The 57,671-nt window shown below is 48.7% G+C and carries 42 protein-coding genes and 1 pseudogene (1 of these 43 running past the window's edge); 13 read left to right on the forward strand and 30 right to left on the reverse strand.

Features of this window, described 5'->3' with window-relative positions:
* Positions 1–156 (forward strand): annotated as a pseudogene (locus BMY62_RS06375) (IS5/IS1182 family transposase); the annotation flags it as partial.
* Positions 157–876: 720 nt separating this feature from the next.
* The gene (locus BMY62_RS06380) at positions 877–1,344 is read left to right on the forward strand and encodes a DUF4437 domain-containing protein (RefSeq protein ID WP_090657815.1); all 468 of its coding nucleotides are present in this window, start codon (positions 877–879) and stop codon (positions 1,342–1,344) included.
* 381 nt (positions 1,345–1,725) lie between these two features.
* On the opposite strand, the gene BMY62_RS06385 is transcribed toward BMY62_RS06380, so the two are convergent.
* The 3 genes from BMY62_RS06385 to BMY62_RS06395 form a co-directional block, all read right to left on the reverse strand.
* Positions 1,726–3,093: an eCIS core domain-containing protein gene (locus BMY62_RS06385; RefSeq protein WP_177170313.1), complete on the reverse strand. Its 1,368-nt coding sequence runs from the start codon at positions 3,091–3,093 to the stop codon at positions 1,726–1,728.
* A gap of 342 nt (positions 3,094–3,435) precedes the next feature.
* Positions 3,436–4,971, reverse strand: a complete 1,536-nt coding sequence (locus BMY62_RS06390; protein WP_090657821.1) for a SulP family inorganic anion transporter — start codon at positions 4,969–4,971, stop codon at positions 3,436–3,438.
* Positions 4,972–5,421: 450 nt separating this feature from the next.
* Complete coding sequence (locus tag BMY62_RS06395) at positions 5,422–6,306, reverse strand: hypothetical protein (protein ID WP_090657825.1); 885 nt, start codon at positions 6,304–6,306, stop codon at positions 5,422–5,424.
* 277 nt (positions 6,307–6,583) lie between these two features.
* Here BMY62_RS06395 and BMY62_RS06400 point away from each other — a divergent pair, with 277 nt between their 5' ends.
* Positions 6,584–7,144, forward strand: coding sequence for a universal stress protein (locus tag BMY62_RS06400; RefSeq protein WP_177170315.1), 561 nt, complete (start codon positions 6,584–6,586; stop codon positions 7,142–7,144).
* A gap of 11 nt (positions 7,145–7,155) precedes the next feature.
* Here BMY62_RS06400 and BMY62_RS06405 read toward each other — a convergent pair whose 3' ends face one another.
* Entirely contained in the window at positions 7,156–9,816 is a 2,661-nt protein-coding gene (locus BMY62_RS06405; protein WP_090657830.1) for a calcium-translocating P-type ATPase, PMCA-type, read from the reverse strand.
* A 49-nt stretch (positions 9,817–9,865) separates the two neighbouring features.
* Positions 9,866–11,062, reverse strand: coding sequence for a glutaredoxin family protein (locus BMY62_RS06410; RefSeq protein ID WP_090657849.1), 1,197 nt, complete (start codon positions 11,060–11,062; stop codon positions 9,866–9,868).
* Between the two features lie 102 nt (positions 11,063–11,164).
* Between BMY62_RS06410 and BMY62_RS06415 the strand changes: the two genes are divergently transcribed.
* The 3 genes from BMY62_RS06415 to BMY62_RS06425 all read left to right on the forward strand — a co-directional run bounded on the left by BMY62_RS06415 (position 11,165) and on the right by BMY62_RS06425 (position 14,524).
* Positions 11,165–11,821 carry a Spy/CpxP family protein refolding chaperone gene (locus BMY62_RS06415; RefSeq protein WP_177170316.1) on the forward strand — a complete coding sequence of 219 codons (657 nt, stop codon included), beginning with the start codon at positions 11,165–11,167 and terminating at the stop codon, positions 11,819–11,821.
* Positions 11,822–12,067: 246 nt separating this feature from the next.
* Complete coding sequence (locus BMY62_RS06420; protein WP_090657853.1) at positions 12,068–12,580, forward strand: protein tyrosine phosphatase family protein; 513 nt, start codon at positions 12,068–12,070, stop codon at positions 12,578–12,580.
* Between the two features lie 531 nt (positions 12,581–13,111).
* On the forward strand, positions 13,112–14,524 hold the full coding sequence (locus BMY62_RS06425; RefSeq protein WP_090657855.1) for a sigma-54 interaction domain-containing protein: 1,413 nt from the start codon (positions 13,112–13,114) through the stop codon (positions 14,522–14,524).
* Between the two features lie 61 nt (positions 14,525–14,585).
* On the opposite strand, the gene BMY62_RS06430 is transcribed toward BMY62_RS06425, so the two are convergent.
* The 22 genes from BMY62_RS06430 to BMY62_RS06535 all read right to left on the reverse strand — a co-directional run bounded on the left by BMY62_RS06430 (position 14,586) and on the right by BMY62_RS06535 (position 43,400).
* Positions 14,586–15,824: an eCIS core domain-containing protein gene (locus BMY62_RS06430; protein WP_218142942.1), complete on the reverse strand. Its 1,239-nt coding sequence runs from the start codon at positions 15,822–15,824 to the stop codon at positions 14,586–14,588.
* Between the two features lie 78 nt (positions 15,825–15,902).
* Positions 15,903–19,586: an eCIS core domain-containing protein gene (locus BMY62_RS06435; protein WP_090657859.1), complete on the reverse strand. Its 3,684-nt coding sequence runs from the start codon at positions 19,584–19,586 to the stop codon at positions 15,903–15,905.
* A 61-nt stretch (positions 19,587–19,647) separates the two neighbouring features.
* A complete protein-coding gene (locus BMY62_RS06440; protein WP_090657861.1) occupies positions 19,648–20,415 on the reverse strand; it encodes a hypothetical protein in 768 nt (255 codons plus the stop codon).
* A gap of 443 nt (positions 20,416–20,858) precedes the next feature.
* A complete protein-coding gene (locus tag BMY62_RS06445) occupies positions 20,859–23,882 on the reverse strand; it encodes a DUF6519 domain-containing protein (RefSeq protein ID WP_090657862.1) in 3,024 nt (1,007 codons plus the stop codon).
* Positions 23,883–23,951: 69 nt separating this feature from the next.
* Complete coding sequence (locus BMY62_RS06450; protein ID WP_090657864.1) at positions 23,952–25,523, reverse strand: phage tail protein; 1,572 nt, start codon at positions 25,521–25,523, stop codon at positions 23,952–23,954.
* Between the two features lie 8 nt (positions 25,524–25,531).
* Complete coding sequence (locus BMY62_RS06455) at positions 25,532–28,390, reverse strand: baseplate J/gp47 family protein (protein ID WP_090657866.1); 2,859 nt, start codon at positions 28,388–28,390, stop codon at positions 25,532–25,534.
* Complete coding sequence (locus BMY62_RS16335; RefSeq protein ID WP_218142943.1) at positions 28,387–29,793, reverse strand: baseplate J/gp47 family protein; 1,407 nt, start codon at positions 29,791–29,793, stop codon at positions 28,387–28,389. The genes BMY62_RS06455 and BMY62_RS16335 overlap by 4 nt, the downstream gene beginning before the upstream one ends.
* Positions 29,794–30,183 (reverse strand): GPW/gp25 family protein, encoded by a 390-nt coding sequence (locus tag BMY62_RS06465; RefSeq protein ID WP_090657868.1) that lies wholly within the window; start codon positions 30,181–30,183, stop codon positions 29,794–29,796.
* Between the two features lie 48 nt (positions 30,184–30,231).
* On the reverse strand, positions 30,232–31,050 hold the full coding sequence (locus BMY62_RS06470) for a phage baseplate assembly protein V (RefSeq protein ID WP_090657870.1): 819 nt from the start codon (positions 31,048–31,050) through the stop codon (positions 30,232–30,234).
* On the reverse strand, positions 31,051–32,184 hold the full coding sequence (locus BMY62_RS06475) for a phage late control D family protein (RefSeq protein WP_090657872.1): 1,134 nt from the start codon (positions 32,182–32,184) through the stop codon (positions 31,051–31,053).
* Positions 32,185–32,214: 30 nt separating this feature from the next.
* The gene (locus tag BMY62_RS06480) at positions 32,215–32,505 is read right to left on the reverse strand and encodes a hypothetical protein (RefSeq protein WP_090657874.1); all 291 of its coding nucleotides are present in this window, start codon (positions 32,503–32,505) and stop codon (positions 32,215–32,217) included.
* A 29-nt stretch (positions 32,506–32,534) separates the two neighbouring features.
* Positions 32,535–33,212, reverse strand: a complete 678-nt coding sequence (locus BMY62_RS06485; RefSeq protein WP_218142944.1) for a CIS tube protein — start codon at positions 33,210–33,212, stop codon at positions 32,535–32,537.
* Positions 33,199–33,525, reverse strand: a complete 327-nt coding sequence (locus tag BMY62_RS06490) for a hypothetical protein (protein ID WP_177170317.1) — start codon at positions 33,523–33,525, stop codon at positions 33,199–33,201. Before BMY62_RS06490 ends, BMY62_RS06485 begins: the two co-directional genes overlap by 14 nt.
* A 13-nt stretch (positions 33,526–33,538) precedes the next feature.
* Positions 33,539–34,891, reverse strand: a complete 1,353-nt coding sequence (locus tag BMY62_RS06495; protein WP_090657878.1) for an ATP-binding protein — start codon at positions 34,889–34,891, stop codon at positions 33,539–33,541.
* Positions 34,892–34,893: 2 nt separating this feature from the next.
* Positions 34,894–35,940 (reverse strand): Pvc16 family protein, encoded by a 1,047-nt coding sequence (locus BMY62_RS06500; RefSeq protein ID WP_090657880.1) that lies wholly within the window; start codon positions 35,938–35,940, stop codon positions 34,894–34,896.
* Between the two features lie 3 nt (positions 35,941–35,943).
* Positions 35,944–36,960 (reverse strand): hypothetical protein, encoded by a 1,017-nt coding sequence (locus tag BMY62_RS06505; protein WP_090657882.1) that lies wholly within the window; start codon positions 36,958–36,960, stop codon positions 35,944–35,946.
* Complete coding sequence (locus tag BMY62_RS06510; RefSeq protein ID WP_090657884.1) at positions 36,953–37,810, reverse strand: T4 family baseplate hub assembly chaperone; 858 nt, start codon at positions 37,808–37,810, stop codon at positions 36,953–36,955. The genes BMY62_RS06505 and BMY62_RS06510 overlap by 8 nt, the downstream gene beginning before the upstream one ends.
* 19 nt (positions 37,811–37,829) lie before the next feature.
* Positions 37,830–38,339, reverse strand: coding sequence for a phage tail protein (locus BMY62_RS06515; protein ID WP_090657886.1), 510 nt, complete (start codon positions 38,337–38,339; stop codon positions 37,830–37,832).
* Positions 38,340–38,486: 147 nt separating this feature from the next.
* Positions 38,487–40,040 (reverse strand): phage tail sheath subtilisin-like domain-containing protein, encoded by a 1,554-nt coding sequence (locus BMY62_RS06520; protein ID WP_090657980.1) that lies wholly within the window; start codon positions 40,038–40,040, stop codon positions 38,487–38,489.
* Positions 40,041–40,479: 439 nt separating this feature from the next.
* A complete protein-coding gene (locus BMY62_RS06525; protein WP_090657888.1) occupies positions 40,480–41,301 on the reverse strand; it encodes a sulfite exporter TauE/SafE family protein in 822 nt (273 codons plus the stop codon).
* Between the two features lie 6 nt (positions 41,302–41,307).
* The gene (locus BMY62_RS06530) at positions 41,308–42,915 is read right to left on the reverse strand and encodes a bifunctional protein tyrosine phosphatase family protein/NAD(P)/FAD-dependent oxidoreductase (RefSeq protein WP_090657890.1); all 1,608 of its coding nucleotides are present in this window, start codon (positions 42,913–42,915) and stop codon (positions 41,308–41,310) included.
* A gap of 119 nt (positions 42,916–43,034) precedes the next feature.
* Complete coding sequence (locus tag BMY62_RS06535; protein WP_090657892.1) at positions 43,035–43,400, reverse strand: ArsR/SmtB family transcription factor; 366 nt, start codon at positions 43,398–43,400, stop codon at positions 43,035–43,037.
* A gap of 203 nt (positions 43,401–43,603) precedes the next feature.
* On the opposite strand from BMY62_RS06535, the gene BMY62_RS06540 reads away from it, so the two are divergent.
* The 3 genes from BMY62_RS06540 (at position 43,604) to BMY62_RS06550 (ending at position 47,456) form a co-directional block, all read left to right on the forward strand.
* Entirely contained in the window at positions 43,604–44,464 is an 861-nt protein-coding gene (locus BMY62_RS06540) for an MBL fold metallo-hydrolase (RefSeq protein WP_090657894.1), read from the forward strand.
* Positions 44,465–44,505: 41 nt separating this feature from the next.
* Entirely contained in the window at positions 44,506–46,101 is a 1,596-nt protein-coding gene (locus tag BMY62_RS06545) for a multicopper oxidase family protein (protein WP_090657896.1), read from the forward strand.
* A 176-nt stretch (positions 46,102–46,277) separates the two neighbouring features.
* On the forward strand, positions 46,278–47,456 hold the full coding sequence (locus tag BMY62_RS06550; RefSeq protein WP_256207455.1) for a pyridoxal-dependent decarboxylase: 1,179 nt from the start codon (positions 46,278–46,280) through the stop codon (positions 47,454–47,456).
* A 58-nt stretch (positions 47,457–47,514) separates the two neighbouring features.
* On the opposite strand, the gene BMY62_RS06555 is transcribed toward BMY62_RS06550, so the two are convergent.
* The 3 genes from BMY62_RS06555 to BMY62_RS06565 all read right to left on the reverse strand — a co-directional run bounded on the left by BMY62_RS06555 (position 47,515) and on the right by BMY62_RS06565 (position 53,138).
* A complete protein-coding gene (locus tag BMY62_RS06555) occupies positions 47,515–48,156 on the reverse strand; it encodes a hypothetical protein (RefSeq protein ID WP_256207456.1) in 642 nt (213 codons plus the stop codon).
* A gap of 277 nt (positions 48,157–48,433) precedes the next feature.
* On the reverse strand, positions 48,434–50,293 hold the full coding sequence (locus BMY62_RS06560) for a GMC family oxidoreductase (RefSeq protein ID WP_090657900.1): 1,860 nt from the start codon (positions 50,291–50,293) through the stop codon (positions 48,434–48,436).
* 13 nt (positions 50,294–50,306) lie between these two features.
* On the reverse strand, positions 50,307–53,138 hold the full coding sequence (locus tag BMY62_RS06565; protein WP_090657902.1) for a hypothetical protein: 2,832 nt from the start codon (positions 53,136–53,138) through the stop codon (positions 50,307–50,309).
* 360 nt (positions 53,139–53,498) lie between these two features.
* Between BMY62_RS06565 and BMY62_RS06570 the strand changes: the two genes are divergently transcribed.
* From BMY62_RS06570 to BMY62_RS06585, 4 genes are all read left to right on the forward strand, one after another.
* Entirely contained in the window at positions 53,499–53,723 is a 225-nt protein-coding gene (locus BMY62_RS06570; protein ID WP_090657904.1) for a hypothetical protein, read from the forward strand.
* 609 nt (positions 53,724–54,332) lie between these two features.
* Positions 54,333–54,857, forward strand: a complete 525-nt coding sequence (locus tag BMY62_RS06575) for a hypothetical protein (protein ID WP_090657906.1) — start codon at positions 54,333–54,335, stop codon at positions 54,855–54,857.
* Between the two features lie 476 nt (positions 54,858–55,333).
* Entirely contained in the window at positions 55,334–56,914 is a 1,581-nt protein-coding gene (locus BMY62_RS06580) for a peroxidase family protein (protein WP_090657908.1), read from the forward strand.
* Between the two features lie 100 nt (positions 56,915–57,014).
* Positions 57,015–57,671, forward strand: the start of a protein-coding gene (locus BMY62_RS06585) for a lipoxygenase family protein (protein WP_256207457.1). It continues 1,011 nt past the right edge of the window; only the first 657 of its 1,668 coding nucleotides appear in the window; its start codon is at positions 57,015–57,017; the stop codon falls past the right edge of the window.

Raw genomic sequence — 57,671 nt, forward strand, 5'->3', positions numbered from 1 at the left:
GATAAAAACTTATACCAATATCGACATTTAGTGGAAAATGCATTCTTACATCTGAAGCGTTGGAGAGGCATTGCAACACGATACGCAAAGAATGCTGCATCGTTTCTGGCGGCTGTCCATATACGGTGCATCGCTATTTGGGCTAGTATCTCATGACGACACCATCTAGAAAACTTCATAGATCTATTATTTAAAGACAGATTTAACACTTATCTATACGATTGAGAACGATTATCATAATTATTTGCAATTGCAACTAATTGCAGATATACTGCTCCTGCATTCATTAAGAGTGTTCCTTTTACTGCAAAAAAGACCGCACCAACCAGCGCAACGTGACTGCGTAGCCGGATGGTTGGAACAGATAAAGTTATGCTGCAGACCTCCTCGGCACATCACTTGTTATACATCCTTTCATCGTTCCCCCATTTCTTGCATGGGCCATAGTGATGTGCCGTTTTTTTTTCGCAGTTAAATATACTGCGGTTTAATTCCAAAGTTCGATGGTGTTTTTACAATCCCTCTCCTGACACGCAAAACCCGGCATTAACGGACTTTTAGCGTTTACAACAATGCACGAAACGGTCTGAATCGCATTTAAAGTCACAAAAGCCAATCAAAAGTGGGTAAACCCAAGGCAATGAAATAAATACCATATTTATATTATTAACAAACAGACTTGACCCTATATCTGTTCCCCGTCCTGTCTCTTGTTCTGCAAAGTTGACAGGCAACATGTAAACGAGTAAAACTTTATCATGTCTGTCTCATTTCATTTCCGTTTCACTCCGACAGTTTGGCAATTTTCTTTGGGGCACGTAAGTTACTTTCTATTTCAATCAAGTTGTGTGAAGAATATAAGGAGACACCGTAAATATGTACACGTTAAAAACACTATTAACGATATTTTCATTAATGTCTATCAGCTCATTTGTCTCAGGACATGAGTTGGGCTCGAATTTAAATCCGATATCCTTTGGCGCGGATCAAACTATTATTGATTTTGAAAAAATGAAATGGGAACCGTTGAAAGTAGAGGGGCTGGATCCCGGAGCGGAAATTGCTGTGATTCGCGGTGATTTGAATAAAGGCAGCAGCGAGGCGGTGATTAAAATTCCATCTAACTATAATATTGCCATGCATACACACACCAGCGACGAAACGTATATCTGGATCCACGGCGCTTATACGTTGAAATCTGAAAAAGGCAGTGAACACAAGTTTGCCGGACCCAGTTACATCAGTTTCCCAGGTAATGCACCCAAACATGCGATTACATGTATAGCTGAAGATTATTGTCTCTTTTATGTAAGATGGTCACGTCCGTTTGATATACTGTATTAAACACTATTAACCAAGCTATCCTGCCATTCATGTAAGGTCTAGTGAGCAGATGGTCAAGTCTGTTTATTTTATTAATTCATTCTTAACCTCATGCATCAATTCCACCAGGCGTCTATCGTGCATCTTGTCTATGACACCGATCAGAGCAGATGGGACACAAACAAGTAAACCTCATGAATAGCGTTTATCTGCCTCCGCCGCCTTTCCCAGGTTTGCATTAGACCCGATTATCGGCGGCGAACAAGCTTTTTTGCACTGACACCAAGGAAAACAACACTAAAACTACACTTATGGGGACTTTAGTTTGTTGGAGGGAAAGTTCAACCGAGAAAGAGAGTTGTAACGAACGGGGGTCTGGCGAGCTAGTAGCTGATTTGGCTGTTACTTATTGTCCAAAGCAATCCACAACGACATAAATTTCCTCGCCATGTCGGCAATCTCAGTTTTCATCCGTTCATGTTTTTCATTGTCATTCTCATCGCCAATGGCTACTTGACGATCTTGCAAATAGAATTGCAGCCATCTTGTCGCCAGACTCAGGTACACTTTCATTAATGCACTTGGCTGTAGGTTGGAAGCTGGCTCGACACCTTTGCGGACGGTTTCATCCTTTATGAATTTTTCTTCAATCACACCATTGATGATGTGCTCTGCGACTGGTTCCGCTACGCGTCGACTTTTTACTGATGAATGTGCGTTGATGTAGGTAATTAACTGTTTCTTTAATTTCTTATACACATTCTCGTTACGAACAAAGCTGAAATATCCGTGTAGGTCCTTAAGTAATTGAGACTGGATACTGGAGGGTAACCGACGGTCCACGAATAAATGCATATGCAACCCTTCGTGGAAGAGCGTACGTGAAAGATAGGTCGTATCGCCTTTGGCCAAATGTGGCGTGATGACAATCTCCATAGCATATATTTTCTGGTTATTTGCGCCTGTTTTCGCATTGGTATTGGCAGTAAACTCCGCTTTGCTATGACCGCCTTTGGCGGTACCGACTTTAACTTCCAGCATAAATTCATAAACCGTAGTCGCGTTGCCATCCGTGTGCGTCTCTGTATGAACTTTATGACTTTTTCCATCTACTGGTGCTTTTGAAAGCATTTCTTGCACCAATTTAGGATCCCGCCCCTTGAGCAAGTCCACCGCTTTCTTGATATTCTTTACCGGATCAACCTGTTTATCTTTGTTGGGTTGACGTTGGACCCGATGGGCAGATGGATTATTGGTTCTGCCACCTTTGGATTGTTGAAAAACGTGAGTTAGCTCATGCGCCAACAAGTGTTGCCCTGATTGAGTCTCGGGGGAATATTGACCATCGCCAAAAAAAATATCCTGACCTACCGTGTAAGCCTTGGCATTAATTGCTTCAGCAGAGTCATTTGCAGATTGGTCATTATGAATACAGACATTGCCAAGGCTTTGTCGAAAACGTGATTCCATCAAAATGCGTGTTTTTTTATCCAGGGGTTGGCCGGGTTGCTGTAGGGCTTGCTCAACGACCTGTGACACAGCATCTGACTCGATTATGTTTGAAGAAGGATTTACAGGAATAGTGGCATTTTCCATCCGCTGAAGAATTCTTGCCGCTGCGTTAGGGTTATTGCCGGTCACAATATCTGCAACCTGATCAGCTTCTTGCTCAGGTTTATTCGAATGAGTTTCTGAGACACGTTTTGGTTGATACGTGGTGGGCTCCAGGAAGCCACCGTTGGTCAGTTGATGGCGCACGTCCTGCTGCATTGGCCTGGTATAGGACGAAGAGCATCTAACAAATGGGCACCGACTAAAGAGCGATTTGGAGCGACGCTTCCATGCAAAATCAGGCATAAGTTTGTTTCTCCAGCGCGGCAGTTTGTGAAGTTGTCAATTAACCGCCTACGCCCACGTGATATACGAAAAATAAACGCCCTTTTTCAAGTCTGAAAATTATCAGATACCCAAAATCCTGTCAAACTGTGCAAGTGAGTATAGTGGCTCATCTGCTAACTCTAAGTGAAGTGGACGGGACACAAACAAGAAAACATCATAACTTCCTTCTGATTGAACAAACTTGATATTTTTTTGTAACTCCCCAATCTAGCGTCATTTTTTTACAGGCAAGTGGTATCGTCCTTTTTCCGACCTATCGTATGTGAAGCGCAGTCGGGAAGCATCCATCTCGAGTTCCCCCGTTGCGCCTTCCCTTTTTAGACGTTCAGTCTCCAGAAAATCCATACAAGCGTGATCGATATAGAACAAGCGACTGAAGTGGACGGTCACATGATAGTCTTTTGGCTGGCTTTCCAACGTGGACGCCAGTTTCGGTAGCGTAATTACGGTAGCGGCTCCAGACAAATGAACATCGATATGTTTTTCTTCTTCGTCGACCGTTGTCTCGATACTCAGCGCCGAAAAGGTGAATATCAGGCGAATCAATGATGCGCCCACACCCAGGAGCACGCCCGTCAGAAGATCTGTCGCGACTATTCCAGTCAAGGTTACAAAGTAGATGATAAGCGCAGGCCTGCCATATCTGGCAAGGTTTTTGATGATTTCCGGGTTGATCAGTTTGTATCCGGTAAATACCAGTATGGCCGCCAATGATGCCATGGGGATGAATCGAAGCAAGTCAGGAAAAAGCAGCACAAAAACCAGCAACCAGGCGCCATGAAAAATTGCTGCTACACGAGTTTGACCACCAGCCTTTATGTTTGCAGAACTTCTCACTATCACGCCCGTCAAGGGAAGCGTACCAAGCCAGCCGCAAACTGTGTTTCCCACACCTTGCGCGAATAATTCCTTATCATAGTCAACCTTGGCGTCCAAACGCATCTTGGTCAATGCAGATGCGCAAAGCAAAGTTTCAGCACTTGCAATCAGTGCCAGTCCAAATACAAATGGCAGAATATCGGGTTGAAAAACCTGCAGCATCCTGTCCATCGAGGGCCATGTGATTAGAGTCGTAAACGAATCGGGGATGGAAACTTTTTTTACCGGCAGATCGAAAATCAGAGTAACCAAGGTGCTCCCGAAACCAGCAATAAGCGGTGCGGGGATCATGCTTAGTGGATTACGCTTAAAAAACTCCCAGCACCACATAAAGATAAACGTTCCCAAACCCAAAACGCCAGCCAGCATAGCTTCCGACCCTCGTCCTTCCGGAACAAACGTTTTCATGAGCGAATGAGGGATGTAAATCAAGTTCTGAACACCATTTCCATAGGGATTTCTGTCCAGCATCACATGAAACTGGCTCGCGAAAATCAGTACTCCGATCCCTCCTAACATTCCATGTATTACTGCTGGACTGACCGCCCTGAACCATTGCCCAAGTTTGAAAAAACCAGCAATTACCTGAAAAAGACCGGCCAGCAAAACCACTGGCCCCAGCATTTCTATACCGTGGCTTTGGACAAGTTCATACACGAGTACGGTAAGACCGGCTGCTGGACCGCTAACCTGTAGCGGAGCGCCTGCAATAAAACCCACGACCAAGCCGCCGATGATGCCAGTGATGATTCCCAGCATCGGAGGAACACCGGAAGCGATAGCGATCCCCATACAAAGCGGCATCGCGACAAAAAAAACTACGATCGAGGACAAAAGGTCCTTGTGAAAGGTCTGTTTGAAATACTCCATATCAAGCTAAAACGCTAAAGGATCACGCTAAAGGGTCAAGTCTATTTATTCAATTATTTTCCATCTCATGTACCAGTTCTGCCAAGTGTCTATCGGGTATCTTGCCTATCACACCAATCAGAGCAGGTGGGGCACAAACAAGAAAATATCATTTGACGGACACCAACTTGATCGTTGTTATCGGCGAACAGGAACACCCACGCAGTCTAACCATTCATTATTAGAAGTAGACGAAACCACTTGGAATAGGCATCCTGCTCATCTTTTGTATTTTGTAATATACCATCCGCATGAAACAAAAGATAAAATCCATTCATTAATATTTTTCCTACTCTACTACCAATTCTGCCAAATGTGAAATGGGTACTCTGGATAAAATTCCCATCAAACGCAGTTAGAACATAAATGAGAAAATATCATAGCCTTATTATTAATAAACAGACTTGATTCTTATTTTGTCAATTCTGCGATGCGCCTGCCCATTTGCAGTGATTTAGCTTGGAACGCTTCAATCAGCGTATCGACCGTTTGAGTAATAAACCACATACCTTCGGCTGTCTGATAGAATTGAATATATTCATTCAGCTCCATATTGGTTAGCTCCCGGTATGAATAAGCCATGATAAAAATCACGCCTTGATAGGTGTTATCTCGAATTTCTATTTTTTGTGCGTTGATATTTGAATCAAAAGCGTTCATCGCTTCGGTATCTCCTTTTACCTTCCCCATCAACAAGGCGCGTCTTGTGCTGATTGAAAGCTCAGTCACAAATTCTGTAGTCCGCGTGACAGCTTCAAGATTCTGCAGTAACTGCAAACGGTTTGTTTGCAGTGGTGTACGGACCAGGTTCTCGATAAATACTTCCAGAGCTTCGAGATCAAGCTCACGACTTTCGATTTGAGTGATTTTCTGCATCAAAGGTGTGCTGTACATTTGGACTAATGTTTCAAGTTGTGTGTGCTTAAAATTCTGTTTTAGCGAATTTCTAAGCTGCTTTAGAAAAAATTCAGGTCTATAGATTTCCGTAACAATTTTTTCGATTTCCTCAACGAGAATTGGATCATCAGGTTTCTTAGACGACTGATGGATATCTTCTAATGATTTTTCGCCGACATGATCAATCTGTTTCCGTAGGCCCGAGAGCACGATGATTTCGTCGATCAATGCGTCTTGTGACGCGCCTGGAATGACCGTCGGTGATGGACTAATCGCTGCGTTGGCTGTCGGTATAGACAGTGTCCGCGTTTTATCCATCCAGATTGGCCCTACAAACAGGCCAGCGAGTAGCATGAAACCGATTGCAATCATAACAATCTGTTTTATATGAAATATCATAAAATTCTCCTCAGTAGAATGCGTAGTTTTTTTAGTTTCTTAAATTGGTCACGCGCAAATCAAAGCTTCGATCATGACTGAATAGATATACATTGATTAACGACCACTGAGCGGCAGGGCTGGAGTTTCTTTTTTTACGTTTACGCAGATGATCAGGCTTGTTTATTAATTTATTCCTAATTGAATGCATCCCCCCTGCGCCAGAAGTGTCAAATCGAGATATTGGATAGTATGCTGGTCAAATGTAGACGCGACATAAACGAAAATAAAAATAGTTTTGTTACTAATAAACAGACTTGACCCCAATCTGCAAGAAGAAAACAACTACAAGAGTATCGTGGCTGCTGTTGACTTCGATCCCAACGATGTCGATCCTGGCAAACAAGCATTGAATCAGCAGATTCTAGGTCTTGCCGCTTCTCTTGCGTTATCCGACTTTGCCGCATTGCATCTTGTGCATGTCTGGGATGTTCCCGAAGCAAAATTAGTACGTTTATGGGCTGATGACCCCGATACTGCCGAAGCAAATATGATAAATGGTGAACGCACACGTCATAAAACTGGCATGGATGCTCTGATTCGAATGCTTCGAGAACAAATCGGTACAGAAGCATACAAGTACCTGTCCCCTCAGGTTCATTTTTCTATGGGATCAGCGCACAAGGTCATCCCTGCATTGGTTAAAGAAATAAAAGCAAATATCGTTGTAATGGGAACGGTGGCACGGACTGGCATTCCCGGTTTTATCATTGGTAACACGGCTGAAGCTATTTTCGATCAATTGCAATGTTCAGTACTGGCGGCAAAGCCTCCGGAGTTTGTCTCTCCGGTAATGTAAGGGAATTCCCCTTACTCCGGATTTCCATACAACCACCCTCTTCGAGCCATCCATTTCTCAACCTCCACCACTACAAATACAACCGATGCCAACAGGACGCATAGCATCAGATCATCAAGCGGTAACGGCGCGGTTTTGAAGATGTCGTTCAGAAATGGCGTGTAAATAACAGCCAGCTGCAGTACCACGGTCAACACAACGGCTCCGATCAGTTGCGGATTGCTGAACAGACCGATGCTGAACAATGAGTCGCGTTCCGACCGGATCGCCATGACATGGAACAGCTGAGCAAATGTCAGCGTGGTAAATACGATCGTTTGCCAGTGCTCGATTTGCCGGTCAATGGCCCAGATCTGTGCACCGATGGAAAGTCCGCCGATCAGGATACCGATGAAAACGATATGCTGCCACATGCCGTGCGCGAAAATATTTTCCTGCGGTGGTCTCGGTGCGCGCTGCATCACCTTGCGTTCCGCAGGTTCCGATGCCAGTGCCAGACCGGGCAGACCGTCGGTGACGAGATTGATCCAAAGGATATGAATCGGCAACAGCGGCAACGGCAGACCCAGCAGCATTGCCAGCACCAGTGTCCAGATCTCACCGGAATTGCTGGTCATGGTGTATTTGATGAACTTGCGGATATCATCGAAAATCCGCCGTCCTTCCTTGATTGCCGAAACGATAGTAGCGAAGTTGTCGTCGAGCAGCACCATATCGGCCGCTTCGCGGGCAACATCGGTACCTTTCCTGCCCATGGCCACGCCGATACCGGCACGCTTCAGCGCGGGCGCATCGTTAACGCCGTCGCCGGTCATCGCGACGAACTCGCCCTGCTCCTGCAGTGCTTTGACAATACGGATTTTTTGCCTGGGATCCACGCGCGCATAGATACGCAGTTCAAGCACCTGTCTGTCAAATTCTTCATCTGACAGTTCCTCCAGTTCCCGTCCGGTCATGACGCGATCGTGCTCGTCCGCGATACCAAGCCGGCACGCGATACTGCGGGCCGTTGCCGGGTGATCACCTGTGATCATCACCGGCACGATCCCTGCAGTCAAACAATCCGCAACAGCCTGCGCCGCTTCATCGCGCGGCGGGTCCATCATCGCCACCAGTCCCAGAAAAGTCAGTCCGGTTTCTATCGTGTCGGGCGAACGCTCCTCGGGCAGCTCGGAAAATTCTCGGCAGGCAACCGCCAGCACGCGGAAACCTTCCGCTGCTAACGCTTCCGCCTGTTCCTGCACACGGTTCTGATCCAGATCACGGTTGCCTTCGTCACCGAGTGCATCGCTACACATATCGAGCACAGCTTCGGGTGCACCTTTGGTGAACGCCACGATGCCGGCGTCACTCTGATGCAGGGTTGTCATGCATTTGCGGTCTTCATCAAAAGCCAGTTCAGCGACCTGCTGCAGCTTTTTGGAAAGCACGGGCTTGTCAAAACCGGCGCGCTTCGCCGCCTGATACAGCGCCACCTCGGTCGGATCACCGGTCACTGATGCCTCGCCGGATTCTTCTGTATTTTCTGGATCGTCAGCCACGGTGTTATTGAGCGCCAGCGCCTGACCGAGCCGTTGCCAGAGTCTGTTGCCGTCATCCGCGTCGGGTAGTTTTTCTATTCGCCGCCCATCTGCGAACAGCGCTTCCACATGCATGCGGTTTTGCGTTAGCGTACCGGTTTTGTCCGAGCAGATATACGTGACCGAACCCAGAGTTTCCACAGCCGGGAGCCGACGCACCAGCGCATTCCGGCGGCTTAATTTGCGCGCGCCAAGCGCCAGCGATATTGTCACGACCGCAGGCAAAGCTTCGGGTATCGCAGCGACTGCAAGGCTGACGGCAGTGAGAAACATCAGCAGCACGGGTTGATCCTGCAACAGTCCGGCGGCAAAAATAAAGATGCAGACAATCAGGATAGCCACCGCCAGATGCTTGCCGAAACGGGCCAGACGAATCTGCAGCGGCGTTCTGGCGCTCTCTTCTTTTTCAAGCATTGCCGCGATATGACCCATTTCACTGTCCATACCGGTGGCGACCACAATCCCTTTACCATGACCACGCGTCACCATGGTGCCGTTAAAAGTCATGTTTGACCTGTCTCCCAGCGTCAGATCAGGCTCTTCAAGCACATCAGGCTGTTTCGATACCGCATGCGATTCACCGGTCAGCGCGGATTCATCGACCTGCAACTGACTGGCGTCAAACAAACGCAGATCGGCCGGCACCACATTGCCGGCTTCCAGCAACACCAGATCGCCGGGAACCAGCCGGTCTGCAGAAATGGTTTCAGTTTTTCCATCACGAATTACAGTCGCCCCCGGCGCGGCCATTTTCTGCAGCGCGGCAATCGCCCGTTGCGCGCGATACTCCTGCACGGTGCCTATAATGGCATTCAGAATGACGATGACAACAATGGCTATCGAATCGCGCAGTTCACCAACCAAACCTGATACGATCGCAGCAACTACCAATACCAGAATCATGAAATCTGCAAACTGCGCCGCAAAAATATGCAACGGGGTTCGTTTTGCGCCGCGCTTAATGCGGTTTGGCCCATGTATTTTCAGGCGTTCAGCTGCTTCGTCGGCAGTTACGCCGCCGGTCAGATCGGTTTCAAGCGATTGCGCCGCCTTCTCGGCCGACAGGCAATGCCAGGGATTGTTTTGACTCATTGTAGACTATTAAATATCAGCGAAATCGAAAAAATCACGTAGAAACAGACTACATCAGCAAATCGGGTTTCGCAATCAGAACGCAACCCAGCCCCAGCATAACGATGCCGCTGATCAGTTTCAACCGGCGACCGGCCTGCTCTGTCAATTTGCGGTTGCTCAGGGCGATAACCGCTACGGTGACCATAAGCGCATCATCCGCCAGATAGGCCAGGATATAAAGCCCCAGATACGCATAATAACCGGTTACATTCAGACCCTGTTGCGCCAGTATGGCGGTATAGATGGCCGGGAAACCCGCGGTGCATAGCAATTCGATGAAATTAACCAGCACAGCCAGCGCCGCAACGCCCGTCATGGAGAGCACCAGCTTGTCTGCAGCGAGCACTGTTCTCATGCGTGTGTACAACCCCGGTTTTGCGGCGTCCGGTATCGACAGAGAGAAACCCTGCCGCCAGGCAAAAAAATCTTTAATATTGAATCCACCGATAGCAAGCGCAATGCCACCCAGTGTCCATCTCAAGGCGGCCGAAAAACCGACCAGGAGAAAAATATTTAGCCAGGCCGCCATAAATGCATAGTAAACGGCACCACTGGCAAGTACAAAAGTGCCCGCGATCAACACCATTTTTCTGCGATCCTGCAGATGAACAAGCAACGAAAGCAAGAATAACAGCACCCACATGGCACAGGGATTAAACCCGTCAAGCAGACCAATCGCAACCGTGAATAACGGCAGGCCCAGGCGTTCTATATGCAGCGTTCCCAGTAAAGGTGCATCCACATGGTCCTGCTCGACCGCCGTCTGGTCAACGACGGCCGTCAGCAAGGCGCCTGCATTTTCAGGATTATCGAAACCTACCGTCAGCTGGCCGTTAAACTGGAAAGTCGGCACTCCCGGCGGCCAGGTACCGGCCATTTGCGAATAACGCAACAGTCTGTCGAGCGCTTCGGAATCACGATCCACCCAGTAGTAAACAATTTTCAGCCAGGGACGGTCTTCTTGAAGTTTTTCAAGAAATGTTTTCGCTTTCGAGCAGTGCGGACAGCCTTCTCGCACGAATACCTCAAGCACATTTTCGTGAATGATCAGCTGTGCCTGCTCCTGTTCGTTTGCCGCATACAGCGGTTGAACAGATAGCGGCACCGACAGGCAATAACACAGAATAAATACTGTAAACAGCCGGCATAGTTTCAAAAGATTTTTGATGATGTCGCTCCCTTGTTTGAATCCGTGCAAAACCATTGAAAATGCATTCAACAAACGTTTATTATGAATGACAGCAAGAATTTACATAAATTGCTGGCGCCTGAATATATTTATCCCGATTTAGAGGAGAACTACACAATGCTTTACAGAAATCCGATTGTAATCACGCTGTCCTGCCTCTCATTTTTCATTTTGTCCGGCTCGGCTTCACTTGTATTCGCCAGTCAAGATGCTGCTGTGCTTCAGGAAAACAATAACCGCTTTCTGCTTGCGGAAGCAAGCCATCACGGTCATGACAAGGATGCGAATCACGGTAATAACAAAAAGGATGGCAAAGGACACGGAAAAGACGGTCACGGCAGTGATCATGACGGCAAAAAAGACGACAAGCATGGCGGCAAAAAAAGCGGAATGAAAAAACATATGCACGATTATGCGCATCAGGTTATTCCTCATGCCGACAAGCTGAAACTGACCGATGAGCAACTCGGCAAAATAACCCGCCTGCACATAAAGCATAAAAAAATGCACAAAAAAGTCAAAGATGCATTGCAGGACAACATGAAAGCATTCAAGAAAGCAAGCCTGAAACCCGACACCAGCGATACCGAACTGCGCGATCTTGGCAAAGCGGTAACCGAAGCCTTTAACGATATGGTTGAGCACCACATCAAGGAGCGCAACGCTGTACATGCCGTGTTGACCGAGGCGCAGTTAAAACAGCTCAACTCAATAAAGATGAAACATGATGACGACGCACATGATGATGATAATGGTGGCCACAGCGGTCATTGATAGTGGAGAAATCGGACACTGATACCTGTCAACGCAGCTACAGTAGTACGGCGGCAGAGCATGTCGACGTACTGCAGATCAATTGTCCCTGTAGCGGCACAGTCAGGCAGCATAACATATGCTTAACGGCATTTGCCTGTGTACCGGAGGGCTCCGCGTTATAATACTACAAAGGTGGCAAGAATTGACTTATCATCCATTTTTCAACGATGCACACGATTCAATTACAATAAAACGAGGCTTATTATGAAACATGCTTTTATAATCATTTTGTCAATGATTACACTGCTTTCCGTTACAGCATACGCCGGACGGATTCCTTTTGGCCATCAGGTCGAAACTGTCCAAAACTATAATCGTGCAGCACCACAAGTCGCCACATCCGGATTAATCGGCGATGGCGGCGCACCCGTGCTGGCGGCACACGGTTTCAAAACCGTGATTGACATGCGCACTGCCACTGAAGGTACACGCGAAGAAAAAGCGCTGGTCGAGGGTGCTGCCATGGTTTATGTCAACATACCCATGACGGTCGCAAATATCAGTAAAGAACACATAGCAACGTTTACTGAAGCCATGAAGAAATCACCTAAGCCGGTACTGGTACATTGCGGGTCGGGCAACCGGGCTGGGGCTATCTGGGCAAGCTATCTCATCAGTCAGGGCACCGACATGGAAGAGGCAATTGAGGCCGGCCGTAAAGCTGGCATGAGACCCCCGTTGGAAGAAAAAGTCAGAGCACTTTTTGCAGAAGAGTAATTCCTGAGTAATTTAACGGGTCGTTGAAATCAATCAACCGGCGTTTCCGGTAGAAACATTAGTTAAAACGTATTCATTGTTTGCGTCACGGCCCGATCTTCCCACAAATCCTTCCACCACGCCGTCATAGGACAGCGGTAAGCGCGTCAGTGAATATCAGTCATATCATTGATGCGTTTGATTCCAGTCGTTATATTCCGTAATCACGCGAATCGCCGCTGATACCGCTCGATCGTCGGAAAATTTCTTTATGTATACCGCGTTGAATCTTATCCTTGAAGACGCCCGCCGCTCATCTTGCAATATTGACAGTATTGCAGATACTCGATATGGTTAAGCAAGGTTCGGGAAGCAGAATTTTGTTTCAAAACTGATTGGATCGGCATGCTGGCATTCTCATTCGAGATTGTCTTGTTATCGAACATTCACAGATATGCCTGAACCTGTTGCGAAAGCACAAATGGATCGTTACCGATGTAAGTTGATATTACCCGCAATCACTTGTAATTGTGTTGGGCTAAAGGGATCTTTATGGATAATCTGAATATCATCTCATTTGAGAAAAAAAATCCTCTCCAAAGCTCCTTCTTTTCAGTTTTATCACAGGCCGATTACAACGTTATCAAACTCAAGGACAGCCGGCTCATTCAGAAGCTGACCTCTGATCAGACCGATGTCAACGTGTTTGTATTCGACGACCCAAGCACATGCAGCCAGCATATCCGTCAGACTGCCACTGAAATCATCAAGCGCAATTGCCTGTCAACCAATCTGTGTCTTTCGTACACTTTGCCAGCAACAGACTGCAATGCATTCTTTTCATATTTTGATGACCTGTTGTTCTGGCCATTTGAACAACAGGAATTTGACCTGCGAATAAAACGATATCGTACACGACATAAACAATCTAACTCCATTTTTGAGAGAAAAGTGTTCGATGATTTCGCATCTTTAAATCTGATCGGACGTTCTACGGTATTTACACGGATGCTTGAGTTGATCAGGCGGATCGCACAATACGACGCACCGGTGCTCATTGAAGGCGAAACCGGAACGGGCAAAGAAAATGTCGCCCGGTCGATACACCATCTCAGCGACCGGCGAAATCACAACTTTGTACCACTGAACTGCGGCGCCATTCAGGACAACCTGTTTGAGGCCGAATTATTTGGGCATGAGAAAGGCGCATTTACCGATGCAAAAACCCGTCAGGAAGGATTGGTCAGTATTGCAAACGAAGGCACGCTGTTTCTGGACGAGGTAGACTGCCTGTCTCCAAAAGCACAGGTAGCATTACTGCGTTTTCTGCAAACAAAAGAATACAGGCCTGTCGGGTCCAGCCGGACTTACACATCCAACCTGAGGATACTGGCAGCCACTAACGCCGATTTGTTGAACAATATCAGCCATCATCAGTTTCGCGAAGACCTATATTTTAGACTGAATGTACTGAATATCAATCTGCCCGCATTACGCGAAAGAGTAATTGACATACCCATCATTGCAAAGAAACTATTATCGGACTACTCCAGGCAATATGGACTGTCACCCAGGAAGCTCTCGAAAAAATCGATCAGCACCCTGATGAAACAGTCCTGGCCCGGCAATATCCGCGAGCTGGAGAATGTTATATTGCGGGCGTGCCTGTTATCGGACGATCCGATCATAAACATCCCCCTTGATCAGCAGTACATGCAGGAACATGAAGAATTAAGTAAACTGGCTCACAACGAAGGTACTGCCGAACTCAAGTTTCAGGAAGCAAAATCTATCGTGATACAAAACTTTGAGCAGGATTATCTTTCAAAAATTCTCAACATTACCGATGGAAACATTACGAAAGCGGCGGTTATCGCCGGCAAGGAGCGCAGGGCCATCGGGAAATTGATCAAGAAGTACAACATGGACAAACGCTGTTTTACCTCAAAATCAGGCGAAATCTGACGCTGTTTCAGTAGCGTTGTCATCAACGCTCTTTTTTGACCCAGGCCTTGCGCCGGTTTAGTTAAACGAGACCGCGCACTGCATTACAGTAAGTTTCAGAAACATTATTATTGGCACAGGCAGTAATACCGCCTTCGGCAACCGCGTGACGCAACGCCCCGGTGATATGCCATATTTCATGCGCGATATGGTTACAGTTGCCATTCGGATTGGGCTGATTGACCGCGATAAAAAACATCGAAGGTCCTGTATATTCAATATCATAGTCGTTGCCGCGATCATCCTGTCCACCAAGAATCGTTGTTCCACCGCCAGTTCCTTCGACTTCGTCGACGACCAGTAACGGAATTCCTCTGGCACCGGCAATGAGATCGCTTTCACCGATTGTTTCCTGCAGTTCCGGCACATCGCGCAAACCAAGGGCGCTACCAGCCGGCCGCGGATGCCTGCTGGCCGTTTCAATAGTCGACGCATTGGGAATCAGCGTCCAGTTGAAGTCAAATTTGAGGTTGATGCAGCAGTTGCGCAAAATGGTTTTTGCGCCATCGATAGCGGTGCGCAAATGCTGCATGGTTGTCCGGTTTGCGCGGCGCGCAAAAAACACTGTCACCCATAAATCGTGAATTCCACCGGCACAATCCTCGCAGTTACCATCAAAACAGCTGCGCTGCACCGGTGCGCCTGACAGTTTTCTTTGCTGGATAACGTGTGTCAACTCATGGGCAAGTAATTTATCACCATCTCGTGTACCCGGTCTGTACTGTCCTTCGTTGAACACAATATTCCGTCCCAGGGTATACGCACGTGCGTTGACAGCACTTGCCAATCTGGCAGCGCTTTTGCCGGTGTGAACACGCACATCGTCGAAGCGATGACCCATGCGCGATTCAAAAAAATTACGCCGTTCAGCGGGCAATTGTTTACCCGTTTCCGATTCAGGCAGCATGTTACCGCTTAATCTCGCGGCTGTATCGCCGGTTGTTTCCGTGTCCGGTTTAAGCTGCATTTCCTCCTCACATTCCGCGCACATGCGCTGTATGCTGCGTGCGCCATCTTGGCAACGGCCCACACCCTGGTAATTCATACCCGCTGCACCGTTTGAAACAACCTGTTCAGCCACCCGGTCCGCTTCCCGCTCTGATTGATCTTCTGGCCTGGTTATACCAAGCCTGGGTTGAATTCTCCGGTCTTGAAGAAACGACTGCACGATGGTCGACTGCCCTGTATGCATGCACTGGACCGATTGTCTACCCGGGGTCTTTCGGAATATTGCCGTCGGTACGGATTTCTTTCGCATCATCATCATTTCCATATGCACCACTCCAAATGCCTGCCCCAGTGACAGACTTGCAGTTAATGAAAAAAACTTCGTATTTGTCTACCCTAAACGACCACCTGCAATATTTTCTTCGTCAACGCCGCCTGCCGGTTCAACATCCTCACCGGGATTCTGAGCAGGCTTTCGAAAGACCGGAAAAATAATACCCGGTCCCGTATCAATCATGCCCTCCCGGCAGTTATCCGGCAACAGCAGGACCGGTTCCCCGCTGGCATTAAAACTACAGGGCTTGTTCAGAATATTGATATGGAACACATATGCACCTGATGGCAGACGCTCGCCGCGCACTATTTCCATATCGATAAAGGTCACTACCGGTTCGTTGGCAATGGTTTTACCAACAAAAACTGCATTTGTGACCGTATCGCCGATTTGCAAGAACAATCTACGGTATTCTGGAAAACGCAGCGCCGGTCCGGCCGAGATCGAGTCCAGCACATCGTTGTAATCACCGCTTCTGAGTTTTTCCACATGCAAATCCACTATCACCGCATTGTCGGCCTTGAAACGGTTGCACCGGTCGGCGTCAGTGGGGTCGGGCACGGTAATATGCGGCGGCGCAGGTATATCGCCGCATTCGACCGGGCTGATTGGTATCATTATACCGTTGATGAGACCATCTTCGCATTCAGCAGCATACGTGCCTGGCAGGTTAAACTGAGTCAATGGCAGATCAATAATCGACAACAGGCCGCCCGTGTCGACAGTAGCCGCCCCGGCAAAATCCGAGAGCGAAAACCGGTCATTAGCATCGCCATGCGCCAGTTGCCGCTCCAGCGTATAGCTTCGGTCCTCGGAACCTCGCCCCACAGTAAACGCACAATTGGTATTGAGCCCGACAAAAGCAAACTTGCGGAAAACCGTTGTATCATCTTCATCTTCCGACCGCGTGCCGACATTGATAAAAGCCATTGTAGCGCCGCAACCGCCCATGGTATCAGCGATTCGCTGTGCTATGCCCGGCAGAGCGGAATACGATGCCCTGCCTACTTTAATCGTAAAGTCTTCAAAACCGGACAAACGCAAATTTTCCGAGCATTCATCTTCACACTCACGCTCCGGTGGCGGCGGCAATGCTTCAAGTGCCAAACAGCGGGCGTTAGCCACGGAAAACAGCCTGCCGCGTGCCGTTCTGGTAGCCCCACTATCACAAGGAAGCCCCCACATCGGTACTGTTTTGCTGAATCCGTCACCATTGATAGTCAATTCTTCGCGGTTGGTGCCCCCTATAATCGTAATACTGGCCCAACCGGAAAAATCGGAGCCATTCAATAACAGGCCTGCCTCATCGGTTTCCAGCCGTTTCGGGATTTCCAGTGTAAAGGGGCGGCTGACCAGCAGATTACCACCTATGGGTGCTTCCGCCGCGCCGCCGATTCCGCCGCCAAGAAAAAGAAAGGGACGCAGTATGGGTTGGTCCAGGTCCTGGCTGCCAATCACGATTGCGGCACCCCCCAGCAACGCTTCGATACCAAAAAAATCCAGCACCCATTCGAGAACCGCTGCAAATTTGGCAATACGTTTGATTTGCTTGATCGCTTCGACAGGATCGCCAGATATGCGTACCATGGTGGCGACATATTCCTGCGCAGCGGCCTGACGCACCTCATCGGGACAATCTTCCTCGGTGTCAGAAGGGTAGCAGTTTTCACTCACGGGCGGCGCCGGAACCACGCCGCATTTTACCGGTCCGATCGGGCGCATGACGCCAGACACTGCTTCATGGTCCGGCAGGCAGCCGGCATTGCTCCAGTCACCGCGCAAACCTATCAGGTAAGCAGGCAGCGCCGTTGTGCTGGCTTTGCGCAAAGCGCTGCCACCACTGTCCGACATCAGCAGCACAACTCCCTGAAAATCTGAATGACTGCCCGTTGCCGTCGGGTTTGTTTCAGCCAGTTGAATCTCCCCGGGCGTTCGTACCGCTATGAATTCATCCGGCAGATTATCCAGACGAAAGAAACAGCCATCCAGTGTGGGCAGTTGCTGTTGCCAGATAAATTCCCGAAATACAGGCTGTCCCGGATTGCCGAAATTACCAATATTCACTCGCATGGCCATACTGCCCGCACATGCAATTTTGGCGCGGTACGCTGTGGAGGCGAGCGTTTTATCGGCATCGCCGCAATCCTCATGGTCATTCTCGTCAGCGCTCAAGTCGAGGATCACTGTCACCTTGCGCGCCTTGCGATCTTCCACATTGTCGACCGGCAAACCAGCCGCAGCACGGCGCAGCTGCGCGATTCGTTCGCCCAGCGCAGAAGCGGAATGATCAAGGATATCTCCAGCACGAATTCCTTCATCAATAAGCGTTTCGCGTACGCAATGCGTTCGTCTTGCTGACAATCCCAGATTATAAGTGTCGCTGGCAGTCGTGCTGGCCTCTCCAACCAGGCGGATATGCATGCCAGCAGCATCGGGAAAATCCACTTCAGCATCGCGCACTGCAGGAAGAATCGTATCGCGGATAAATCGCCGGTGCTCGGTTTTAACAAATGACGCATCAATGTCGAAATTCTGCAATTCCCAGGATTTGAACGCCGGGAAAAAAGGAAATAATGGCAACACCTCGGTTGCCGGTACTTCTCTGGCTTCTCCCGGGCCCTCTTCGGCTTCACCATAACACTGTCCGACTTCTTCGGGATCGGCTGCCGGATTGACCGGATCCAGTTGCAAAATCACATCCATCGCGCTGAGCGTGGCCGGCCCGACATCGCCATCGACCACCAGCGACTCACCATTGGCATCAGTATGACTGCGCTGAAACTGCTCGACAGCAGCATCAGTGTAGCGACCGAACGTCTGTGTAGTCATCTCGCTGCGCACACCCGCGCGATCGAAGCCTGAGCAGTTGGCGTTCAACAGCAACCGCTGAATCAATTCAACAGCGGGGGCGCTATCTCCGCGCTCTACGATCCGCAGGTGCCCCGGTCCGTCAAAAACCGACTGGCGCACACTTTCAAGTGTAGGATCAAGTAAGAAATCTTCGGGATCAGGGCAGTCTGGCGTATCGGGGTCGGCGGCTGCACACCCCGCATCACCGCAAGCCCGCTGAATCAGTGGGCTGCTACCTTGCTGCTGCAAGGTATGGACCAATTCATGGACAATCAACAGTTTCCCGGGGCGCGAGTAAGGCTGATATTCTCCATCGGCAAAATAAATATTGGAACCAAGCGTAAACGCCCGAGCGCCAAATCCTGCGGCCATGTGATCGGCCCGTTTGCCCGTATGGACACGGACGCGGCCGAAACCGCTGCCCAGGCCCGCTTCAAAAAAACCACGGTTTTCAAGCGGCCTGCCGCCGAATGAACCACCGGAAAACAGTTCCGACGCCCATGCCGGTTCCAGATTCGCCTCATCTCGCATTTCCTGATCTTCTTCATCCGGTTTTCGCTGCAGTTCTTCCTCACATTGACTGCACGCACGCTGTACCTGTGATTTGCCTGTCGATATATTGTTTTCAATAACAGGTGCAGCTACCTGAACGGCGCTTTCATCTGGCGTAACAGAGTGGTTGACAACTTGCTCGGCAATACGATCAGCCTCTTTCTCGAACTGATCGTTTGGTTGTCCGATTCGAAGTTTGGTTTGTATGCAGCGGGATGTGCGCAGAATATCAGCCACTGCACGCTGTTGCTGCGCCTGTGTTCGCTGGCGGTTTGTCGCAGTTTTAATCTTTTCTCTGGCAGTTGCTGGCTTAGCTGCGTTTTTTACCGCTGTCTCCACATCTAACCTCTTCAAATGGAATTACCATTTTTTGGCCCCGGCATCGCGGGTTCACGATAGACTAAAAATGACCTGAGATACCGACACCCGTACTTACTTGCCTGACATCGGTCAAATTGTCGGGATCGGCAGTCAGGTCGAGCTGAAAATCCAGATTCAGTCCATTACCCAAAGAAACGGGAATATCGAGTTCGAGCACGCCATTCTGAAAAAAATTGTAGGCCTTTAATCCACCACCGGTGCCGTAAGATAAAACACTGCCGAATGTTTCGTTGGCACCGAAAAATCCGAAACCGGTCTGCAGCAGATTCACACCCACGCCATATCTCAGGAACGTGTCCCACATTAAATCGTTATCTCCGGGATACAGCGATGCTACGCGATAAAACTGATGTGCATTTGCCCGGAGATTATCGTCGATATCCAGTTTCAACGCAGTAACAAGGCAGGGAAAATCGGGAAACTCCGGGCTGGCATAACACCGGCTGGTATAGATCGAACCGCTGCGCGGTGCTGGAACCGAAGCTGAAGGAGCATTGTTTTTTGACTTAATCGGATCCGGTTGCTGCTGCCGTTGAATAATTGGTTCAGCTACTGATGACACTGCAGCAGAATTTTGTTCCTGCTGTACGGCTTGCGCTGCAAAATGGTCTGTTCCCTGATCGTATCGATCATTGGGCTGGTCGATCCGGATTTTAGACTGGGTTCTCTGTTTTCTGAGGAGAGACTGCAAGACTTCAGAGTGGCGGAAACTTGACTGCAGGCCCGACCGTTTTACCGGTACCGCAGCAGGTTTGATTTGTTTTCGTTGGTTATACGCTTGCATCATCAAGTCACCTCTCAAGTTGATGATGATTGATAACGTTAAGACACCGACATACCGTCATGATCAATATGCCAAGAGCTGGGAAAGTCACCTGCAGCCCTTCTGGTATCAAGAAAGATTAAGTCGCTGCATGCATACGGAGGGAGAGTGAAAAAGCGAGCCATTAACTGCCTCGCTTTTTGCAATCTGATCTCTCAAATCACACTTAAGGGTATTGAACCCCACATCAAGTCCGTTAAATGCCTGTAAGCTTCAGAACCAAAGTCTCCTCTGTGTACTAACTCTCACAAAACCCGTTCTCAATCTGCCTATACCAATAGGACTGGCGCGTGAAATTCCATGCTACTCCATCAATTAAAAAAGTCAAGCTTTTTGTTGCTTTAATCATTCCACTTCAATTTCCCGGCCTGCTTCCAGACAAGAGTGGTCGCAGTTCGTAACTAAATTTATTTTAAATTATTAGTTTTCATAACCGAAGACGGAGCCACCACGGCCAGACTGGCCTGTGGCATCATGTTATCTGCCACCATCCACTGATTATTGATATCCGGATTGGAACCGATCGGATGTACTCTGACACCAATGGTACAGTTGCTCATATAGTTTTGCCGAACAATAAACATACGTCCCATTGTGCCAAAAATCCGAATACCCTCAATCTCAGTCTGACGACTGAATGAAAAACGCTGAATTGTAATATGATTATCAATAATCGATAAATGATTGCAGTTGCCGCAAAAAATTCCACCTCTGCGATGGACCGTTACTGGCGGCAGCAATACGTGGATGGTATTGCCTTCTATTGTGACTCGGCCCGCTTGATAGCGCTGATTCCCGCTCTGTTTACGGTCGCTGACACCGATGTGTATGCCTTCCTGGACGCCATCCAGAGAATTATTCAATATACGCACATCCCTTGCAGTGCGTCCACCACAGACAATGCCTTTATAAGCGACAGACGGATTCTGACTGCCTAATGCGGTAAACCAGTTTTCAAATGGGAGAATACTGGCACGATAAACCGGATCGGTCAGTACTCTGGCAGCAATTGTTTTAGCGGTATTTAACAATAGCTGATTACTGGCAACTGTGTTAGCGCCGAGTTCCTGGGTCAGACTCGTTTTCCAGACATTGCCGGCCACAGGTGATTCAATCATGATGCGACGATTGCTGTTGACCGCATCCATTTGGATATTCTTCTTCCCGGCAGCGCGTGTACTCTCAAAATTCCTGACTTCGCCATTGTTGATCAGCAGACGCCGCGCTCTTGCGGCAAAAAGCCTGTCGCCCAACTGTGTCTGCAGTGTCCAGCTGCGCGGTTTGGGACGTGTTTTTATATGATTGTCCCGAACCGTCAACCGCTCCATATTCAAAAACAGCATACCAATCTGCTGATGCCCCACATCGCAGTAACATCCCTGGATTTGCGCCGTGCCTGTTTGCGAATCGGTATGCCGCACTGTTAAACATGTTGCGCCCGGCCGAGTACCGGCCGCATTACGCAACGTTACCTGATTAAGGTGTACTTGCGCACAGTTTTGAAACGTCAATGCGCCATTAAGCGTTTTTAAGTCTCCAGCGTTGCCGGCCGAGCGGGCTTCGACATACATGTCACGTATCGTCACACTGGCGCATGCCTCGAACCGTAACGCCGTTTCACCTGTACTGGTGATAATACGCGTGCCGGGGCCTGCCCCGGAGATTTTCAGATGGCCCTTGCCCTGTACCTGCTTTTCCGTCGACAGCTGATACTCTCCCTCGCGAAAGCACAACGAAGCATCCTGATTGTCAAAGATCTGGTCAAACACAGATTCCCAGCCTGGACGCGGGAAAACAGTATATGTCGCACATCCGTCAATTTCACGTTGACATAACAGGTTCAATGCATCCTGGACACTGCGGATTTCAGGCGCCTGCAATGACTGGCATAGCGTTTCATCCTTAATAACCGGCAACGTCGTCGCCGCATGATGGCACAACAGTGCGTCGATAATCTGCCTTACATTGGCCCGCATATTTGAACTGTCTGGAAAATCTCCCCCCAGCAGTTGCGCGAGCAGGCTGGCAACTGTAGGTTGGTCGTTGTCTCCGCAGTCAGGCACGCGATAACATACATCCCCGGCCTGCAAATCCGTCAGTGGTGGAAATCCAAAGCGCTGGCAAATCAGGCTCTCTTCCGGCGCGAATACACCACCGCTTATCGTACCCAGCAACATGTAATGATGATGAATACCAGCAGGTTCGGCAGTCGACAACAGCGTTTCACCCGCTACATTGACCGTCTGCCGCACCACTGTATACCAGAAATCTCCGGCCAGCATCTGCCAGTCTGCAAGCTCTATGATCAATGTCATGACGTCATGATTGATTGATATTGTACTGCCTTCAATCACATGGCCGTGCGCATCGGCGCTTGAGCTGGTAGACAGCGTTACGCCACGGTCGGCGCCACCCAGCAACACCCATTCAGTACCGGATTTCTCGAGCTCACAATATCCGTCCCACCGGCGCACTGCGGTAAAACCCGAGGGTGCCGAACCTGGATATCCATTGACCAGTTCGCCACGGGCCGGTGTAAAAGCCGTTGCCAGATGCTTGCCTAAATGCTTTTCACTGTCATAGGTCTCGGGCGTCAATGCATCAGGATCGGAGTATCCGTCAAAAAACTCGTATACCCAGTTACTTGAACTGAAACCGGGAGGCTCGTCGTCAATTATGTGCTGTTCCGCACCATTTTCCGAAGACCATTTGAGTACCACTCGCTGCGGCTGTCCGCTAATACCATCGTACTGAACATGGTGCACTTCTACCCGAAACAGGTAATTTCCAAGCTTGTCCTGCAACGCGATCTCATCAGCACAAGGGTCGCATGGGTCAGGTTCGGTGCTGCCCTGGCGCACCGTCAATGTCAGTTTTGCATTACCCACAGACGGATTTTGCACATTGTCTTCAGGATCCACATCGGTTTCGCACCACTTGACCTGCGCCATCGTTTGCGTCCGCGTACACGTATCTGCACCGTGCAGGCCCGGATCGCGCAGGTCAGTATCTTCCAGTGCAATAACGGTGCGTTCCCAGATGTCGACATACAATCGATAATCCCCACCTGGCAACGTCGGAGCACCGGGAAAATCTGCCTGGTGCTCATATTCGAAAACAATTCCACTGGCATCCGACAACGTTGCTGCGGGATCCGGGCGCACCTGTGCAATCAAGCCGTCAACATAACAATAACCCCACTGCAGTGCATAACTTCTGCTGCCATCCGGATTTTCGGTAATACCGACCAGCCCTCGTTCTCGCGGCGTGCCACTGCCGATCACATCGATCAGAGCATTGGTCACTCTGCTTTTATCAATATCTGCCAACTCATTCCAGTCAGCATCGGTCAGCATTCTACCCATTTGCTGGTAAATACCGGAATATCGCTTTTTGGCATCAAAACTGTTTCGTGATATATGTGTTTTCATAGTCAGAATTCCGTTAGTAGCAGAATAAAACGCCAGGCTCGATTTCTACAAACAGCAGTTCCCCTCCGTTCACTCAGGAATAGCCAGCAAACGCGAATCGGGAATTACAAGCGCTTGCTTATCCAATGGCAAATAGTCGCGTAATTTTTCAACCACGGCATCCGCAAGAAAACTCAAATACCCGCTGTGATACGCACCCATTTCAGTGCCGTCCTCTGCGCCGCGTGTAATTGTTCTCGGCGTAGCTGGATGCAATACCCCGCTGCTACGGTCGCCAAAACGCTTTGACAGCATGACCGGCAAATCCCGCGTGGTATGAATCAGCCGCATATCGCCCGCATCCTGATTCCGCGCTATGCGCGAATAGCGTAAGCAATGCTGCTCCGGCGGCGTCAAATCGGGCAAATGATGCCGGTGTATCAACCCCAGAAAAATACAGTCGCTGGCAAGAAGGTATTCGCTGAGTGTGGATTCCAGAACAGTGCAGTATTCCAGCTTGACTCGCCCGCGTGCCACCTGTATCTGTCTGAATAAACAATTTTGCGCAGTAATCACGGCAGACACTTTATCGATACTGTGCACTTCCACCTTGCGCGCGGCACATTTCACTAATTCCACGCGACCCGAATCCAGTTCCAGCGTATTCAGTAAATTGACGCCCTCAAAGCGCCAGGTATGAAAATCGGGATCGCCCACGCCATCTTCGACCTGACCAAGCTGAATCGTACGGCGGATATTGACCGGAACAAAGTTGTCTTTACCGAATGTTCTGTTCCGATAGACCGTGGTATTGTTTTCGGTAATTACGTCGATAAGCCTCAAAAATGCTTCACTCGGTTCTTGAGACCAGTTCACCGTTTGTATCCGGTCCGGAAAAAAACCGGCTGGCGGCACTGTGTAAAGCAGAATCCTGTCTGGATGGAAATGGCCAGAACACCAGTCTCCGCTGCGAAAATCGACAGTACGGCGGGACACATCCTCAAAGCTGTTCGGGTAACATGGCGCGCCATGAAAACTCACTTGGCGCCAGGTTCGTGTATCGCCATCGATACTGCTTTGTTGCGCGGCAGGATTGCTGGTGTTTGATTTTACCGCTCCTGAAGGACATCTGAAATCAGGCGTCACTGCCGGCAGACCAGGATGACGGGCAGCAATTGAAGGTGGCGTCAAAGGCACTGCATCTGACAATCCATAATGAATTTCAGGCATTAACGGCACATTCAGCCGGGGCGTTACGGCAACACGTTTCCATCCTTCCTGAAGCACCACTTCCAGCTGCGCAACCGATTCGGCAATTTCTTCAACAACACGCAGTGTACCTTTTCCCTGACGCCAGCGTATCGCTCTGGCGATTTCATCGCGCCGACCCTTTGCAAGCGGTGAAACCAGGCGCACATCAAGCAAATCAGCAAAATACGGCAACAGCCAGTCCTGGCAAGCCGGCGCACCAGCATTCGGATTGTCCGGAAAATGATCGGCCAGAAACTGTTCCAGCGTCGCATGCAGCTGATTCAGCAAAACTGCATTACCGGAAAAATATTTCTTCAGATCACCGCTGCCTCCGTATTGCCTGCTGTCACGATTACGGTAAACAGCCGGTATTATCCGGAAAAGCGTTTCTGCATGATTTTTGTCAGCCATATTTTGTCCTATAAATCGAAGGCCTGCGCCGTGATATCGATTACCGATAATGCTCTGTCGATGTATACCGCCTGATAGTCAAATACCGATACGCGTTTAATGGCGCCGTCAATACCCCGGGTGATCAGTCGGGTTGTCACCGGATTACCATCAGTATCGAAAAACCCGTCAGGGTTAATCTCACATTGGCTGTTTGCAACACCCGTAACACCTTCCACGACTTTGAACACGGCACTGAGATAGAACGGTTGTCCCAGTCTTGAGTTTTTCAGAGAAAACGCAGCTGCCAGTGTCTGCAACACTTCCTCTTTTACCAGATCCGGATCAAATTCATCGGCTTTAACACGAATAACAACTCTGACGTCGAGAATGACCGGCTCAAATGGCTCCACTTGAATAGCGACACCAGGCAGGGCATGGTTCCGCAGATACGCACTCACTGCATCTGCAAGGCCACCCGGCTTGCCACCCCCAGCAGGAACAATCGCAACCTCAATGTGTTTTTTGCGTACTGACGATTTTTGGTAAGCCCGCGCCTGCCACACGCCGCTATAACGTGCTGCAAGGTGCGAAAAATCGGCAAGCGACACTGCGCGATCAAGCGCCAGAATACTACCGGGTGCATTGTCACGCATCGATTCGACGGCTTCCATATCATTTCCACCGCTCGACGGTATCGGCTGGTATATTGCTTCAACGAGTGGATCGGGTTTGACTGCTTTCCTCAAGCTGTTTGCAGCCAGATTTCCGGACAAGCCACCGCCAACGCGATGTATGATACGAACATTATTACTGCCGGTGGGCAAACGACGGCCATGCACCCCGTCACCGAATTCGATCTGCAACGTGCCATCCTCCTTCATCCGCACGGCATAGTGCGGATCTTCCGGGCCGGAATCGTTCAGCGTAGCCACCTGCTGCCAGGTCCGGTTTTCAATCTGAATGGTGATTGCTGAACGCACGCCGTTGGGGAATTTCGGATCTGCAACGAAACTAATCTGTTCAACATCAAAATCGAATTGCTGGTTCAGTCGCGTAGCGTCTCCCGAGCCCAGTATTTTTTCCTTTCGCGTCTCCCCATGGCCGGATTGCACTACATTGCCGTAAATTTTTGTGTAATAACGGGTATAGTCATTAGTGACTCCACTGCCGGTCAATTCGCTGCCGGGAATGGCCGGTTCAATCTTGACCCGCTTATTTAACAAGTCAATATCCTTGACCATTACCGCCATTGCGCTGCTTTTGCCTTCGACAATCAATTTCCTGCCGATAGACAATAACTCCGGGAATTGTATTAGCGCCAAAGGCAAAAAACTGTGATTGTCTGAGCGGTGCTGCGGTTCGATCAAAAAAACGGGCGTTTCGTTGACATCATAATTTGACGGTCGCAATTCCACTTCAAACTGGGCGAACAACATTATCCCATCTGCAGAAAAAGCACCCGAAAACTCAAGCTGATAATCATGTTCATTTTCAACGAGGGCGGTCACAACCGCCGCACGCCCACCGGTACCTGTCTGTACAATCAACCAGTCTCCAGTCGACAGCATTCCCGGGTCGCCATCGAATGACATGTACTGAGGTTTGCTCTCGAGCACTGTCGCAACAGCTTCAGCAGTTACTGAGGCACTGTCTTTCGGAATAAAATACACCCGATCATAATAATCGCCGTTTTTGTAGGTATATACCGGCTGCCCGTCCTGGTTATACGTTGCATAACTGTTAATCTTTTGCAAATTTTCATCAAACAGGCCCCATTGCTCCCGATGATCAACCAGTGGCAGAATCACGCGGCGCACGCTACTGCCGCCCACATTCATATCACGCGCATCAGAAAAAGCAGTCAAATAAAGCGCCGTGCCCGGAACAGGGGCCGTACGCGACAAACGTACACGATCATTCTGAATTTCCTTGACGATCGCTGCTATCCAGGTTGATCCCGATTTCCAGGCAATCACCGCATTCTCGCTCAGACCGTGATCGGATTTTAGTATCACCACATTATCACCGCTGATTCTGGGCGACTGCTTGAAATCGGGCTTGAGCAAAAGCCGCACCTGGTGTCTTTTGCTAACTTGCGGGAAACCGGCCGGTCTGTTTTCTCCCTGCAATATGACCTGCTGATTGGAAACACCAGTGACTTTAACCGCCAGTCCTTTGGTCTGTGTGCCGACATCAACCAGCAGCATGCCAGGGGTACCAACAGATATGTCCTCAACCGGCGCACTCAAGGGGAAAACAGCCGAACGAGTACTATCGTTGTACACAAAATCAATTTGTGATTTATTCCAGTCGAGGACTCGAATCTCATTCATCCTGCTGTCGACATCCAGATCGTTCAGTGTTTCAAAAACGGACGGCTTGCTGCCGTCTTCGGGTGCATTCTTGAAGGTAAAACCGGCCGTGAGCGTCCCTGATTTGCCATCCTTGGCCATAATTACGATCGGTGTCTGGGCGGAAGCTGGTGGCGCCGGATGATAGTCGAGCATATTTACAAGACGACGCACATGCCGCCACTGCGTCGCGGTTCGAATAAACGTCTCATTGGCGTAAGCATCGAGATACTCGCCAAGTATATGAACTGCCCTGGCATAGCTGCGCAGGATCTCCCAGGCGTAATCACGACGTTCAGCGTGATATTGCTGCAACCAGCGTGCCTGGCGCTGCTCAGCCGTCTCATTTGATGGCTGTGCTATAGCCGTTTCCAGCGACTGCCACTGTAATTTGCCACTCTCGGTGAACGAATCACGCTGAGCCTGCCGCAATGTTTCCAGGAATATAATGGCATTACCATCCACATAACGGAACCGTCTCAAACCGGAACGGTTCCAGCGCGTCAAATCTTTTTTATCAGGCAGCCCGTTCATCCGCGTTGACCTCCGTGCAGTATAACGCGCAAAATTCCCAGCGCCGGTTGCTGCGCATCGTTATTACATGTAGCGATTTCCAGCCCTTCCAGACGAATGCGTCCTGAATCGGCCTGATTCGGATAACGCCGGCCGACACGTTTAAACCGGTTCAGGCAGACCGCGTCCACTCCGTCCAGACTCATAATCGTTTCGATAATATCACCCGCATGCACATCTTCGCCAAAAGCCAGCCGCCCCGGTGCAAAAAAGCCCCCCAGCTCCGTGCTCAGCGAGAAGTTAATGTCATGACGGATTTCAGATTGAAAGTAATTTTCGGCCACACGCACAGACAGTGTAATATTGATACCGATAAACTGCGCATCCTGTAAAAACACTTCCTGAGCAGCCATTCTGTATGCATCCAGGTATGGACGCAGAATGACCCGTGGAGTGGGTTCTGCCGCCCAGTCAACATCATCGAGCTCATAACGGCGGTTGAACTGATCGACTGACGCCTGCAGTAATTGAAATGAATCAGCACCGCCGACCGCAGCCACCGTCAATGGACTGTCAAGCATCATGTTTTCCGATATCACTACAGCGGCATACACAGTATTCCATGACCCCGTCCAGCTGTTGTATGCATGCGCACGCAACACCAGCGGATGGTCTTCCAGCCTTTCGGCGTAGTCATCTTCGGTCACCATCCGTTTTTGCATATAAATGGAGCGCGGACCAAGCGTACGGGCTTTTTCCATTTCATGCGGGTATAGTGTCCAAAAACTGTGCAGCGTTTCATTGCGTGCGCGCTGCACAAAATCCGGCGCGTTATCAAGAAACTGCTGTACCGCATCAAGGGCTGCTGCCGTGGCGCTTAAAGGGTTGTCAATAAATGCCTGCAGGCCGGACTGTTGTGCCGGCGTCAATTCGTCAACAACATCCTGATAGTCCGAGAGATATCGTTGTAATGACAAGTGAAATGCCCGTAACCGTATTCTTCTGGCCGCTTCACCCTCGCCGGCAGCGCCATCAGCGTCAGGAATCTTTGCCTCTGCTGCAGCCTGACTGACTGCATCGTATCCGATCATTGCCAGTAACCGCCGTACTGAATCCGGCCGCTGCGCCGTCTCGAGAAACGCCTCAGCCTGTACACGATCAAGCATATCGGACAGTTGATCCAACACTACCGACAGCGTTTCTACAATCACCACTTCCATGTCGGCCGGCGTCCATCGCCGCCTTTCCGGAAAGCGCGCTGCCAGTTCCTCGAGCATAAACAAGCGGAAGCCGTCATAATCGCGTACCAGCCAGTCGAAGTCATCGCCAACAACAGGCAATGGCTCAGGCAACCTTACCTGCCGATATCCGCAGTCGCTGCAGGCATCATTAAAAAACAACTCGGATGACGGTTGTTCTGCCATTTACTTGCTCCCTCCTACAACAAACTCGAGCTGCTCGCCTTGATTCAGCGTCGCCAGCGTATAGGCAATCGTGATATAGAGTTTTTCTCCATCTCCCGTCACATTCACTTCAAGACTTGCCGGCGCGACCTCTCCTGCCAGGGTTTCATTGAGCGATGCGGACAGGCGTTTTTTGGTCACCTCCCACAACGCCTGGCTGTTTGGTTCAAACACCAGCGCCCGAACACCGATACCGAATTCCGGCCGATACCAACGTTCCCCCGTATCTGTAAACAGCACCTGTTCGATCTGTTCACGCACATGACGCTGGCGTGTGCTTACTGCAGCACCGTTTTCTCCGATCTGCAGCGGAAACTTCATGTAATCGGGATTATTCAACCGGGTCGCCATCACTTGCCCCTCCTGTAGCTTTCACCATTGTTTTCATCCGTCATCCGTTCACTGTGCCTTGGTTTTAGTGGTTAATACAACCGGTGTCAGCGGTGGCACTGGTGGTCCAGAGGGCGACCCTGGCGCTGTACATACATGCGTATGTGCGTTGAATAAAGACAGAAATGTCTGTGCCTTAATCAACGGCTCACCTCCTTGACCCGCCACGTCGACTGTTGTGCCTTTGATAACGATCTGAACACCCTCGACCGTAATGCCGCTGGCGGCCATCTGTATGGTATTACCGTTACTGTCTTTGATTTCAGTACCGCTGCTATCCATCGTCAGGCGGTTGCCGTTGGCATCTTCCAGCGTAACAGTATTGCTCTGTGCATCGAGTGTCATGGAGTTGCCCGCTGCGTCCGTGGTGTTGACAGTTCCTTGCGGATCAATGGTCATTTCGGTACCGGATGGATGTGCCAGACGGAATTGCTCTTCCCCACTGGCATCATCAAACTGAAGCACATGCCCGGACGGAGTGCGAATAATCCGCGTCGTCGGTTCATCCAGCGCGGCTTCCTGCGGCGTGTCGCTCTCCTGCTGCCAGAATACGCCAACCCAGATTGGGTGGTCCAGATTTCCTTCTTCGAACTCCACCCATACCTGAGCATCCACCTCCGGAATCATAAATAATCCCTGATTGGTCAGGCCGCCAAACGGCAGACAAGGCAGCGCCCAGCCGGTATCCTGGTCACCCAGTACCGAAGGCACACTCACCTTCAACCGGCCACGTTTCTCGGGATCCTGGTTATCAGTCACAAAACCGCGATATTTTCCATAGTAACGCTGCTGTGACTGCTGTGCGATTTGATGAATCAATTGTTCCATTTACACCACTCCCGCTAGCGGATTGTCAGACTCGCCCAGATCATCGCCATAGGCATTTCGCAGCAGACGGAAAGATACTTTATATCCGTTGATGTCAAAACGGTGCGTCGCAGAATCGACATAGTATGTACCGCTGTAACGTTCCCCGACGCCATCTACGCCGACGGGCTCGCCGATACGCAATACATGACCGTACAAACTGCCGTCGAGCTCGCCATCCACATTGATTTTCATCGACTGTTCATTGGCCATGTGCTGGGCGATGGCTGCCATTTGCGTCGCATCGCTGACACCCTGACGCTGCGGCCGCCAGATAAAATCATTTAATCCCGCGCCGGTACTGTCGGCCCACTCGTTGCCAAGTCTGCGCAGATTCGGCGTTACTTCGGTTGCCGGTTCTTCGGCACCGACTTCTGCCGCTACCTGATACGCGACACTGTCCGGTTTATGGCCGTCGTCCTGAATATTAAAGCTGATGCAGTTGGTGTCCGGACCTGCGTATACCATTATTGTCGGCTGCGTTTCGGCATCAAGCCGCATTTCGCCGAAATGCAGCATGCCTTCCTGAAAAATGATTTCGTATCCATTAGCCTGAGCGCGGCGCTGCAAAAATTTAATGTCGGTCGTATTCTGCAGTACATCCTGTACTGTCTGGCCTTCACCGACCTCCCCAAGTATGCCGAGATCGTTTCGGATCGCTATTTCGGTTGCAATTGCACCGTCCGTTGTCGGCGCATCCTGTCCCCAGCGCTGCTCGATGTGTTCACGGTCCAGTTGCAGCGAGTGGTCCTGACACGATACCGTAACCTTTGCACCACCACGCTCCGGCGGATATTCGGCGCGCACTTCTTTGATGTAGCCACGCATCACTTCTTCCGTTTCATCACCGAATACCGCTTCGATTCTGACGGATACCCACGGTTTGAAGCGGTCGTCATCCTGCACGGTCCAAAGCCCGTCCTCCAATCGACGCGCCTCAAGCACCAGCGTTGCTGTTGTGGCACGACTGCGGTCGGCTTCCACAGTCACTTCAACCAGTGCCGGATACATATCATCGATTTCCTCGTTATCGAGCTTGACGACGCACTCGGCCGGTTGCAGTTTCTTTTTACTGAGCAGATCCAGAAGCCCCATTTCCGTTTCCGTTATTCGTTAAACTTCAATTCATTCCTTTAATCTTGGGATCAGCAATACCGATCCCTGCATGGTCTCATCGAGCATATCGCCGGCAAACAGAAAAGCCGGGTTGGCATCGACGATGCGCCACCATAGTCGATCATCGTTATAATAGTGGCGCGCCAGTTGATCAAGCCGGTTACCGGCCTGGATTTCATGTTCAATCATGCCGGCCGCCGGACCGATTTCGCGTGCACGTACCCCCGGAAACACATCATCGCCGTCATTTTCCGTTTGAAAAAAACCGGCATTTCTGTACCGTGATTTTTTTAATAACATCGCACCTGTCCTTTTTTAAAGATTCATCTCTAAAATGACGCACCGAAAGACGCCGAGAACGACACCGACACACCACTGGCCAGATTGATCGCCGCGCCAGCCGTCTGGCGTATTTTTTCCACCTGATAAAACGGATTGTTGCTTTCAATCACCTGAAAACTGAGCGTCACATTCGCACGGTAAGGCATTAGCGTCGGCAAATGCGCCACTTCCTCTACCTGTACGCTGGTCAAAAATACCGGCAGTACATGCGTACCCCAGACCAGCAACAATACCGATGGATGTTCATCACGCTGAAATGCCTTGTTGCCCCCCAGACCGAGGCTGGACAGCATTTGCACGCCTCCGGGCCCCTGCGTCTTGGGTTCGACCATACTGCGCAGCGTATCCAGTTCAGGCTCTATACCAAACGCAACCGCGGGGCCATGTCCTGGTGAGGACGGGTCGCTCATGCGATCGGTGGCATCTATCAGGATTTGCATACTGAATTGCTCAGGCTCGATTGTGACACCTTGCGCTACGCGCGGTGTTTCAGTGGGCAGGGCAAAATCGTAACCGCCGCGCGTTCCCGGTGCGTTACCGGTCACAATACTGATTGAACGCGTGCGCGAAAGAGTCTGGGGATTAAATTCAAATTGCAGTACCAGCGGTGGTATCGACAATCCGTACTCAATCAGAATGCCTCGGGTTAAATTAATCAATGCCACGTCTTTTCTCCATCGATGGGTTGTATTTGTTTTGCGCGGTAGATATTTCAGTATCCTGACTGTATAGACCGGACTGTTTCGATTGAGCAGGAGCGTGCAGTTGCCCGTGAATTGACTGAGCAATCCGTCTAGCAATCACCTGATCGGTTTCGCCATTGAAAATAACCACACCGGGAACCATGAGCGTTTTGTATTCATACGATTGTGTCAGCGGCATGCGTGCAAGCTGTCGCGCCACTTCGCGTGCAATCGCATCGGCCCGCTTTTCAAAACCTCGCGGCAGCTTCAGGTTCATTTTTTCGATCGTTAGCATGCACTCGTTCATATCAGGTGTTCTCCATTCCGCATACAGACTGCGGCAGATAATTTGCCAAGGGACCAAGATCATTTTTATTCAGTTGTGGCCGGTCTTTGGCCAGTTCACGGTAAACGGCAATTGCGATATGCTCCAGCGAAATCGGTTGTTTTTCTTCAGCCGCAAGATACGCAGCGTGCAGCCCGGCATTACGAATATTGCCGCCGGTCAGGTTGACTGCCTGCGACAAAAAACTGATATCCAGGTCATCAGCTCGCGGAGCGCGCGGAGGCAGCATCCGCTGCCATAACTGCGCACGCGCCCTGTGATCAGGCCTTGGGAATTCGACAACAACCTGAAACCGACGCGAAAAAGCCTTATCAATCTGGCTACGCAAATTGGTTGTCAAAATGCATGGACCATGATGATCCTCAATGCGTGCCAGCAGATAGCTTACTTCCATGTTCGCATACCGGTCTCGCGCTTCCTTGATTTCACCACGCTTACTCATCAGCGCATCGACTTCATCGAATTGCAGCACCATTTCCCTGCCGTGCGCCGCGTCGAACAGCTTGCCGATGTTTTTTTCAGTCTCGCCGATATACTTACTGACCAGGCGCGCCAGATCGACCCGGTACAGCGGCCAGCCCATTTCATTGGCAATCACGGTTGCCGCAAACGTCTTGCCTGTACCCGATGAACCGCTGAACAGCGCCACCGGTCCACCCAGCTCATAACCGCCCCACCGGTCGACCACAGTCTCGCGATGACGCAGCCACATCAGATATTCACGCAGAATCCGTTCTCGATCGGGCGGCAAAACCAGGTCGTCCCACACTGCGCGCTGCCTGACCGGGTAGGCGCCGGGCGGGGTCTCCTCGGCTTCCGGCAAATCCATCAGGCGTGCCAGCGCCTTTTTACCGGGACGTAACAATGCAAACGCACTGTCATGATCCGATTCGATCAGATTGAGCCGCCGTAATTCTCCACCAGCCGCGGTCATTTGCCGAACATGATGAAATTCATTGTAATCCAGCGCCAGTATCTGCTGCAGCAATGCGGCAGTTACAAACGGTTGCGGGTTTGCCGGCTGTAGTTCCTGATACAGCCAGCCGGTTTTTGGTAGCGCTTCGCTTGCCAGCACACAAGCCAGTACGTCAACACCAAGCGGCGTCAACTGCCGGACAGCCAGTTTGGCCCATGGATTGTTGATTGATTGACGTAACCGATCAACCTGGGACTGAAGCTCTTCAAGCCGTTTCAGCGCATCATCCTGCGGATGTCGTCCGGTACGTGACAACAACAGGCAGTGCGCAAGCATTTCGACGCGTTCCCATTCGGCCTGCAAATTTACGGGTGAGATGGCTTCAACGGCGGCGTTCATCTCTAGGTTGTCCTGTACAGGCTAATCAGTAACGGGTTGCTGCGAATCTCGACAGCCGGCTGCCCTTCTATCACGACTATACTGCGGGTTGCATACAGCAAACCCTGAGCGGCATTTTCATCGACAGGAATAGTAACAGGCAGCGGCAGCGGCAGGGTTTCCGGAAAGAGACCCGGGACCGGTGCCGGAATCTGCACGGGATCGATTGTATCGTTAAACGGGGTAACCACATGCGGCGCGCCGATCTGGCGCCAGCCATTGGAATCCCATACTTCCCAGACCAAACTGACATTCTCGCCGCTGTCGCCGGCTATCCACAAGTCCGGCGAAAAGCCGGCAAACTCTGGACTATCTATATCAAAACTGAGCGTCTGCACGCACGTATTCTGGTAAATCCAGCATATCTGTGGCACCCATTGGGGATTGGCTATATCAACACGCCGTAACGGCACACGCGGCCCGGATACATTTCCAGAAAATCCGCTGTAGCGCTGCGCCGGGTCACCGAAAACCTGGTGTCCTAAACTGCCCACCAGCGGCGGCTCGGTTCTGAGTTGCGATGGTATCACCGGCGCGAGCGCCAGTTCATAAAGCACCGACGGCCTGTACACTGTATCGCTTTGCGTTGACCAGATCTGATTGATCTGCTCATCCGTTACCGGGGTAAAAACCACCTGCAAGCGCACGCTAACCGTGCCGATGTTGACTGCGGCCAATACAGGACGCTCATGAAAAATGCGCATGACCTCTCCAAGCATGCGCAAATCATTTTCACCTGCAGGAATATCGTCCTCGTCAATGCCGAATGTCGTAATCAGGCAATACATGCGCATATGCCAGAATTCATCGGGTCGAACCGACGATTGAATGCCCGCGGGCTCAAAGCGGTAAAAAAACAGGTTGATACGGTGCTGATCATCGTCCTCCGCGACTTCTGCAGGCGCCGCAATACTGACAGTAATATTGTTGGTCGCCGCATTGACGCCGTTGCGAACATAATCGCCAATCGAGGCACAGATAATGGACAATGACGATTCCGGCAGCGGCATAATTCACAGGCTCCGTAAAAAACGACGGCTGGTCTGATCGTCATGCCGGACACCACTTGAAGTACCGCGTGATTGTTTTGGCCCTTCCACAATGACATTGACCACACCAATATTTACTTGTGGGTTTTGCGCGGGGCGACTTTCCCTGGCCAGCCTGAGATCATTTCTTTCGGCACGCGTTTTTTGCCTGGCAACAGACGGTTTACTCACCTCACCATTCTGCTGCGACTCGGACACATCCGGGCCGTTTTTCACATGAACAGGCCGGGACCGTTGTGCTTCGTTACCGCTGTGCTGCGCTGCGGGCGATTTCACGCCAGCGAAATCGTCACTGTTATATTCAGCTGTAACCATGTCATCTGACTTAACTTCATTTAATAGAGCCGACCGTGTTGTATTGTTTTTTTCACTTGCTACGTGCTGTGCCATTCGCTGTTCAGAATGCTTCAAATCGACCGAGGCATTCATTCGGGTTTTCAGCAAATACGATGAAGAGCTTTTTTGCGTACCGTTTCCCTGCTTGTTCGCACCGTTTTCTGCTGCACGATCTTGTTGTGATAATTCAGTATGCAGTTGCTCGAATTCTCCGGTTGTTTCCGTCTGGTTGGTCTGTCGCGATTCTGTCGGACCATGGATCTTACACTCGCTATCGTCTGGTGTACCGATATGAGTCAGCGATTCAGTTGTTGAATCAACCCGGGCCCGGTATACAGCCTCAGGCTGCTTATCTGGCAAGTCATGCAATCCGGTCATGTCAGCATATGACTGTACATCATGATATGCATCCGAATATTTACCGATATAATCATCACCCGTATTTTCTGCAATACCGGCGCCGGCATTTTGGCTATCGATCTTCGTTGCAGTAGCAATATCGGTATTTAAGGGCGCTGCCATGGTCTCATGAGTCGTTGCCAATTCGACATTCTGCATTGATGGCATTTTGCGCTCCGACATCGTCACGGTTGAAGACATGCCGTGGCGACCGTCCTGAATAATATTTCGGAGAAAACTACCCATGCAGTCCTCCATGAATCATCTGATGACGGTCGGCCATACCACGGCTGCGGTCGATCAATTGTATATAATGCTGGCGTCTTGCACTTGGCAGCGCCAGAATATCCTGCTCGCTCCAGTGATAATACAATGCAATAGTATGAATCTCGTTAAGCAGGTCATCGGCAGAGCGATCGAAACAACTATAGGGAGTAACCGGCAGCCGGTTCTCAGCCTGGCAGTTCGGACAGCTGGCTGACAGCTCTGTTGCAATTTCAGGCGACATGGCTTCAGCTGTAATTTCAATTTGCTCGATATCTTCCGTTGTCAACTGTTCAGGCTGCAATTGCTGCCGGCGACCCTTCCTCCTGACCAGACGTGTAATCAATCGCCACATGGCCTGTTGCTGATTCGCAATTTCAACGACTGCCAGCTGGTCGTTCCCCGTCGGTACGGAAACTGTCACCTTGCCCAGACTGATTTCGATATCTTTGCTCGGATAGTGCTCTCCGGCCGGTTTTACCGGCAACTCGGAATGTCTGAAGGAGACATCGAATTTTTCTGTACATTGACCACAAACCGCAGTCAACCAGACAACACCATCATCAATGTGTACAGCCAGTTGACGCATCAGGAACTGGCGATCACCAACGCTCAGCGCATTCACCGTCTCCCTGGTCGCTGACTGTCCTCCGATACTCGCAAGATTTTGACATAACACATGCGTCACCCGTTGCGCATGACAAAACACGTCATCCTGAGCCGGAGTCGGCTGTTCGCACAGCATGAGTTCACACTCACCCGTCAATTCGCGGAATTGAAAATCCCGTCTGCGTTCGCCGTTTACTATCAACCCGCCCGGTAGCTGCATCATGTTTTATCCTGAATCGGGCCTAGGTTTCAGTTGGTTCTGTCACACTGGTATCACGCTCCCAGCCGTTATGCTGAAGCGTCAGCATCTGGATACCCACCGTATTCATCGTACCCGCATCGAATTCAGGCAGTGCCTGAAACTCCGATACCCAGGCACCGTAAACCCGGTACGACATTGCCAGCGCGCCTTGAAGATTCAAAACATTCAATACAATGTCCTTACGATAATTCACCAGGGACATTGCGGCGTTACCCTGAATATTGTTCACCAGATTCGCCCAGTTTTCGAAAACCGGATCGTGCGTCAATCCCTGTTCAAGAGTAATCGGCTCATAACTGGTACCGCCCGGCATCACGCGCTCGTGAGCCGAATCACCGGCAGAACGCCACTTTACTGCTTCAGTCGACTTCTTCAACACGCTCATTTTTCTAAGACCGGCAACTGGCGCGCCGTCTATAATCACCTGAAACATAAATGTACGATAGGGATCGTAGCGATGCGCGTTAGCCGGGAACATTGGTGCAGCCATAAAAACCTCCTTTTAACAATCTCCGGTTCTCGATATCGTGCTCATAGCAACTGCGGTCTTATTAATAAGAAAAGACGCAACTCGATAACATTCAACAAATGAATACGGACATATAGACAATCTGTTCGCAAAACATGTCGGCATTCACTACTGTTCACCGACCTTCTGCTGGATTCGAACAATTACAAACTCGGCAGGCTTTAGCGGCGCAAAACCAACGATCACGATCACCTGGCCCCGATCGATATCGCCTTGTGTCATGGTATCTCCCAATCCGCATCGGACAAAATAGGCATCCTTGGCTGTAGCGCCCTGAAATGCACCGGCACGGAATAACCCGTCCATAAACGAACCGATATTAGCGCGTAACGCCCCCCACAGCGGATGATCGTTCGGCTCGAACACCGCCCATTGAATGCCGTTGTAAATGCTTTGTTCGATAAAAATAGCCGTCCGCCTGACGGGGACATAACGCCATTCCGGATCAGCCCGCGTAGCCAGCGTTCTTGCGCCCCAAAACACCGGACCGAAACCCGGACGGTTGCGGATACAGTTCACACCCGCAGGATTCAGACCATCCTGCTCCAGATCTTCAACATTAAACTGCAGTCCGCTGACATTGATTCGTGTCTCGACGCCTGCCGGTGCTTTCCATACCCCACGTTTACTGTCGATTTTTGCCCACATCGCAGCGGCAATAGCCGACGGTGGAATATTCAGTGTCTTGCTGGCAGTCGGATTGGAATCCACGTGATACAGTGGATTGCTTACTGCCACCCAGGGATAATACAGCACCGAATAAGTCGATGTCGGCAGGCTCAGCGATGATACATCATTGCCTGTTTCAAGCTCCGTATCGACTGGAGGATCGACTATGACTACACGACTCATGGTCGATTCACAGTGTGTAATCGTATTGGAAATAAAATCGTTAGTGCTGCCATCGTCTGGCCATTGTTGGCCTGGCAGCACCATGATCGACACATCACGATATTTGCGCAGTACGTTGTTATAAAAATTTAAATAATCATCTGCAGTCGGCCCGGCCTCGGAACCACCGGCCAGCGTACTGAAACTGGTAAAATTCCCATCTGCATCCTGCGTATTTGAATTGGGCAGCGCAGTCACACCATCCTCGACTGTTATTCGAATCAGGTTGGAACTTGCATTAATGACTTTCTCGACAAAATTATCATCAGTTGGATTCATACTGAGTCCGAGAAACACCTCAGACGGAACTGGTACAAAATCACCGGCGATTTCGGTTCCGACATGCAGATCGAAACTGGCACCATCAACGGCGATGGCAACACGCAGCGCCTCTCCCCAGTCACCTTCGCTGGAGGCTGTAACTGTCATGACATCCACGGGTGTAGTGTCCTGCAAAACTACCGAGGCAGCCACAGGCGCGGGATTACTGTCAAGAACACGGCAAATATATGCAGCTTTGCCACCATTCTGATAAAACGCACGAACAGCCAGTGCCATATGGTCATTTTCATTCTCCACGCCGGAAGACTGAGCATAATCACCAAACTGGGAAATATACTCTTCCCATGTACCAATCAGTGTAGGTGTATTCGCCGGGCCCCTGAAAGGCGAGCCGACAAATGCCGCAGTTGAGGTAGATACACCCTCTATCGCTCTGGAACCACTGGGTATTTCTTCAATGTAAACACCCGGATGTAAATAACTAGGCATTATCTTCTCCCAAAGAAAATGAAATGATTGTGCTTTTAACATCGGAAGCGTATCGGTTCACGGTCAAAGGCAATGCCATGTGTACACCCAATAAAAACCAATACTGCTTATTTATCCCATGCAAAAAACATGCCGGAATTACACCACATTAAGTTACTGTTTTATATGCGCAAGAAAAATACCTTGCGCAACAATACGGGGCATTTCTTACCCGGTTGTTTCTCCAGAGCAAACGGGTAATCAGGAAATTTCCATTCTGATAGACGTTTAGCAATCAATATCAACCGGGTAATAATTGACCCGGCAATTATCCTGATGTGTCCGGACACATGACTCGGTAACCCTGCATTACCGAGTCATGTGTCTTTAGAATATTTTCAGGAAAGAAACACTCGAAGGAAAAAACAGCTCAGAAATATACGATTACACGCAGCTTCTGCTAAATAAATAATTGAAGCACCATTCCTATTGCAATGATGATCGCCATCCAGGCAAATCCCTGTTGCAACTTCGATGCAGAAAAAAATGTCAAGAGCTTAAAACCCAGCATCATACCGGTCAGCGCACCAACACCAAATGGGATTCCAACCGACCAGTTCATTGAACCAAGCATGACTGCAGACCCGGCACCAACAACAGAAACCAGCGCAACAACCGCAAGCGACGTAGCCAGAATTGATTGCATCTGGAGATAGGTCGCTTTTTTGAGTGCCGGTACAATGACAAAGCCGCCACCCACTCCAAGCAGACCGGACAGAAAACCAGCCAGCATACCTGAATAACACAGCACGCGAGCGCAAGGCCAGGTCCATATCAAACGGCCATCACTGTTTTCAGACTGACAGGGGATATCCGGTGATGGATGGTGCGCCATTCCGGCATGAGCTTCAGGATCATGCTGCCGATTAAGAAGCAGCATTCTAATTGCCACATAGGAAAGCATCAGAGCAAACAATAAAACCAGAGGCTCATGCGGCAATTGTTGTGAAAGCCAGAGTCCTGCCGGTGCCGCCAGCGCACCTGTTAAAGCAATTAACCCGGCGGCACGGTAGCGCAGTTTTTTTTGTTTCAGCCCAATTAATGCGCCCACGGTTGCCGATATACAGACAGCCAGCAACGCAATAGGAACAGCTTCGGACATGTCCATGTGTAGTCCGAAAACCAGAAGCGGAACCGCCAGAATCGCTCCACCTGCGCCTGTCAGCCCAAGCACGGTGCCGGTAACCGCTCCCAACAGACAACTGATTAAAAATGTTTCCATGTGTGCTCAGTGTTTTTTACGTGGACTCGCGAGCCACTCGCGCCCCTTCAACATACCATGCCAGTAAAGCCATGGAAACACGGTAGTTTTAAAAAACCAGTACAGTTTTCTTGGCACAGCCGGCTTTAGAGGAAAGGTAGGCATCAATCTACCGCCAAATCCAAATTCTGCCAGCACAACCTTGCCTTTTTCAACAGTCAGCGGACACGCACCATATCCATCATAAACCAGCGGCAATTCCTCGTCTTCCTTGCTTGCCAGGAGATTTTCAGCGACCACGACAATCTGCTTTCTGATTGCTGCGGCAGTTTTCGCATTCGGTGATGCACAGGCATCACCCAACGCAAAGACATTGTGATAGTCAGGATGCTGCAACGTTTTTTCGTTCACTTTACAAAATCCGGAAGCATCCGCCAGAGGACTGTCTCGCAAAAAATCGGGAGCCACTTGCGGTGGTGTTACATGCAGTATGTCAAACTGTTTTTCTTCAGTACGCACGTTGCCATCCGCGTCTTTACTCTCGAAACAGGCTATTCTATTGCGCCCGTCCACCCTGACCAGATTCGAATTAAAGCTAAGTTTTGCATGATATCGATCGACATAATCCATCAGTGACGGCACAAAATCCGCCACACCAAACAGCACTGCGCCAGCAGTATGAAACTCTACCTCAATATCACTCAGACATCCGTTAGTTAACCAGTGGTCACATGATAAATACATTGCTTTCTGAGGTGCGCCTGCACATTTGATCGGCATCGGCGGTTGTGTAAACAGCGCTTTTCCCTGCTTTAATTTTTGCACCAGCGACCAGGTATAAGGTGCCAGATCATAACGGTAATTAGAAGTCACGCCATTTTCTCCCAGCGTCTCCTCGACACCCGCAATTTTCTCCCAAGCCAGACGGATTCCGGGACAGACTACTAGCTGGCGATAACCGATTTTGCGCCCATCTACAAGCTTTACCAGGTTATTCGCCGGATCAAAGCCCGATGCTTCAGCATGTATCCATTCCGCATGCTCCGGAATTACATCGGCCATTCTTCGCACCGTCTGATTAACATCATATGCACCACCACCCACCAGCGTCCACGCCGGCTGATAATAATGCTTATCATTAGGTTCGATAATTGCAATTCGCAAAGCAGGCCGCCGTCTCAACAGGCTGGCTGTAACCCCGATTCCAGCGGACCCACCGCCGACAACCACCACATCGAAGGCATTTCCCCAGTTACAGGCATCGACAGTGGACTGGTGCATTCTGGCCGCTTCATCATCGGATTTGGACATGGTGTGCAGTGCTGTCGCTCGTTTGCCTGAGCCACAAAACGCTAATACAGGTCCGGGCAACTCAGTCAGCAGCTTGTGAAATGCTTCACCTCGCTCTGCTGGTATGCTTCCTAACCGAACCGGCAAGTATGCAAATTCCATTCCAAGCGCTCTGGCCTGTTGTTCCAGCTGCTCGCTGGTTGGCTGGTTTTCCCCGCCCTCGAAATCGGGACGGTTGCAGATTATCGATTTGAATCCGGATTCGGCGATGTTTGTCAAATCATCCACACTGATTTGACCGGTCACCGATAATTTTTCATCCAGTCTTTTAATTTCTAAACCCATAGCCTTTCTCCTGTATAAAAATCATTGCCACACGCAAACTGATATCAAAGATTCGCACCCGGATGCGAATTACAGTTTTAGCGCAGACGAGGCTAGTACCCTATCAATATGATAGAGTACTAGCTGGCAGACTGATTGCTGTTTGCTTGATGACCACAATATAGATCGAACAGCGTCTGCATGATACGCATTGCCTCTTTGCTGGCCAGACTATAATAAATATATTTCCCCTGACGCCGGGTCGTTACCAGCCCTTCTTCGCGCAATACTGAAAGCTGCTGGGAAAGCGTTGGTTGACGAATATCCAGCATACCCTCCAGCTCTCCCACATTTCTTGCGCCCTGACTAAGCTGGCAAAGGATCAGCAGACGGTCCTCATTTGCCAGCACCTTCAGAATCGCGCATGCCTGTGATGCTGATTCGCGCACCTCGCCCATCTCAGGAAGCGCTAATTCTGTTTTTGTTTTAAATGATTCATTATTCATTGATTATCCGCAGTATTGCTTGCTGTTTTATTGATATCCATCGGACAGTGCTTGTTATTGCATATACTTAATCCTAACCCACTACAACAGTAAACCGAATATATATAATAATTTTATGAAATATTGATAAATAATATATATACTGATATATTATTGTCAAGCATATTATGAACATGTTAAACCTGCTCAACAAGGAGAACAAAATGTCGCCAAATATTACTCCGTTTTTTGATACGACAACCTGCACGATCAGCTATGTCATCGTTGATGACAGGACCGGCGATTGCGCCATTATTGACCCGGTTCTCGACTATGAACCCAGGTCAGGTCGTATTCACACAACATCTGCCGACAAACTGATTGATTTCATTCAACGTCAGCATTTGAGGGTGGAGTGGATTCTTGAAACACATGCGCATGCCGATCATATATCCTCCGCGCATTACCTAAAAAGGAAGCTGGGCGGCAAAATCGCTATAGGCGACCGGATCCCTGCAGTGCAGACAACCTTTAAAAAAATTTTCAATTTAGGGGATGAATTCATGCCGGATGGGCATCATTTCAATCACTTGCTGGCCGACGACGAAACATTTCAGATTGGAAAATTATCTGCCAGAGCGCTATTTGTTCCAGGACATACACCGGCTGACGTGGCATATCAAATTGATGACGCAATTTTTGTTGGTGATACGCTTTTCATGCCGGATGTCGGTACCGCGCGCGCCGACTTTCCGGGCGGCAATGCACAAACGCTTTATCGCTCCATTCAAAAAATACTGGCTTTCCCTCCACAAACCCGATTGTTCATGTGCCACGACTACCCGCCTAACGGACGTGACCCAGCGTGGGAAACGACCGTGGCCCGGCAACGCAAGGAGAATATCCATGTTCATGACGGTATTGATGAGCAGACGTTTATGGAAATGCGCAACAAAAGAGATGCAACACTTGAAGCGCCTGTATTGTTATTGCCATCAATCCAAACCAATATCCGGGCAGGGGAATTACCACCACCCGAAAATAATGGAGTATCCTACTTCAAGATACCGATTAAAACATCCTGATTATCGGAATACATATCCTGTTATCTTTCGAGGAAAATATCATGGCTCATTCAGAAATTTCACGAAGAAAATTTTTGCAATACACCGTTCTGGGTTCGCTGGCATCAGCTTTTCCCGGTTTAAACAAGGCCGAAAACCGATTGATTAATAAAGAACCCGACAAAAATTTCAGACCGGATGTCGAATTGGAACTGTATGCACAAAATGCGGAAGTGCCGATTCTGCCCGGCGCCCACACGCACGTATATCAATATAGCGGCAAATTACTCAAGGGTCCGGCTCATACTGTCAAAACAATACCAGGCTACCTGGGACCGATCCTCAACTTTGAACGCGGCCAGAAAGTACGAATTTTCTTTTACAACAGAATTGCCGAGCCAGTCATCACGCACTGGCATGGGTTGCATGTGCCACAAAAAATGGATGGCCACCCTATGTACGAAATTTTCAATGGAGAACGATTCGTATACGAATTCGAGATCGACAACCCAGCCGCAACTTACTGGTACCACTCTCATACCCATGAGATGACGGCAACACAGGTTTATCAGGGGCTTGCTGGCCTGATCACCGTTCGCGATGCGGCCGAGCAGAAACTTGAACTGCCAACCGATGAATATGAAATCCCCCTGATCATCCAAGACAGGACTTTTACAAGGGGCAACCAACTGCAATATCTGCACGGCCGGCATCGACGCATGATGGGATTTCTGGGCGACACCATTTTGATCAATGGACAGGCAAACGCCACCTTTCCGGTCAAATCGAGAGCTTATCGTTTGCGTCTGCTGAATGGATCCAATTCCCGGATTTACAAGTTAGGATGGGATGACGGAACACCACTGACTGTGATCGGAACCGATGGCGGTCTGCTGGAAGCACCCGAAACTTTTCCATATGTCATGCTGGCACCTGCCGAACGCGTCGAGTTATGGATGGATTTTTCAGGTCGCGAAAAAGGTTCGGAACTGACATTGCAGAGCCTGGGATACAAAGGTGGAGGCGCACGTATGGGCAGAATGGGAGGCATGAGGGGCGGATTGCCTCAGGGAAAATCTTTTCCCATTGCAAAATTCAGTGTTAAGGAGCGGGTCGGTGAATCGCATCAACTACCGAAAAAACTGGTGCCGATACGGCAATTAAGCGCAAAAGACCTGACCAGCCCCGACAGAACGGTGCCGATTGAAATCGGCATGCGCCATATGCTGTTCCAGCTCAACGATCAGACTTTCGGAATGTATGATCATCAGAACATTGAAAGAATTCCGGTCAATACGATACAGAAAATTCGTATTTTTCATGAAGGACGTATGAGTGGAAGCGGACGCGGCGGTGGTATGGGCGGACCTCGCGGTATGGGCATGATGGGCATGATGCTGTCTCTGCCACACCCCATTCATCTGCATGGCCAGCAATTCCAGATTCTGTCACGCAAACAAAATGAATCAAGCAGCGATTACGAAACAGTGAAGGACGGATTTATTCACAACGGGTGGAAAGATACCGTGCTGGTAATGCCAGGTGAAGACATTGAAATCATTAAACCCTTTGAGGACTATACCGGTCTATACCTTTATCATTGTCATAATCTGGAGCATGAAGATCTGGGCATGATGCGCAATTTTGACGTCTATTAATGTTAATTTTTTTGGCGTCAATGAATTTACAATTTTGAACATTACAGCTTATGTACCTGTCTCGACGAAAATTTCTTGGATTAACAGGGGCTGCCACATTGGTTGCTACCTGCTCACCCATATCGCTTTCTGGTCAAACGCCACGAGATGCTTTATCGGGGCAATGTGCTTCCGGCATGAAAGATTTGTCAGCATTGGTCCGACAGAGATCAACCATGCTGGGTTATCCGATTAATCTGAATTTCCCCCCTGCTGAATTTTTCAAATGGCGGGAAAGATTAAATACAGCCGGATTGGATCAATTCAACTTCAATAACGTTGGCGACCCTTTCAAACAAGGCCATTTCTCGTTTAACACGCATGATCTTGAGAAAGATCTGATCGAGCGGTTTGGTGCAGTTTACGGCTTTGTGCAAAAACAGGTATGGGGATTTTTATCCAACAGCGGCACCGATAGTAATATGCACGGCATATACATCGGTCGCACGCTGATGCAAAATCGCACCGGTATCCTGCCCAAAATCTATTTTACTCACGAAGCACACTACTCGATTCAGATCCTCTGCAACCTGATGAGCCTGGACTGGGTTGTAGTTGATACCGAAGCGGACGGCAATATGGATATAGGCGATCTCGAACAAAAGCTGAACGCCAATGCTGACTACCCAGCGCTGATAATCGCAACTGTCGGCACAACATTCAAAGGTGCCATCGACTCAATCGACGGCATCCAAAGTAAACTGAAAGGGCGTGACTATTATCTGCATCTTGATGCTGCGCTGTTTGGCGGTTATCTCCCACATACCCCTTTTGCAGATGAACTGTTGCATAGTCGCCGCACCGATCAGTCACCGCGGTATCATTCCATAGCCGTTTCCTGCCATAAATTTTTTGGTTACCCGTCACCTGCCGGTTTATTTATAACATCACAGGATATTTTTGAAGAGTTTGAGGCGCAGTTTGCCAAGATTCACGACCCCCAATATATTCTACAGGTACCGGGCACAATCACCTGCTCACGAGATTCAGTGAAGCCCGCCGAATTTCATTTTTTCAGTTCGGATTCGGAATTATCCCGACAAAAATCCGACGCCCGACAGATGCTTGACAATGCCGGATATCTGCACAAAGAGATGCTGACACACCTGAAGCATCTTGAACCAGTACGTACCGGACAACGCTCACCTATCGTTTATTTCAGAAAACCGTCTGAAGAAATCGTTGACCGCTATACACTGGCAGTCATGCAGTCTGATCGCAATAACGAAGCGACAGCATATGCGCACGTAGTTGTCATGCCGCATGTGAGCAAGAAGACGCTGGATCGTTTTCTGGAAGATCTCTCAACACATTAAGCTGCTGTTATAGTGGCAGGGTAAGACACGAAATAACAGTTAGCAGAAAACGCAATAACTATTTAATAATTCTTTTGAACGACCTCAGGTTAGGCACTCTGATTAGGTCCGTTTTATTAAATGTAAATAAAAACAAAAGCGTATAGTCATTATAAAATGTCTCTGTCCAATATGGCGGTGTTGAGTGAGCAAATCGGCCGGACGGCAATTCGAATATGTCCAAATAGAAGTTTGCATAACCTATCTGGTTCCGTGATTTATAGACGGACAATTCAGGCACTGAAATCGGCAGTAACGTTCCACTGATCGGTGGAATACCAAAAAATGTCTCGCCATATTCGGTGCCTAACGATTTGACGACAACATTTACGCGATACTGTGCATTTTTTGGATTTGCCAGTATATAACCCTGTTTTCCCAGCCAGCCCCCAACAATCTCCCCAATAAACGCGCTGTCTTTACTCAACCCGGTCGTCGTCAATGTGACTTTCGAACCTTTCGGAATCGATACAAAATCGTATTCCTGCCGGTCCAGACTTCTTGAAACAGCCTCACTCTGAAGTAATTGCTCGATCGCAGCTTTTGGAGATTGCGTCGTCTTTTGGGTTGTAGAACAGGCGGACATCATCAATACAGAAACTATGCCTGACACGGACAATCCTATTTTTTTATCTAAACGCACTTTCGATATGTGCCCCATATAGTTCAATTCATTATTGGCTACACGCTTGCTGGCCCCGATTTTAGGCGAGACCCGTTACTCCTCTCCAGTAGATCATTTATCAACCCGGTCATAACAGTGAGAGAGCCTGTGAAATCCAGTTTTTAGAAGTTACGGTCAGAAGTTACATGACCAGGAATTGAAAGTTACTGCGAACAAGAAAAAAAGTAGCTGCAATATCTCATAGTTTATCAGCGGTCTTGTGTTCAAGCATTACCCACTATAACCATAACCGATAACAATTGCTGCTAAATTTTTATGATTTGGTGGCAGCAACAATATCATCAGCTGCCTTTTCTGCCGCCATATAAATTGAAGTCAAAATAAAAAAACCCGGAATCTTTGGAAAAATAGAAGCATCCACTATTCTCAGATTTTTTGTACCATATACACGAAACTTACTGTCAACTACACCGTTCTGTTCGCGCGGTTTCATTGCACAGCTACCACAGGCATGGTGCCCCCAGGCTTCGTTCTTTACAAAATCCCTAATCACTTCGTCTTTATCTATATTCCGGTCACCTGGTAAAATTTCATTATCAACAAGGTCTGCTATCGATCTGGACAGTTTTTCACGGCAAAATTTTACGATCTCAACAACACCATCCAAATCCTCGTTATTGACATCAGTCCCTTCATTAAAATAATGAAAATTGATGTAAGGGCGTTTCCTCGGGTCTGTCCCGGCCAGCTTCACACGTCCGCCTGTATTGCACGTATGTGCTTTTAAAATTGTCCAAGATAAAAAGTCAGGCTTTCTTAATTCAGCAGAATAATTTTTATAATATCCATGAAAATCTCCCAGAAATCCCATAAGAAAAATGTCCGGAACAGATTTATCTGGAGATGAGCGCATAATTGAGGAGACCATTACGCCATTGGTAGCATATAACCCTTTCCGGTATTTTTCCCATTTTTTATAGTGCGCGTCGTTAATATCAAATTCTGCTCCTTTCAGGAAATCCCAGGGATGCTTCATTTTGTTGACCACACTGATTTCATAGCGATCCTGAAGATTTCTGCCAACGCCTTCAAGATTCAGTTTCTGCTGAATACCCATATCGCTGAGATGATCTCTGGGCCCTATACCAGACAGCATCAGCAGTTGGGGCGTATTAAAAGCACCTCCGGCAATAATAATCTCTTTATTGACTTTCACATGTTTGATCAGTCCTTTCTCACCACTGCAATTTTGATGCGCTTCATAGATCCGTTCACCTTGCAGATATTCAATGCCGGTCACGCGCTCAGGATCCGTGTCGTCAAACAGAATCCTCGATGCCAAACAATGTAAACGTATATGCAGATTTTCCGAGTACTTCGATTGCGCATCGAGAAGCAATTCACGGGTGCCATGTCGTGTAAATCTGGCGGTCGTCAAAGGCGTGTAATATATGCCGTTCTCCCGAATATGATTTAACCGCGCATCATTGGGATCAAAACGCCCGCGCAGCAATCGCTTGATTTTCAGCCATAGACTGCCTCCTCTTGAAATAATAGCGATTCTCGTTTTTAAAAACAGTTTTAAAATACGGTACTCCAACAATGCCCTGAAAAGAATTTTTTTTTCAGTACGTAACCAGCCTCGCCAGCCATGACCGCTGATATCCAGCCCCAGAAAACTGAATAGTCTGCTTATTGGCCGATAATGACAATCTTCCATGCGCTTGAAATAATGCCGCATTTTAGTTGCGCTCCAGGAATCATCTTTCATTGTTTCAGCAATATAATCCCAGTCGGCATCATCCGGATACACAGCAATCATTGCGTTATGGCTGGTACAGCCACCGAGCGTGCCTGCCCGAGGATACAGAACGCCATCATGCTGCGCACTGTATTTAGAGTCACGCAGTTGCTGTTCATTATCCTGATAGTGCCTTACCCAGAAATCCCAGGATAGATCCGGATGTTCCGCTGCAAATGGATGAAAAACCGGCACGCTGTAATCAGCCACCACATTACGGTGATGATTACAGCGATCACCTTCATTACTTACCGGGTCTCCGCCAGCTTCAAGCACTAAAACACGAAATCCCGCCTGCGCCAGACGGGCAGCGACCACGCCGCCGCCCGCACCTGAACCTACAACGATATAATCATACACTTCTTCAGACATAACCACTTACGCCCTAGAAGGTTTTGAGATAAGCAATCAAGGCTTGCTTATCATCATCAGATAGCTCCACGCCAAAATAATGCCCGCGGTTAACAACATAATCGGGACATTTACTCAAATTGAGCAGAGAGTTGACAAGATTACTGTTATAAAAAACTGACTTGGCGTGAGCTTTTACTGCCGGCGTCACTAATTCCTCTGGTGTGCATGTGCCTCCCAACTCCTTGGCAACACTCAGAAAATCCAGACCAAGCCTGGCAAGTTTCATTAAGTGGTCGAATCCCATTTCTTCATCATGATCAGGGATTATTTTTGTATTCACCAATAGATTGACAGGCATACCCTCAGGAAACGGACCGGCTTTAAAATCGCCATTTTTCTCAAATGCCCACGGGGCAATCCAGTTTAACAACCCGCCAAAAGTCTTGGCACCCGGTATATAACCAGCCGGTATTTTTACGCAACTTGCCGCTGTTGTGCGATAAATATAGCCTGGTACAGGCGTAGCAGTTTCGCCATCCATTCTCCGCTGGTCAGGATTCAACATTTTATTGATAGAATCATAAAATACCGCCATCCTGCTCGATACACCAGGGTTATAGGGATCAACACCGCCGTATGCTTTCTGATAGGTATCAGGATACATATGTTGATAGCCCTTGCCTTCATGTGAATAATCGCTTTTCTCATAAGCATATTCACCTGCAGCGCCCGAATAATTACCATAAGCATCTTCGGCAGCTTCATAATACTCAATATGCCCTACTGAGTTATTGAGTAGAAATGGGGCTGTAGACCAAAGACTGATCAGAGAGGCTGGTCGGGTGTAACCCCGGCCATTACCCAATGGCTGAAATGTACTGGCTTCGCCGGAGACAGGATGATGTACAACCAGTTCACCTGCCGCAGGCAGCTGCTTGTAGGAAGTGGAAGTAAAATTGTCCCAGATGTCTCCCTTTAGACCATTCGTTGCGAGCGGGCTGCAAGCATTGGTCTGCAGCAAATCAACAGGAATGCGTCTTTCGGTCGACAGAAAATTGTCACATAAAAACGGGTCCTTGCCTTCGGGACAAGTCTCATCACGTTCTTCAGAAAAAACCAATTTTTTCATTTTTTCCTTGAATTCATCGGTCTGAGTCCATTCCCAGTATTTGTCCCAGCATTTACGGTAATTGGCTCCATTACCACCCCCGGCGCATTCACCCGTATCGATACCGGATTCCGGCGGTGACTCAGGAATTTTACTGGAGTGACAAGCAGCGCAATTTTCAGCAAATACTATTCTGCCGCGATCAAGAACATCGTTGTCCTCTGAAAGATAATTTTCTCCTTCAGGTGCATCTTTTAAGTCATCAGGCGACGCACTAACCAGGAAAAATATAGCCATATCGGCTGTTTGGTCTTCAGTAGCGTTCCAATAACTGGAGTTTTTCTGGGCATCGGCAATTCTAATAGGGGTAATCTTTTGAGTGCCAATAACGGGATAAAAGTGTGTTAACCACTCTTCACTAAACAGACCGATATTTAAATAAACACGGTTTAACGCACCGAGAACTCCAACAGAATCAGCTCCATCCTTCAGCACTCGCGCGGTTTTTATCTGTCCTGTAGATTTATCCCAAAATGCGCCTAATTCATTTGTTTGCGGATAATCATTAAACTGTTTGTTATCCAGCTCATCCCCCGTCAACTGTTCCCCTCCCCACCTTAGTGTCGGCAGCAAACGCGAACCGAGACTGTAAACCGCGTTCATGGTACGCGGATTATTTATATAATCAGTCGAGATTAGCGATGTATCCAGTGCGCCAGGAGGATTGGTATGAAACAATTGATAAATAAAGTTGTGCTCTTGTTTTGCCGGCATATGCGGATTGCCGGAATCCCTGGGTTCATTGTCCCAGAAGAAAATACGATTTACCCAGAAGTATTGGGCACCCGGGTTTGAATTCAGCTCAGACCACTTGGGATTCTCCGGATCAGCCGGAGGATTGACCGGACTGGGGCCAACGTGGCAAAAAGCGCATGACATACCGACGCGGTATGGTCTGACTAACTCCTTGTCATAGTAAAAATCCGGGTTTGTATAATATCCGTCATTATTCTTCCCGGATGCCTGGCCTTCCTTCCATTTTTTAGCGGCAGCTTCGTCAAAATTTGGATTGGGAAACAAGCGCAAACCCACTATCCCCGATGGTTCGCCATAAAATGAACCCACCGGAATGTTCTTGCCCCGTGCGCCTATGGCTACACCTGGATATTTTTCTGCATCAGCAAACGGATCTTCAGGGCAGCCATTATCAGGATCGACAATCCGCTTATCCAGCCACAACCCATATTCATCGGGCTCGGTTGCTTTTTCAAAGCAGGGCTCATTGACAAGACCCAGATAAGACCATCGTGTATCCCGGCCATATCCCTGACTGGGATGAGAAGACAGTATTTTTAGTAAGTCATAGGTTCCGAAAGTATATTTATTGGCCATTTCATCCCAGAAACGATCGTTACCGCCGGTCCAGACAATCCAGCTGTTCTGTCCTTTTATAGCGGCCTGGCGCACTTCATCAGGTGCTATCTTTAATACCTCAGCCCAGTGTTTGAAAACATCGATATCCGCGTTTTCATGTTTCAGTACACCCTTATCCATTTCAACGAAATAAGGATCTGCTGCTGCCGGGAAACTGTCAGCCATTCTACCGGCAAGAATGGCTTCATCTTTCATCTCGCCAATCTTGGAGTAATCAGGCAATACCCATGCCCTCACAGCCAATATAATCGCGGTTACAATGATTAAGGCCAGTATGAACAACGTCACAAACGTCCTTTTAAGCACTTTAGCAATACTCATCGCCAGTCCCCCCCTGTAATATTAAATAACCTATCTAAATCACTTATGACATATAATTTATATTGCGCTGTCTGTATAACCGGGTACTTCCTGAACAACTATAACATTAGCCATTCTACGTCAAACATATAACCGATACTATTTCTAATTTACATCAAGTTTGATCGAGTTAAAAGATATCGCTAGAACAACATCGTTCAATGTGTACGAACATATTCCGACAGAACAGTACTGCTTAACATAGTCAGGTCATGCTCGCGCACACCAGTCAAGCGGCCGTTACCATTTTCATGATTAGAGAATAATGATAGCTGCAGCCCAGAACAAGAGCGGGCAGGACCTACAGCAATTAATACAAACATGGAACCAGTGCCTGTATCCGAACTAGCAGCTGATTTCTCACCCATTCCACAAATTGTAGCGGCACCTTCGGGTAACGTTATTATTGATAGCGCTGATTGCAAAAAAAGAATCTACTTCGCCATTGTGCGCAACCGCTTTGTTGTTAGCATCTTACTGCTGCACTCTTCCCTCCTTTCAAAGAAATTAAGCTGGGATTTCTTTGCAGACCAACATGCGAAGTAACCTGCTGTCTGTGATGTGGAAAGATAGCGATATCCTGTCAGATTCTCTGTGAGAAAACTCACAATTCACACATCCATGGCGTCATGCCTCTGTATTGCAAATACTTATTTAAAATTAACAGTATGAATTAATATTCGATTCCATGTGATTCCAAGTGGTTGTTTTTCAAATGATCCATACAGCACTGATATGAAATGTCGCTTTCCCGTTGTGCAAAGTAATGTGTGAAACATCAGGCCAGGTGTTGACACCGAGTTCAGCACGCATCACAGAATATGGCAGCATGAATATCTTCTGAATTCACTTTATAGACATACCAATTTTTTTCTGCTATTTTGCTTTTACAAAACCATAACATAAAAATGGTCATAAAAATGGGCAAATTAATACTCACTGTGAAAGGAATGTAATAAAAAAATCAATTCTGCTATTAAGTAGCTTGTGCGATTCAAATTGTGTTCGCTTTAATTTAATCGAGACATTCATTACAAAATAAAACTGACCAATAACCGATCGCTGTAAAGAATTCGTTACATAATTTTCCCTCATCAACTAACAGACGGCCAGCGATGAGTGAATACAACGTCATACATTCAGGAAGTGAGAATTATGAAACAATTAAAGATGGCCCGAAAATTGACTTTACTGCCGGCCCAATATTACAGCTCCAGTCTAAGCACGGTTATTTTGATTTCTCAAACGAAAACAACGAAACCCCACACTTCGATTTCGACCATATCAGACAATTCATGGGTCACGACAGCAGTTAGCGCACGACTCTTTGTCATTAAAGATTGCGTAATAGAGAACGATGTCCGCAAGACTCCCATCAACACAGACTTTGCCTTCAGTAAAACAGACACTACAGCTACGCAATCAGTACAAACAGCGCAAGCTCATTCTATCCCAGGCCTTTTCCCTTTTTATGACATACCGTTAGGTAAGCCTTTTCCCAGATCATGCAAAACTAACGCCAATAGTTTTATTTTCGCAATCATCTTCTATTCCAGTAATAAAACGCATGCCGATATCGACTTTACTGCTGAGGGATTTTTTGAGCAAAAATCAACTGCCCTTCTGAGAAGAATCAGATTGTATACTCCGTTACATTATCTATCATGCGAAGGAAAATGATGTTCAAAAATGCAACGCCCTCAGAACATGCGATACAACCGGTTTTACATGACAACCTGCAGATAGAAACGCATGGTTACTATATTTTCGCAAAATTTTTTCAGGAGTAACGGAACCCTGCAAAAACAGCACAACAGTTGAAAATGATTCGCCTGGCGATGTGATATTTCTCATAGCATTCATTGATGATTTTATGCTCTGCTTCAATCTGGTGTTTTGGGCAGAAACATTAATTTAACCAAGGAAGAAAAATGTCTAACAATGACTTTCCTTCGACACTGGCTGCTGCAGCCATGTGCCGAATCAGTCTAATCAGACTTGCATTGGCATGCAGGCAACACGGATTCCATCAAAATCGGTAAGATAACTGTCGACCCCATAACTGTTCAAAATATTAATCTGGTATCAACACTGTTCTTTGGGTGCGAAAAAAGCGTGCAGCATAACAACTAATTCATACAATAAGGAGCGCAGCAATGAGAGAATTATTGTTCAGGTTTGCGAATAGATTTCCATGGATTGTTAGGTTGGCAACGCGAATAACCTGGTTAAGGCGCTTCATCAGCGATATTTATATCAATTACCAGTCTTACGCCACAAACCCTCGGCCCAGGCCATTTTCCATGGCAGCGCCGTACACGACCTGGCAATCCTTAACTGACAGGTCTTTCACAGGACGCCATTTGCCTGAAGAGCAGGGTAAACAAAACCTGCCCGATATCGAAAAAGTCGTTACTCTTTGGCGGAGACGTGACAAACAGGAAGTTCCGTCGCTTCACTCAAGCCTGTTGTTTTCTTTTTTTGCACAATGGTTTACCGACAGCTTTCTCAGGACAGATCTGCTGGACCGGCGTAAAAACACTTCTAACCATGAAATCGATTTGTGCCAGATTTATGGTCTAAACGAAGAAATCACCAACCGATTGAGATTAAAACAGGATGGAAAGCTTAAGTATCAATATATTGATGGCGAAGTTTTCCCCCCTTATCTTTTTAATGTCGAGCAAACCACAGCTACCAACTGGGTATTTGCCAGCGAGGAGTTTGAACAGCTGCATCCGCGCTATGCCCTGGAATTTATTTTTCAAAACGTGCCGGAAGAACGACTAAAGCGTATGTTTGCCGTGGGATTAGAACACGGCAATTCGGCAATCGGTTACACCATCCTAAACACCATTATGCTGCGTGAGCATAACAGGATTTGCGATATCCTAAAGGAAGCGCACCCTGAATGGGACGATGAACGGCTGTTTCAGACTACGCGCAACATCATGATTGTACTATTGATCAAGATCGTACTGCAGGATTACATTGGTCACTTTTCAAGCCTTAATTTTACCATTGAGCCAACACCGGGCATGGCAGAAAAGCAGCGATGGTATCGCACCAACTGGATTTCTCTGGAATTCAATTTACTATACCGTTGGCATTCGATGGTGCCGGAAAAATTTGTTGTCGGTGATGAATCGTTTTCCTTGGATGAGTTTCGTAACAATACACCACTGGTTGTTCAACACGGCCTCGGACCGATGATAACAGCGGCCACCAGGCAAAGGGCCGGGCGTATTGGGCTTTACAACACACCAGATTTTTTCTTTGAACCGCTTCCGATCGGCAATGATAATCGCAGCATCATGACCCGCACGGTGGCAATGGGAAGGCAAGCAAAACTTCGTTCCTATAATGATTACCGTGAAGCATTCAGCATGCCGCGTCTGAACAGTTTTGAAGAACTCACCAGCAATCCCGAGCTTCAACACGAGCTGAAAACACTTTATAACAACCAGATTGACGATCTTGAATGGCATGTCGGCATCTTTGCCGAAGACCATGATGAAGGTTTCATTCTCGGCCGGCTAATGACGCGCATGGTGGGCTACGATGCCTTCACCCATGCGCTGACGAATCCGCTGATGTCTGTTTATGTACACAACGAACAGACATTTTCACAGCAAGGACTAAAAATTATTTCAGAAACAAATACGCTAGCAGATATCATTAAACGCAACGTGCAAGACAGCGATAACGTTCTGGCAAGTTTTGAAACGCCAACTTAATCAGGAGAATTGTCAGCACAGCATTCGTAACAAAGCATAGCGTGTTTCCAGATAGCCAGAGCAAATCAGCCTCAGCGTCAGTTAACAGGAGTAAAACATAATGAACAAGTTACCACAGCACGAAGACAACGCACGCAGGAGAGAAAAGCGGAGAACATATCTTCAACGCATGCAGGCAGCTTATGAATACATCTATGAATATGCCGACACCATCGCGATTGTACGGAAATTACCCTGGCGCGAAATCCCCGGTCTGGGTTATTGGATTCGCGGCGGACTGAATCTGCTGCTGTTGGTACCAAGCCTGCCCGGCCTTTTGTTAAAATATATACGCTATCTGTTAGGCAAGCCCCTTAACAATTATCGAGATTTTGTTTTTTATCCACTGAGCCCACATCCCTATCCGGAACTGGTCGATAATTTCCAGCATGATCTGATATTCGGCTTACAACGCGTCAGTGGCGTCAACCCTGTAGTACTACGCGCAGTCACCCGACAGCAACCATTACCGGAGAAATTACCAGAATCCGAACTACACCGGATTTTTACCGAGCAGATTGACGAAATTGACTATGCGACAGCCGTTGCACAAAAACGCGTTTATATCCTGAATTATGCTGCGCTGGACGTTTTGCAGCAACAGCCGGGACAAATCGATGGTGGCCGCAAACAATACATCACTGCGCCAATCGTGGCATTATTTCAGCAACCGGACGGTATGCTGCGGCCGATTGCTATTCAGCTGCATCAGGAGTCC

Origin of the sequence: Nitrosomonas marina, from assembly GCF_900111605.1 — a bacterium.
In the GTDB taxonomy this organism is placed as follows: domain Bacteria; phylum Pseudomonadota; class Gammaproteobacteria; order Burkholderiales; family Nitrosomonadaceae; genus Nitrosomonas; species Nitrosomonas marina_A.

Excerpts from the sequence above, each read along its gene's own strand:
- BMY62_RS06570 (WP_090657904.1), top strand. The coding sequence starts at position 53,499 with ATGGAACCAGTGCCTGTATCCGAACTAGCAGCTGATTTCTCACCCATT.
- BMY62_RS06515 (WP_090657886.1), bottom strand. The coding sequence starts at position 38,339 with ATGGCTGCACCAATGTTCCCGGCTAACGCGCATCGCTACGATCCCTAT.
- BMY62_RS06380 (WP_090657815.1), top strand. The coding sequence starts at position 877 with ATGTACACGTTAAAAACACTATTAACGATATTTTCATTAATGTCTATC.
- BMY62_RS06450 (WP_090657864.1), bottom strand. The coding sequence starts at position 25,523 with ATGGCTGACAAAAATCATGCAGAAACGCTTTTCCGGATAATACCGGCT.
- BMY62_RS06535 (WP_090657892.1), bottom strand. The coding sequence starts at position 43,400 with ATGAATAATGAATCATTTAAAACAAAAACAGAATTAGCGCTTCCTGAG.
- BMY62_RS06415 (WP_177170316.1), top strand. The coding sequence starts at position 11,165 with ATGCTTTACAGAAATCCGATTGTAATCACGCTGTCCTGCCTCTCATTT.
- BMY62_RS06425 (WP_090657855.1), top strand. The coding sequence starts at position 13,112 with ATGGATAATCTGAATATCATCTCATTTGAGAAAAAAAATCCTCTCCAA.
- BMY62_RS06405 (WP_090657830.1), bottom strand. The coding sequence starts at position 9,816 with ATGAGTCAAAACAATCCCTGGCATTGCCTGTCGGCCGAGAAGGCGGCG.
- BMY62_RS06440 (WP_090657861.1), bottom strand. The coding sequence starts at position 20,415 with ATGATGCAAGCGTATAACCAACGAAAACAAATCAAACCTGCTGCGGTA.
- BMY62_RS06555 (WP_256207456.1), bottom strand. The coding sequence starts at position 48,156 with ATGGGGCACATATCGAAAGTGCGTTTAGATAAAAAAATAGGATTGTCC.
- BMY62_RS06385 (WP_177170313.1), bottom strand. The coding sequence starts at position 3,093 with ATGCAGCAGGACGTGCGCCATCAACTGACCAACGGTGGCTTCCTGGAG.
- BMY62_RS06420 (WP_090657853.1), top strand. The coding sequence starts at position 12,068 with ATGAAACATGCTTTTATAATCATTTTGTCAATGATTACACTGCTTTCC.
- BMY62_RS06480 (WP_090657874.1), bottom strand. The coding sequence starts at position 32,505 with ATGTTATTAAAAAAATCACGGTACAGAAATGCCGGTTTTTTTCAAACG.
- BMY62_RS16335 (WP_218142943.1), bottom strand. The coding sequence starts at position 29,793 with ATGGCAGAACAACCGTCATCCGAGTTGTTTTTTAATGATGCCTGCAGC.
- BMY62_RS06495 (WP_090657878.1), bottom strand. The coding sequence starts at position 34,891 with ATGAACGCCGCCGTTGAAGCCATCTCACCCGTAAATTTGCAGGCCGAA.
- BMY62_RS06530 (WP_090657890.1), bottom strand. The coding sequence starts at position 42,915 with ATGGGTTTAGAAATTAAAAGACTGGATGAAAAATTATCGGTGACCGGT.
- BMY62_RS06550 (WP_256207455.1), top strand. The coding sequence starts at position 46,278 with ATGAAAGATTTGTCAGCATTGGTCCGACAGAGATCAACCATGCTGGGT.
- BMY62_RS06580 (WP_090657908.1), top strand. The coding sequence starts at position 55,334 with ATGAGAGAATTATTGTTCAGGTTTGCGAATAGATTTCCATGGATTGTT.
- BMY62_RS06470 (WP_090657870.1), bottom strand. The coding sequence starts at position 31,050 with ATGGAACAATTGATTCATCAAATCGCACAGCAGTCACAGCAGCGTTAC.
- BMY62_RS06520 (WP_090657980.1), bottom strand. The coding sequence starts at position 40,040 with ATGCCTAGTTATTTACATCCGGGTGTTTACATTGAAGAAATACCCAGT.
- BMY62_RS06545 (WP_090657896.1), top strand. The coding sequence starts at position 44,506 with ATGGCTCATTCAGAAATTTCACGAAGAAAATTTTTGCAATACACCGTT.
- BMY62_RS06525 (WP_090657888.1), bottom strand. The coding sequence starts at position 41,301 with ATGGAAACATTTTTAATCAGTTGTCTGTTGGGAGCGGTTACCGGCACC.
- BMY62_RS06430 (WP_218142942.1), bottom strand. The coding sequence starts at position 15,824 with ATGATGCGAAAGAAATCCGTACCGACGGCAATATTCCGAAAGACCCCG.
- BMY62_RS06510 (WP_090657884.1), bottom strand. The coding sequence starts at position 37,810 with ATGATGCAGCTACCGGGCGGGTTGATAGTAAACGGCGAACGCAGACGG.
- BMY62_RS06455 (WP_090657866.1), bottom strand. The coding sequence starts at position 28,390 with ATGAACGGGCTGCCTGATAAAAAAGATTTGACGCGCTGGAACCGTTCC.
- BMY62_RS06395 (WP_090657825.1), bottom strand. The coding sequence starts at position 6,306 with ATGATATTTCATATAAAACAGATTGTTATGATTGCAATCGGTTTCATG.
- BMY62_RS06505 (WP_090657882.1), bottom strand. The coding sequence starts at position 36,960 with ATGGGTAGTTTTCTCCGAAATATTATTCAGGACGGTCGCCACGGCATG.
- BMY62_RS06445 (WP_090657862.1), bottom strand. The coding sequence starts at position 23,882 with ATGAAAACACATATATCACGAAACAGTTTTGATGCCAAAAAGCGATAT.
- BMY62_RS06490 (WP_177170317.1), bottom strand. The coding sequence starts at position 33,525 with ATGCTAACGATCGAAAAAATGAACCTGAAGCTGCCGCGAGGTTTTGAA.
- BMY62_RS06500 (WP_090657880.1), bottom strand. The coding sequence starts at position 35,940 with ATGCCGCTGCCGGAATCGTCATTGTCCATTATCTGTGCCTCGATTGGC.
- BMY62_RS06465 (WP_090657868.1), bottom strand. The coding sequence starts at position 30,183 with ATGGCGACCCGGTTGAATAATCCCGATTACATGAAGTTTCCGCTGCAG.
- BMY62_RS06565 (WP_090657902.1), bottom strand. The coding sequence starts at position 53,138 with ATGAGTATTGCTAAAGTGCTTAAAAGGACGTTTGTGACGTTGTTCATA.
- BMY62_RS06560 (WP_090657900.1), bottom strand. The coding sequence starts at position 50,293 with ATGTCTGAAGAAGTGTATGATTATATCGTTGTAGGTTCAGGTGCGGGC.
- BMY62_RS06575 (WP_090657906.1), top strand. The coding sequence starts at position 54,333 with ATGAAACAATTAAAGATGGCCCGAAAATTGACTTTACTGCCGGCCCAA.
- BMY62_RS06475 (WP_090657872.1), bottom strand. The coding sequence starts at position 32,184 with ATGGGGCTTCTGGATCTGCTCAGTAAAAAGAAACTGCAACCGGCCGAG.
- BMY62_RS06410 (WP_090657849.1), bottom strand. The coding sequence starts at position 11,062 with ATGGTTTTGCACGGATTCAAACAAGGGAGCGACATCATCAAAAATCTT.
- BMY62_RS06540 (WP_090657894.1), top strand. The coding sequence starts at position 43,604 with ATGTCGCCAAATATTACTCCGTTTTTTGATACGACAACCTGCACGATC.
- BMY62_RS06390 (WP_090657821.1), bottom strand. The coding sequence starts at position 4,971 with ATGGAGTATTTCAAACAGACCTTTCACAAGGACCTTTTGTCCTCGATC.